We start from the raw sequence: 54,093 nt of genomic DNA on the forward strand, positions 1-54,093 counted from the left end.
AGGAGATCGGCAGTGTCACGGCAGACGGTGCCTACGACACCCGCAAGTGCCACGATGCCATCGCTGAACGCGGCGCTCACGCCGTTATTCCACCCCGCAGGAACGCCAAGCCGTGGAAGGTGATCAAGCTGGCGCGGCCGCCCGAGACGAGGCCCTGCGCGCCGCGAAATACCTCGGCCGGGCCCTCTGGCGACGATGGAGCGGATACCACCGCAGGAGCCGCGTCGAGACCAAGATGCATTGTGTGAAACTGCTGGGCCAGCGGCTCATGGCACGGGACTTCGACCGACAGGTCGCCGAGCTCCAAGTCCGCATCGTCGTCCTGAACGGCTACACCGCGCTCGGCATACCCGTCACGGAAGCAGTGGGATAAGTCCGTCCGGGGAAAGGGGAACCTCGGCGTTCAGCCGATTTGTGCAACAGAGCCCCCGCTGGCCCAGGCGGCCGAATGCGAAAGCACATGGCACCATCATGGCTGGATCGGAACACTTGTGACCGACATGGGGCCTGCCTTCGTCTCGGACGCCTTCCAGGCAACGGTAGCGTCGCTTGGGGTCACGCCGCATTTGCCGCCCGCTGGCATCCCCTGGATGCGGGGGCACATCGAGTCCTTCTTCCGCACTCTCGGGCATCAGCTCATGCCGCTGCTGGCAGGCCGGACCTTCTTCGACACTGTTGATCGCGGCGACTACCCTTCAGAAATGCCTCGCCTGTCTGTGTGATGACGACCTGATAAAGGTCCTGCTGACCTATATCGTTGATATCTATCACAACCAGCCACACGGCTCGCTGAAAGGGGAGACCCCGAATGCAGCTTGGAAGCGGCCGGTGGCAGAACACGGGACGCCTCCGGTTCCGGATGGCCTGACCCTCAGGAAGGCATTTGGTAGACCGATGCCTCGGAAGCTCAATGACGAGGGCGTGCTGTTCTCGGGGCTCAGCTATAGCTGCGAGGCGCTGCGGGAAGCCTATGGATGCTCCGTCCTTCTCGAATGGCTACAGCACGCACCACATTGGGACATTGCGATGCCGTCAGGTGGCGGCATCCACGCCATCGGCAGAGCCGGCCGCAGGCGCAAACCAAAAGACCTCAGAACATGCCGTTTTCGTTGGCGGCGGCTTCCGGGTCGTGCCGGATGTCGTCGTCGGCGACGACGGATGCGCTCTCTTCCACCTTGTGATCGAGGAACACGCTTTGGTGGAACTCGGTCACCAGCTCGAGATTGGCGGCCTCCTGCCCGGCGTCCCGTTTGGTCGACCGGGCCAGGACGGGGCTTGTGAGGAGCGAGGAGGCTGCGAGCGCTCCCGGCAGGGTGAGAAGATGAAACCGCATGAATAACATCCTCTTGGTGTTGGTCCGATCCTGCCCGGACAGGCGCTGCAGATCATGAGAACACGACGCCTGACGAGATGGTGAGGCGGGCGCCCGCGCCCGCTTCGCACCAGCGCTCCCCCACGCGACCCGCCCCGCGCCAGCAGCCCTGCCGCGACACAAGGCAGACCCGGCCAGGAAAGGCTCACGCTCCGCGGCGGCTCTTCCTCCGCCACGAGCGATAGGCTAGTGCTTGCGGAAGCCCATGGGTACATCATGGGCAGCACAGGGGCCGAGCTTTTCATGAAACCCATCCGCCTGATTTCCGGCATTCTCACCGTCGGGTTCTGGACGCTGGCGAGCCGCGTGCTCGGCGTCGCGCGCGAGATCTTCATTCTCGCCTACATCGGGCCCGGCCCGGTGATGGACGCGTTCGTCGCGGCCTTCCGCCTGCCCAACATGTTCCGCCGGTTCTTCGCCGAGGGCGCCTTCAACGCCGCCTTCGTGCCGATCTTCTCAAAGAAATACGAGGGAGAGGAGGACCCGCTGCGCTTTGCCCGCGATGCGCTGAACGGACTCGCCTTCGTGCTTCTGATCCTGAGCGCTCTGGCGCTGATCTTCATGCCGGCGCTGGTCTGGGCTACCGCGGGCGGCTTTGCCGGGGACGAGCGGTTTGCCCTCACCGTGGGCTACGGCCGCATCATCTTTCCGTACATCCTGCTGATCTCGCTGGCGGCGCTGTTCTCGGGGGCCCTCAACGCGACCGGGCATTTCGCCGCCGCCGCCGCCGCGCCGATCCTGCTCAACGTCTTCGTCATCATCGCCATGGCGGTGGGCGCGGCGCTCGGGGGCGATGTGGTGCTCTGGCTGGTCTGGACGATCCCGCTGGCCGGGGCGGCGCAGCTCGCTCTGGTCTGGATCGCCGCCGAGCGCGCAGGCATCAAGGTGCGGCCCGGGATGCCGCGCCTGACCCCCGACATGAAGCGGCTGGTGCGGGTCGCAGTGCCCGCGGCGCTGGCAGGTGGGGTGATGCAGGTAAACCTGCTGGTGGGCCAGCAGGTGGCCTCGCAGTTCGACAAGGCGGTGGGCTGGCTCTACGCCGCCGACCGGCTCTACCAGCTGCCGCTCGGCGTGGTCGGCATCGCCGTCGGCATCGTGCTGCTGCCGGACCTCTCGCGGCGGCTCAAGGCGGATGACACCGAGGGCTCGCGACACGCCTTCTCGCGCGCCGGAGAGATGGCGCTCGCGCTCACCGTGCCCGCCGCGGTGGCGCTGATGGTGATCCCTCTGCCCATGGTTTCGGTGCTCTTCGAGCGCGGCGCGACCAAGGCCGACGACAGCGCCGCCATCGCGCTGGCGGTGGCGATCTACGGGCTCGGACTGCCCGCCTTCGTGCTGCAGAAAGTGCTGCAACCACTGTTTTTCGCCCGCGAGGACACCCGCACGCCCTTCCGCTACGCGGTCTGGTCGATGGTGGTGAACGCTGTTCTGGCGATCGGCCTCGTGCCGCTGATGGGCTGGATCGCCCCGGCCGTCGCGACCACTGCCGCGGGCTGGGTCATGGTGGTCATGCTCGCCGTCGGAGGCCGCCGCATCGGCGAGGTCGCGCGTTTCGACGCCCGTTTCCGCTGCCGGGTGCCACGCATCATCGCGGCGTCCCTTGCGATGGGAGCAATTCTCTGGGGAACCTATCTGCTTCTCGCGCCCTTCCTGAACATGGACTACTGGCGCTATCCCGCGCTGTTGCTGCTGCTTGCCATGGGCCTCGTGTCCTACGGCGTGGCAGGACACGCGTTCGGCGCCTTCAGATTGTCCGAATTCAGTTCGGCCTTCCGCCGAGGACGCAGCTAAGGACCCCGTCACGTGACGCTGACTTCGTTGATTACCGCATCCGAAGGCTTTCCTGCCCTGGAACGCCTCGCAGCCTCTGCGCGCGAGGAGCTGGTGCTGTCATTCCGCATCTTCGACCCGCGCACGAAGCTGCGCAGCCCTGAGCTGAGGGAGCGCGGGCTCGAGACATCGGCCGACCTGCTGGCGATGATCGCCCGGCGAGGCGTGCGCATCCGCATGCTGCTGTCCGACTTCGACCCGGTCTTCACTTCAGACCTGCACCGGCTGGCGTGGAGCTCGGCCAGCGGTTTCGCCTCGGTGTTGCAGGGCGACGCCAGGGTGATCTGCGCGCCGCATGGCCAGATGGCCGGGCCGCTCTGGCGGGTCATGATGCGCGGCCGCATCATGCGCATGCTCAACAAGCTGCGAAGCGACGAGCCGACGCGGCTCACCCCTGTCCAGCGCTCGCTGCTCGAGGGCCCGGTGCCGCTGCGCCCGGTGACCATCCACCAGAAGTTCGCCGTGGCCGACAGCGCCCGCTGCATCATCGGCGGGCTCGACGTGAATGAGCGGCGTTACGACGATTTCGAGCACGACCAGCCCGCCGAGGAGACCTGGCACGACGTTTCGATGCAGGTGGACGACGCGGATTTCGCTGCCGCCCTGCGCCTGCATTTCTCCGAAACGTGGAACGCCGCGCTCGATTGCGGCAGCCCCTGCCTCAACGGCACCGCCGAGCGCATGCCCACCGACGTGCGCCCCCAGACGTCGCCGGACCTGCGGCTGGTGCGCACCGTCTCGTCGCCCTGCCCGGGGCCCCTGCGGCTGGCGCCGCGGGCCAGCGTGCAGGAGCATGAAAAGGCGATGATCGCGCTCATCGGCGAGGCGCAGCACCACATCTACATCGAGACCCAGTTCCTGCGGCACCGGCCCATCGTCGATGCGCTGGTCCGCGCCGGCGAGCGGATCGCGGACCTGCAGCTCGTGATCATCCTGCCGCCCGCCGCCGAGCGGGTGCTGTTCAACAGCGACGTGGGCTGGGACGCCCGCCACGGCCACGCGCTGCAGACCGAAGCGGCGCAGCGCCTCGGCAAGATCTATGGCGACCGGCTGGCGATGATCTCGCCCGGACAGACCCGCCCGGCCGAGGAAGGCGCCGCCGACATGCTCGATGCGGGTCCGATCTACGTGCACTCCAAGGTCATCGTGGTCGACGACCGCGTGGGCATGGTGGGCTCGGCCAACCTCAACGGCCGCTCGATGCGCTGGGACACCGAGGCCTCGGTGCTGTTCCGGCGCCCCGAGGACGCCAAGGCGCTGCGCGAGCGGCTGGCCACGAAATGGCTGGGGCCGCGGCTGGGCGCGCAGAGCACGGTGCTGGCCAAGACCTGGCGACAGGCGGCGCTCGCCAATGCCGCCGTGCCCCCGGAAGAGCGCGAGGGCTTCGCCCTGCCCTACCCCAGTGCGAGCGGCAGGAAGTTCTCGCGCTTCGTGCCGGTGCTGCCGGCGGACATGTTCTAGGGGCGCCCCGGGCCCCTCAGGGCCACGCGCACCCGGAGGCCCCGGAGGCTCAGTCCCGGCGCAGGCGCGACAGCAGCCGTGCCCAGCCACCGGGCACCAGCACGATGCTCAGGAGGAAGCCGGTGACGAAGCCGGCGAGGTCGGCCACCCAGTCGAGGGTGCCTCCGAAGATCAGCCCGAAGACCAGTTGCACCGCCAGCAGCATCCCGATCAGCGAGAACGCCCGGATCTGCTGCGCGCCCACCTGTCCGAGCCGCAGCCAGAGCAGGTAGGTGAAGCCCCCGATCAGCCCGTAGACCGGCGGGAAGGCCCCGATCAGCGGGAATCTCGTGTCCAGGAAGCCGTAGGCCAGCGCGCCCATGATGCTCGAGGCGAAGAAGATCGCCACGAAGCGCACCGGGCCCAGCGCCTCGGCCACCATCTTGCCCATGGCAAGCAGCATGACGGCTGCAAACATCGCGTGGGTGAAGCTGCCGTGGATGAACGGGTAGCTGACGAAGCGCACGAGATGCTCCGGTGGGAACTGCCCGGTCCCCAGCATCCATTGCATCACCGGCGCCGAGAAGGCGAAGCGTTCCAGCGCGTCGAGACGCCAGCCGACGGCGCTGGCACCGCCCACCACGCCATAGGCGCCGAGCGAGAACACCGCCTCGATGCCGACGATCACGATGGCCAGGGCCATCACCACGGGTGGCAGCGGGTTCAGGGGCGGTTCGTTGTGAGGATGCACCATGGGCGGGGGCTCTTTCTTGACGGCATGTCGGGGCATGGGTAAGCCAGCCCCAGCCGAATTTCCAGACGGAGTATGCCCCATGTCCGAGGCGGCCCAGCCCACCCCCGCCTTCACACCGCGTGTCTTTTCCGGCATCCAGCCCTCGGGCGGCCTGACGCTCGGCAATTACCTCGGCGCGATCAAGCGTTTCGTGGACATGCAGGGGAGCGGTGTCGAGACGATCTACTGCGTCGTCGACATGCACGCCATCACGGTCTGGCAGGACCCCGCCGCGCTGGTGCGCCAGACCCGCGAGCTGACCGCCGGCTACCTTGCCGCGGGTCTCGATCCGACCCGATCGATCCTCTTCAACCAGAGCCAGGTGGCGGAACACGCCCAGCTCGGCTGGATCTTCAATTGCGTCGCCCGGCTTGGCTGGATGAACCGCATGACCCAGTTCAAGGACAAGGCCGGCAAGAACGCCGAGAAAGCCTCGCTGGGGCTTTATGCCTATCCCGCGCTGATGGCCGCCGACATCCTGCTCTACCACGCCACCCACGTGCCCGTTGGCGAGGACCAGAAGCAGCACGTCGAGCTGACCCGCGACATCGCCGCCAAGTTCAACCACGACTTCGGCACCGAGTTCTTCCCGATGACCGAGCCGGTGATCGAGGGCGCCGCAACGCGCGTCATGTCGCTGCGCGACGGCTCCAAGAAGATGTCGAAGTCCGATCCCTCGGACGCCAGCCGCATCAACATGACCGATGACGCCGACGCCATCGCCAAGAAGATCCGCAAGGCCAAGACAGACCCCGAGCCCCTGCCCTCCGAGGCCGCAGGTCTTGCCGAGCGTCCCGAGGCGCGCAACCTCGTCAACATCTACGCGGCGCTCTCGGAGCAGACCGTCGAGCAGGTGATGGCCGAGGTGGGCGGCAAGCCGTTCTCGGAGTTCAAGCCGCTGCTGGCGGATCTGGCGGTCGAGAAGCTGGCGCCGATCTCGACCGAGATGGCGCGCTACATGCAGGACCCGGCCGAGATCGACCGCATCCTCAAGGACGGCGCCGGACGCGCCCGCGCCATCGCCGCGCCGATCCTGCAGAAAACCTATGAAATCGTGGGGATGGTGGGCGCCTGAGCGCCCCGGACCCGACCTTGCAGCACATTCCGGGACCGTTCCGACGGTCCCGGTCCCGCCCTGCAGCCTAAGCCTGGCCGGTCAGTCCGGCCCGGGCAGCAATGCGCAGCGCGTGGCTCGGGTCGCGCGCCACCGGCGGCATCACCGGATCGTAGGCCGCGCGCAGCACCCCACCGATCTCGGGGCGCAGCACGACGCGGCCATCCTCGAGCCGGCCCAGCGGCGAGCGGCTTGCGAAGGCGCTCTCGGACCACAAGAGCATCACCTGCAACACCTGGCTCAGTGCCAGTTCCTCGGCGGGCTGCGCCGCCATCGCCTTGTCCATGCGCAGGAAGACAAACCCCGCCTTGATCGCGCCGGTCTCGTCGAAGCGGAAGACCCGGTACTGGTTGGCGCCCGTGGCTTCGAGCCGGGCGATCATCGGGTCCAGCCCCTCGATCAGGCGGTCGAGATCTGGCACGCCGCGCAATTCGGCCCAGTCGCGGAAGAAGAACACCATCACGTTGGCACCGAGCTCGGGATCGGTCTCGGCCATCTTGTGGCCGGAGAGCGCGCAAAGCGCCTCGAAGGCGCCCTTGATCACCGAGAGCGTGGCGTCCTCGACCCCGAAGACGATGGGCACGATCGGCCGCCCCCAGCGGGCGCAGAGATAGCTGCCGTCCTGGCGGGTGAACAGGGCCTCGACGTCGGCGGGCAGCATGGCGTCTCCTTCTCGTTCGCGGTGCTTGCGGGGCGCTTATAGAGGCCGCCGGCGGGCAGAGCCAAGCCGGTTCAGCGCCGCCCCCAGAGCCTGCGCCGCCCCGGGGCCGGGCTTTGCCGGCGCCGCTCGCGCAGGAAGACGAAGAGCCCCGCCCCCACGATCAGCGCGCAGCCGGCCCAGACGCTGGCGCCCGGCCATTCGCCGAAGATCAGCCAACCCCAGAGAATCGCCAGCGGCAGGCCGACGTATTCGAAGGGCGCCACGGTCGCCGCCTCGGCCATGCGGTAGGCGGCACTGAGCGCGTAGCCCACGAAACCCGACAGCGTGCCGAGGACCAGCATCACCAGGGCGTCGCGCCCTTCGGGCCAGATCCACGGCCGCAGCAGGAAGGCCAGCGCCTCGCTCTCGACCCGGTCGACGTAGCGCCCGTCGCCCGCCACCAGCCAGAAGCCGAAGGCCACCACGAGGAAGGTCACCTGCAGGTAGACCGCCAGCACCGAGGCCCGCGTCGTCAGCCCGAGCTTGCGGGTCATCACCTGCAGGATCGCGTAGAAGAAGGCCGAGATCACCGGCAGCAGCAGCACGATGCGCGAGGTGGCAAGCTCTTCCTTCCACGGCTGCTGCATGATCAGCACCCCGATGAAGCCCACCACCACCGCGCCGATGCGCAGCGGGCCGACCTTCTCGCCGAGGAACGGAATCGAGAGCAGCGTGATGAAGAGCGGCGCCACGAAGAACAGCGCCGTAGCCTGCCCCAGCGGGATCACCGCCACCGCCGCGTAATAGGTCATGTTGGCCAGCACCACCATCAGCCCCCGCGCCACATGCAGCAGCGGCGTGCGGGTCCGCAGCAGCGACCAGCCGCCCTCGAGCTTCACGAGGCTCAGGGTGATGACCAGCCCGACGCCCGCGCGTACCGCGACGATCTCGTGCAGCGGATACCCGCCCGAGAGCAGCTTGATCAGCATGTCGTTCACCGAGATGGCAACGACGCCGAAACAGATGAAGAGGATGCCCAGGCCCGGCCGGTCGGAGAGTGCTTTCATGGCTCTCGCGACTACCCCGGCCCCCGCAACGGCGCCAGATCAAATCGCCGCGCACAGGGGGGCCTGCGCCAGCGAACGTTGCGTTCCTGCACGGGCAGCCTAGGTTCTGCGGGCAAGACGGGAGGACGCGACATGGCGATGGTCGAGCTGCGGCAGGTCCGCAAGATCTACGACGGCGGATTCGAGGCGCTGAAGGGCGTCGACCTCGATATCGAGGCGGGCGAGATCCTCGCGCTGCTCGGACCAAACGGCGCCGGCAAGACGACGCTGATCTCGACGGTCTGCGGGCTGGTGACGCCAAGCTCCGGCACGCTCACCGTGGGCGGGCACGACGTGCTTGCCGATTACCGCGCGGCGCGCTCGCTGATCGGGCTGGTGCCGCAGGAGGTCAGCCTCGAGCCATTCGAGAAGGTCTCCAACACCGTGCGCCTGTCGCGCGGGCTGTTTGGCAAGCCGCGCAATGACGCGCTGATCGAGGATATCCTCCGGCGGCTGTCGCTCTGGGACAAGCGCGACCAGCCGATTCGCGCGCTCTCAGGCGGCATGAAACGCCGCGTGCTGATCGCCAAGGCCTTGAGCCACGAGCCCGAGGTGCTGTTCCTCGACGAGCCCACCGCGGGCGTCGACGTCGAGCTGCGCCGCGACATGTGGGAGATCGTGGCCGACCTGAAGGCGCGCGGGGTGACGATCATCCTCACCACCCACTACATCGAGGAAGCCGAGGCCATCGCCGACCGCATCGGCGTCATCAACAACGGCGAGATCCTTCTCGTCGAGGAAAAGGCCAGCCTGATGAAGCGTCTCGGGCGCAAGGAGCTGCGGGTCGAGCTGGACGAGCCGGTCGCGTCCATCCCCGCCACGCTGCAAGACCGCAGCCTGCGGCTGGAAGAAGACGGGCGCGTGCTGGTCTACGACTACGACACCGCCGCCGAGCGCACCGGCCTCGCCCATCTGATGTCCGAACTCAGCGCCGCCGGGCTCCGGGTCCGCGACGTCGACACCCGCAAGAGCACTCTCGAGGACATCTTCGTCGGGCTCGTGCACAAGCAGGAGGAGAACGCGGCATGAACTGGCGTGGCATCTGGGCAATCTACCACTTCGAGATGATGCGGTTCTTCCGCACCCTGCTGCAGAGCTTCATCTCGCCGGTGATCTCGACCTCGCTCTATTTCGTGGTCTTCGGCACCGCCATCGGCGCCCGCATCGACGAGGTCGAGGGCGTGAGCTACGGCGCCTTCATCGTGCCGGGGCTGGTGATGCTTTCGGTGATCACGCAGGCGATCTCGAACGCCTCCTTCGGGATCTACTTCCCGAAGTTCATCGGCACCATCTACGAGCTACTGTCGGCCCCGCTGAACTTCATCGAGATCACCATCGGCTACGTTGGCGCGGCGGCGACCAAGTCGCTGTTCATCGGCACCGTCATCCTCGCCACCTCGTCCTTCTTCGTGGATCTCGAGATCCAGCACCCGGTGGCAATGCTGGCCTTCCTGCTGCTCACCTGCCTCAGCTTCGCGCTGCTGGGCTTCATCCTCGGGCTCTGGGCGGGGAACTTCGAGCAGCTGCAACTGGTGCCGCTGCTGGTGGTCACGCCGCTCGTGTTCCTCGGCGGCTCGTTCTACTCGATCTCGATGCTGCCGCCGGTGTGGCAGACGATCACGCTGTTCAACCCGGTGGTCTACCTGATCTCGGGCTTCCGCTGGTCGTTCTTCGGACTTGCCGACGTGCCCGTGGGGCTGAGCCTCATGGCCATCGGCGCCTTCACCGCGCTCTGCGTGGGCGTGATCTGGTGGATCTTCCGCAGCGGCTGGCGCCTGCGGTCCTGAGCGGGCCTCAGGCGACGGCACCCTGCCGTCGCCCGCCCATCAGCACGTCGGTGGTCATGCCGCCGATCCACATGCAGAACAGCGCCAGCCACGCAGTGCCCACGAAGATCGAGCCGCCGGTGACGCCCGCGCCGATGGCGCAGCCCCCGGCCAGCATGCCGCCGAAGCCCATCAGCGCGGCGCCGATCATGGCGTTGCGCAGCGGCGTCGGGCCGTCGAAGCCCTGCACCTTCAGCTCGCGCGCCCAGGCGGCAGCGAGAAAGGCGCCAAGGAAGACCCCCGGCACCAGCCCCACGTCGAATTCGAGCACCGCGTCGCGGTCGAGGAAGAACATCAGCGTGTGCGCCGAGGGTCCGGTGAAGGTCGCGCTCTCGATCTGCACCGGCTCGAAGGCCACGTTGGCCAGCGCGTAGGTCAGCACCCAGCCCAGCGCCACCGCAAAACCCACGCCCGAGGCGAAGACCAGCCGGCGCACCCCGATGCGGTTGCGCCGCGACAGCTCGAGCGCCACCAGCGCGATGGCGAGCCCGATCACCAGCCCCGCCCCGCGCGGCAAATGCGCCGCCGCCAGCAGGTCCATGTTGCGCCCGCCCGTGGTCACCCAGAGCGCCGCGATCCGGTCGCGCAGCGGCGACAGCACCCCCGCGAGGCTCATCTGCGCCACCACCGCGAAGATCAGCCCCGAGATCACCGACCGCAGGTTCCCGGTCGCCGCCATCACCAGAAGCCGCCCCGAACAGCCGTTGGCCAGCACCATGCCCGCGCCGAACATCAGCCCGCCGACGATGGCCCCCGACCAGCTTCCCGGCACCGCCATCATCCGCGCGTTCGAGGCATCGAAAACCCCCAGCAGCTGCGCGCCCTGCACCCAGACCAGCGCCGTCGAGAAGGTCAGCAGCCAGACCGACACCTTGTCGCGCATCTCTCCCCGTGCGAACTCGACCACCGCGGCCCGCAGGCAGAACCGCGAGCGCTGCGCCGCGACGCCGAAGACGACGCCGGTGAGCACTCCGAAAAGGGCGGCGGTCGGCGCCTCTCCCAATCTGTCGACCAAAGCGACGAGATCCATGCTGCGTCCTCCTCTCGGCCCGGCTGCATGGAAGACGAATGCCCGCATTCGAATATGATTCCCATGATTCAGATCATGTGCCGCCAGTTCGCGACATCGACGTCGCATTCCGTCGCGCGCCGGCACCAAGCCGCGAGAGCGCCCTCATGGAAGATCCCATGGCCGCGCCCGGGATCGACGTCGCCATCCTGCCCCAGATCGCCGCGCTGATGACGCTGGCGGTGGCCGCCAAGGAGCGGGAGGCGCCGCTTGAAGGGGGCGGGGATCCGGCCTTCGGCACGGAGCGCTGGCGGACCCTGTTCTCGGGCGACCGCAGGCCGACCCGCGGCATGGTGCCGGGCATCGCCGAGTTCGCCCTCTCCGGCACCCTCCTGCCCCACCGCCACGGGCACGGGTACGAGAAGATCTGCTTCGGCCTCTCCGGCGGCGGCGTCGTGCCCATCGACGGCGTGCCGCACCCGCTCGGCCCCGAGGTCGCGCTCTACTTCCCCGAGGACGCCGAGCGCGGCACCGTCGCCGGACCCGGCGGCCTGCGCTTCCTCTACGTCTTCCCCCGCGACAGCTTCGCCGACGTCGAGCACCGCTTTTCCTCCGCAACAAAGGCGTGAGACCTGTGCATCGGCGCAGACAGGTTGCGCTCGCCAAATACGTGCAGAACGGCTAGAGCGGATCCCATGAACCGTACCGTGCCCCTCGCCGACGCGGGTGCCCTGCCCTGGTGGCAACGGCCCGTGACGCTGCTCTTCCTCATGGCCGTGGCCATGCCCCTCAGCTTCGCCACATGGTCGGCCCTGCTGAACAACTTCGTCATCGATGCCGCCGATTTCGACGGCTCCGACATCGGCTGGCTGCACAGCGTGCGCGAGATCCCGGGCTTCCTCGCCATCGGGGTCATCCTCGTGCTCCTGGTGATGCGCGAACAGGTGCTGGCGCTCTCGGCGCTGGCGCTGCTCGGCGCCGCCACCGCCGTCACCGCCTGGTTCCCGTCGATGGCGGGCATCCTGATCATCACCATGCTCAGCTCCATCGGCTTCCACTACTACGAGACCGTGAACCAGAGCCTGCAGCTGCAATGGCTGCCGAAGGAGCGCGCCCCCCAGATGCTGGGCTGGCTGCTGGCGGCGGCAAGCGGCGCCACCTTCGTGGCCTACGTGCTGATCGTGATGACATGGGAGGCGTTCGAACTCTCCTACAATACCGTCTACCTCGCCTCGGGCGGCATCACGCTGGTGCTCGTCGCATGGTGCGCCATCGCCTTCCCGCAGTTCGAAAGCCCGACGCCCCAGCGCAAGAGCTTCGTGCTGCGCCGGCGCTACTGGCTCTACTACGCGCTGCAGTTCATGTCCGGCGCGCGGCGGCAGATCTTCGTGGTCTTCGCGGGCTTCATGATGGTCGAACGCTTCGGCTTCGCCGTGCACGAGGTCACCGGGCTCTACCTCATCAACCTGATGGTCAACCTCGTGGCTGCCCCGCTTCTCGGCAAGGCGGTACACCGCTTCGGCGAGCGCCGGGTGCTGATCTTCGAATACACCGGGCTGACGCTGGTCTTCCTCTGCTACGGGGGGCTCTACTGGTTCGGCTGGGGCGTGGTACTGGCGGCGGTGCTCTACGTCATCGACCACATCTTCTTCGGCCTCGCGCTGGCGCTGAAGACCTATTTCCAGAAGATCGCCGACCCCGCCGACATCGCTCCCACCGCCGCCGTGGCCTTCACCATCAACCACATCGCCGCGGTCTTCCTGCCGTTCCTGCTGGGCTATCTCTGGATGGTCTCGCCGGGCGCGGTCTTCGGCCTCGCCGCCTGCATGGCGCTGATCTCGCTCAGCCTCGCGCTGCTGATCCCGCGCCACCCGGTGCCCGGCCACGAGACGGTCTTCACCACCGCCCTCCCCGCCCCGGCGGAGTGACCGCCGGCGCCTCACACCACAGCGATCGATGACGTATGACCGGGCCCGCACCGCGCCCGGGTTTCCACTGGCTCCAAATATCCCGGGGGAGTCCGCGCCAGCGGACGGGGGCAGCGCCCCCTCGGCGCGCTCCGCCCCTTCCAAAGTTCCGGCAAACGCGCTATCCGGCGCCCAAGCCACCAAGGATTGCCGTCATGCCCAGGACCTGGACCGCCTTCACCAAGCTCTCCGACAAGGACGCCGCCGACACGCTCGGCGAGGCGATGGAGGATCTCGAGCCCACGCCCACCGGCGTCGGCGTCTTCGAAATCGAGGACGGCTCCGGCACTTGGGAGGTCGGCGGCTACTTCACCGAGGCCCCCGACGACATCGAGCTTGCGCTGCTCGCCGCCGCCTATGACGCCAAGCCCTTCGTCGTTTCCGAGGTCCCCGACCAGGACTGGGTCGACAAGGTCCGGCGCGAGCTGACCCCGGTCGAGGCCGGGCGGTTCTTCGTCTACGGCAGCCATGACGCCGACAAGATCCCCGAGGGCGCCGAGCCGCTGCTGATCGAGGCCGCCATGGCCTTCGGCACCGGCCACCACGGCACCACGCTCGGCTGCCTGCGGGCGCTCGACCGTCTCGCCACCGGCGGCTTCACCGGGCGCAGCGTCGCCGACATCGGCTGCGGCACCGCGGTGCTCGCCATGGGCGCCGCCCGCATCTGGCCGGACCCGGTGATCGCCTCGGACATCGACGAGGTCGCGGTCGAGGTGGCCGAGGCCAACGTCCGCGCCAACGCGCTCGAGGGCAAGGTCACCTGCGTCGAGGCCGCCGGCTTCGACAACCCCGAGCTCGCCGCCCGCGCGCCCTTCGATCTGGTCTTCGCCAACATCCTCAAGCAGCCGCTCATCGACCTCGCGCCGCACATGGCGTCGCATCTGGGCGACGGCGGCTACGCAATTCTGTCGGGCATCCTGACCCGGCAGGCCGACGAGGTGGTCGAGGTTTATCTCCAGAACGGCATCAATCTCGCGCACCGCGAAGAGATTGGCGATTGGGTGACGCTGACGCTCCGCAAAGGCGCTTGAGAACCGCCCCATTTGGGGAAAACTCAAGGCAATCGCCTCAAATTTGCCGCAATTTCTACGCATATCCAAAAGCAATCGGTGGGGGCCGATTGCGACGAGGCTGCCATGGACAAGGGGATCCGTGAGTTCGAGAGGCGTCACCGCGCCGTGACGGCCAAGCATCGCCGGCTCGCGGAAGGCTACGTCACAAGGCTGAACCCCAACGGCACCATCGAACACAGGCCGGTCCGGCGCGTGCGGGTGCTGCCTCTCAAGGGGCTGGCGCTTGCCGTTACCGGCTTCGTCGCGTTCAAGGGGTATCTTCTGGCCAGCCTCGGCCCGGCGGACTACGCCACCCACGTCGCCCATCTCGGCGGCGGAAGCCTGCTCGAACAGGCGGGATCGTGGCTGATGGGTGCGGACCCGGCAAGCCGCTGGATCGCCGCGCAATTCCTCGGTGTCCTGTCCTGATCCCCGTCACACCCGGGCGTTGACAGACGCTCTCCCCCAAGGTCCCGCCCTGTCCGACCCCCGAAAATGATCAAGGCCGCGTCTTCCACCAGGAAGCCGCGGCCTTGTGTCAGGTCGGTCGGGGGCGCGAGGGATCAGCGGCCGCGAACGACGAGCTCGATGTCGCCACGAGTCAGACCGATATCGTCGAGTTCGCGGTCGGTAAGCGCCTGGAGGCTCTTGCGGGTCACGCGGGCGTCGTTCCAGTCGATGATCGCGTCGGCGACGTTCGAGACGAAGCGGCTGATGCTCGATGCGATAACGACCGAAGCCGAGGCGCTTTGCTCGGGAGCGGCGCCGAAGCCGGTGACGAAAACGGATCCGATGCGACCGGCGAGGCCGGCAGCACCGTCGTGCGTGCGGGAAGTGTCAATTGCCGACATAGGTCAGAATCCTTGTCTTGGAGTTTTCAGAGTGCCTGATTTCTATGCGGAATTAGTGGCAGGAATGCGTATCCACAACGCGCATTCCTGCATGGTCCGTATGCAGTTTTCGAATAGCTCAGAACTTGGGATGACGCTCGCTAACTGCGCTTAATTCATGGGCGGAACTGGGTCGCGAATATACAATTCGATGTCGCAAACAGGCTCCGCTGCCATCGGATGCGGCACTGCAGCATGACCGCCCCTCACGCAGCCCTCGCTTGGCCCTTGGCGGATGTTCGCGTTTCGTGCTACTCCACCTGCAACAACAACCAAAAAAGGTGGGCAGGCATGAGGGTTCTGGGCATCGATCCGGGCCTGAGGCGCCTCGGATGGGGAATCATCGAGGCCGAGGGCAGCCGTTTGCGGCATGTCGCGAACGGTGTCTGCGAATCGGGAACCGGCGAGCTTGCGGTGCGCCTGCTGTCGATCCACCGCCAGCTGACCGAGGTGCTGCGCCAGTATGCGCCCGACGTCGCCGCGGTGGAACAGACCTTCGTGAACAAGGACGCGGCGGGCACGCTGAAGCTTGGCCAGGCGCGCGGCATCGCGCTGCTGGTGCCGGCACAGTTCGGGCTCGAGGTCGGGGAATACGCGCCCAACTCGGTCAAGAAGACCGTGGTGGGCGTCGGACACGCGGACAAGCGGCAGGTGGATCACATGGTGAAGATGCAGCTTCCCGGCGTCCAGATCGTCGGTCCCGACGCCGCCGACGCGCTGGCCATCGCCATCTGTCATTCCCGCCACTTGGGCGGACGAGAGCTGAGGATCCGGGCATGATCGGACGCATTGCAGGACGCATCGAATACAAGGGCGAGGACCACGTGCTCATCGACGTGCGCGGGGTCGGCTACATCGTCTACTGCTCGGACCGGGTGTTGGCCTCGCTGCCGCGCCCGGGCGAGGCGGCGGCGCTCTACACCGACCTGCTGGTGCGCGAGGACCTGCTGCAACTCTACGGCTTCCCGACGCTGGTCGAGAAGGAATGGTTCCGCCTGCTGATGACGGTGCAGGGCGTGGGCGCCAAGGCCTCGCTCGCGATCCTCGGCACGCTGGGGCCCGACGGCGTGAGCCGGGCCATCGCGCTTGGCGATGCCAATGCCATAAAGGCGGCGCGCGGCATCGGCCCCAAGACCGGCCTGCGGGTGGTCAACGAGCTCAAGGACAAGGCCCCGATGGTCATGGCCATGGGCGCGGGCACCATCGCCAGCGCCGGGCCCGAGGTGATCGACGACGCCACTATCCCCTCGGCCCCTGCGCCCGCCCCTGCCCAGGCAGCGCCGAGCTCGGCCCCCGCCCAGTCCGAGGCGCTTTCGGCGCTCTCCAATCTCGGTTATGCCCCCGGAGAGGCCGCCGCCGCCGTGGCGCAGGCCGCGGGAGAGGCCCCCACGGCCACGACCGCCGAACTGATCCGCGCGGCGCTGCGCCTGCTGGCCCCCAAGGGATGACGCTGTAAGCCATGACCGAACCCGACCCGACCCTGCGCCCGCAGCGCCTGCCCGAGGACGAGGGCCGTGCCCTGCGCCCGCAGATGCTCGACGATTTCGTCGGACAGGCCGAGGCGCGCGCCAACCTCCGGGTCTTCATCCAGTCCGCCCGCTCGCGCGGCGAGGCGATGGACCACACGCTCTTCCACGGCCCGCCGGGCCTCGGCAAGACGACGCTGGCGCAGATCATGGCGCGCGAGCTGGGCGTCAACTTCCGCATGACCTCGGGGCCGGTGCTGGCCAAGGCCGGCGATCTCGCCGCGATCCTGACCAACCTCGAAACCCGCGACGTGCTCTTCATCGACGAGATCCACCGCCTGAACCCGGCGGTGGAAGAGGTGCTCTACCCGGCGATGGAGGATTACGAGCTCGACCTGGTGATCGGCGAGGGCCCCGCCGCCCGCACCGTGCGCATCGAGCTGCAGCCCTTCACGCTGGTCGGCGCCACCACCCGGCTCGGCCTGCTGACGACGCCGCTGCGCGACCGCTTCGGCATCCCGACACGGCTGCAGTTCTACACGGTGGACGAGCTCAACAGCATCGTCACCCGCAACGCCGAGAAGCTGGGCGTGCGCGCCGAGCCTGCCGGTGCGCGCGAGATCGCCCGCCGGGCGCGCGGGACGCCACGGATCGCCGGGCGCCTGCTGCGCCGGGTCGTCGACTTTGCCGTGGTCGAAGGCAATGGCGTGGTGACGCAACAGCTTGCCGATGGCGCGCTGACCCGGCTGGGCGTCGACGGCATGGGCCTCGACGGCGCCGACCGGCGCTACCTGAGGCTCATCGCCGAGCATTACGCCGGCGGGCCGGTGGGGATCGAGACCATCTCGGCCGCGCTCTCCGAGAGCCGCGACGCCATTGAGGAGGTGATCGAGCCCTACCTTCTGCAGCAGGGCCTTATTCAGCGCACCCCGCGCGGGCGGATGCTGGCGCAGCGGGCGTGGGATCACCTCGGGATGCCCGCGCCCAAGCCCCCCGGGCAGGCGACGCTTTTCGACTGAGCCTCAGTCGAGCGTCCGCCGGAACCGCATCAGCGCCGCCAGCGACAGCATCAGCACGAAAACGGTCAGCGCCAGCAGCGACTGCGCGACCGTGTGCACGTCCGCGCCCTTGAGCATCACCGAGCGGATCAGCCGCAGGAAATGGGTGAGCGGGAAGATCTCGCCCAGCGCCTGCGCCCAGCCGGGCATCCCGCGGTAGGGGAACATGAAGCCCGAGAGCATCAGCGACGGCAGGAAGAAGAAGAAGGTGAGCTGCATCGCCTGCATCTGGGTGCGCGCCACGGTCGAGATCAGGTAGCCGAGGATCACCAGCGCCAGCACGAAGACGAAGATCCCGAGCAGGATCACCGACAGGCTCCCCATCATCGGCACGGCAAATATCATCCGCGCCGCCGCCAGCACCACCACGACCTGCACCGCGCCCACGCCCAGATAAGGCACCACCTTGCCCAGCATGATCTCGAGCGGCGTGGCGGGCATTGAGAGCAGGTTCTCCATCGTGCCCCGCTCGATCTCGCGGGTCAGCGCCATGGCGGTCATCATCACCATGGTGAGCTGCAGGATCACCCCCAGCAGCCCCGGCACGATGTTGTACTGGGTCACGCCCTCGGGGTTGTAGCGCTTGTGGACCACGACCGAGAGCGCGGCGGGATCGGCGGACGTGTTCCCGGTCTCGCGCTGAAGCGCCTGCTGCGCCACGGTCCCCAGCGTCGAGATCGCGCCCGAGGCCGCCGAGGGGTCGGTGGCGTCGGCCTCGATCAGGATGGTCGGCGCATCGCCCTTCTCGACCCGCTTGCCGAAATCCGACGGCACCGTCACCACGAAAACCACGTCCCCCCGCGAGATCATCTCCTCGGCCTCCGCCGCCGTCGCGTCTGGGGCGACGAAGCGGTAGTAGCCGGTGAGTTCGAGCGCGCCGACCATGGCGCGGGTGAAGCGGTCCTGCGTAGGGGCGACGAGGGCGGCCGGCAGCTCCTTGGGATCGGTGTTGATGGCAAAGCCGAAGAGCATGAGCTGCACCAGCGGGATGCCGATCATCATCGCGAAGGTCACCCGGTCGCGGCGCATCTGGATGGTCTCCTTGACCAGCAGCGCCCAGAGCCGCGCGAAAGAGAGCCAGCGGCTCATGACATGTTGTCCCGGGCATCGCCCATGAGCTGGATGAACACGTCCTCGAGGCTGGTCTCGGCGTCGGCGACCTGCGTGCCGGTCTCGGCGGCCACCCGCGCGACGGTACGGCGCAGCGCCTCGCCGTCGCGCCCGACCACGTGCAGCGTGTTGCCGAAGGGAGCGATCTGGTCGACGCCCTCGGCCCCGCGCAGCTTGTTCGCCGCCTCGGACGTCGCCTCGCCGGTCACCACCACAGTGGTCAGCCCGGCATCGCGCACCACCTCCTCGACCGTGCCCTGCGCCACCAGCGTGCCATAGGATATGTAGTTGATCCGGTGGCAGCGCTCGGCTTCGTCCATGTAGTGGGTCGAGACCAGAACCGTGAGTCCGTCGGCGGCCAGCCGGTGGATCTCGTCCCAGAAATCGCGCCGCGCCTTGGGATCCACGCCCGCCGTGGGCTCGTCGAGCATCAGCAGTCGCGGCTTGTGCATCACGCAGGCGGCCAGCGCCAGCCGCTGCTTCCACCCGCCCGAGAGCGAGCCCGCGAGCTGCCCGCGCCGGGTCCAGAGCCCGAGATCCTTGAGCGTGTCCCGCACCACCTCGCGCCTGCGCCGCATCTGGTAGAGCCCGGCGACGAAGCTCAGGTTCTCCTCGATCGTCAAGTCCTCGTAGAACGAGAACTTCTGCGTCATGTAGCCGACCTCGCGCTTGATCGCGCCGCGCTCGGTGAGGATGTCGTGGCCCAGCACCCGCCCCGAGCCGCCGTCGGGCTGCAGAAGCCCGCACATCAGCCGGATGGTCGTGGTCTTGCCCGAGCCGTTGGGTCCGAGGAAACCCGCGATCTCGCCCTTCGCCACGCTCAGCGACACCCGGTCCACCACGGTCCGCTCGCCGAAGCGCTTGGTCAGCTCCGAAACCTCGATGGCGGGGGTGCTCACTGGCCGTCTCCCGCCAGTCTCACGTCGACGATCTGACCGGGCTTCAGCGTGCTGTCCCCCTCGGGCCGGGCCTCGATCAGGTAGACCAGCTTCTGGCGGTTCTCGAGCGAGTAGATCACCGGCGGCGTGAACTCCGCCGCGTCCGAGATGTAGGTCACCCGCGCGGTCTGGCCCCCGGCGCAGCCGTCGCAATTCACCGCCAGCAGCGTGCCCACCGCGACATGGGAGAACTCGGTCTCGGGCACGTAGAGCCGCAGCTTCACCCCGCCCTCGGCCAGCATCGAGAGCACCGGCGCCGAGGGGCCCGCGATCTCGCCCTCGCGGCGGATGACATCGAAGATCCGGCCCGGCGCGGGTGCGGTCAGCGAACGCTGGTCGAGATCCCAGGCCGCCTTGTCCCGGGCCGCCTGCGCGCCCTCGAGCGCGGCCTCGGCGGCGGCGATCTCGTGGGCACGGGCGGGCAGGCGCGCCACTGCGAGCTCGGCCTCGATCTGGGCCACCTGCGCATCGGCGACCTTGGCGGCGGTCACCGCGTCGTCGCGCTGGCTCTCGGTCACCGCCCCGCGCGAGGCAAGGCTGACCATGCGCTGCTCGGTGCGGGCGGCGTCTTCGGACTGGGCCCGGGCCGAGGCGAGCGTGGCCTCGATGGCCTGGATCTCTGCCGGGCGCTTGCCCTCCTGCAGGTCCATGAGACGACTGCCGGCCTCGGCCAGCGCCGCCTCGGTCTGCGCCAGCGCGATCTCGGCGTCGCGTCGCTCCATCGCCACCAGCGGCGCGCCCTCGGCCACGGTGTCGCCGCTCGCCACCGCGATGCTGCGCACCTGCGCCGTGGCGACGGGGGCGATCAGGGTGAAGTCACCCTCGACGTAGCCCGTGGCCAGCGGCCCCGGCTCGGCGCAGGCGGAGAAGAGTGTCGCCGCAAAGGGCAGCACACAGAGAAACCCGGTCATCTCCGGCTCCTTTCGATGGCGGTGCGCATCTGCGCCACCAGCGCTTCGGCAATGAGGTCGGTCTCGACATCGCCGACGCTCTCCCAGTCCATGATCCGGCGCACCACCGGCTGGCCGACGCGGAAATACAGCGCCTGCCCCACCATGGCGAAGACCGCGAGCTTCACCTCGTCCGCCCCGGCGGGCTGCCCCGTGGCGATCGACCAGAGCTGGCAGAGCTCGCGATGCTTGGGCGCGACGATGTGGTCGTGCAAAAGCTGCGCCGTGGTTTCCGAGGCGTTCATCTCGCGCACGAGAAAGCCCACCATGCTGCGCGCCGCGTCGCCACGCACCAGCATCCCCACCAGCCCCCTCAATGTCCGTTCGAGGCACGCGACGGCTGCCTCGGGGCTCAGCCCCTCGTGGTCGCGCGGCACGCCCACGGCCTGCGCGATGCGCTCGGCCGCGGCGCGGGCGCAGGCCTCGTGCAGCCCGGCCTTGCCGCCGAAGTGATAGGCGATGGAGGCGACATTGGTGCCTGCCCGCTCGGCCAGCCGCCGGGTGCTGGTCGCGGCATAACCCTCGGCCCCGAAAAGCTCGAACCCCGCGTCGATGAGATTGGCGCGGGTGGTCTCGGCGGAATTGCCCGATTCGGGCGGGAGGGCTTTCTGGGTCATGCCTCTCTTTAATCAATCGTTTGATTGAATTCAACCAAGGCGATTTCTTGCGGACTCGAGACCGTCATCCGGGCGTGCTATCGATCGCACAGGACGCCACGTCACCCGCGCGGCTTGCGTTCGGTCAAAGTGATCCCCCGGGAAACGTGTCACACCCGGGGCGCGAATGGAGGAGCCATGAGACACGCCGGAAACCCCACCCCCGAAGACACCCAGGCCCCGGTCGCAACTGTCGCAACTGTCGAGCCCCACAGGCACGACACCATCGACCGTGCCTTCCACGCCACCCTCGGCAGCCTGACCGGGGGCCTGTCGCCCATGGCGCTCGCAACCGCGTGGTACGACTGGGCCGTCCACCTCGCCGGATCCCCAGCAAAACAGGCCGAACTGCACGAGAAGGCCGTCGCCAACGCCGCCCGCGCGCTGCAGGCCGGCGCAACCTGCGCCCTCGCGCCCGAGGGCCGGGGCTGCGCCGAGATGGCCGCCGACCGCCGCTTCCGCAGCCCGGACTGGCGGCAGTACCCGTTCAACCTTTACGCCCAGCTCTTCCTGCTGACCGAGGACTGGTGGAACGCCGCGACCACCGGCGTGCCCGGCGTGGCCCCGCGCCACGAGCAAATGACCAATTTCGCCGCCCGCCAGACGCTCGACATGATGGCGCCGTCGAACTTCGCACTGACCAACCCGGTGGTGCTTGAGCGGACCAAGGCCGAACGCGGCGCCAACCTCGTGCGCGGCCTCCACAACCTGCTCGAGGATTTCGCCCGCTACGCCGAGGACGCCCCGCCGGACACCGGCAGCTACGAGGTCGGGCGCAACCTCGCCGTGACGCCCGGCGAGGTGATCCACCGCAACCGCCTGATGGAGTTGATCCGCTATCGCCCGGTGACCGAAACGGTGAAGGCCGAGCCGCTGCTGATCGTGCCGGCGTGGATCATGAAATACTACATCCTCGACCTTTCGGCCCATAACTCCATGGTGCGCTACCTCGTGGAGCAGGGGTTCGAGGTCTACATGGTTTCGTGGCTGAACCCGGGCGCCGACGAGGCGGACCTGTCGATGGAGGATTACGTCCGGCTGGGCGTGCTCGAGGCGCTCGACGTCATCGGCCGCGCGGTGCCGGACCAGAAGGTGCACGCGGCGGGCTACTGCCTTGGCGGCACGCTGCTCTCCATTGCCGCGGCCAGCATGGCGCGGGACGGCGACGACCGGCTGGCGAGCATGACGCTGCTCGCGGCACAGGTGGATTTCACCGAGGCCGGAGAGATCACGCTTTTCATCGACGACAGCCAGGTCGCCTTCCTCGAGGACATCATGGCCGAGCAGGGCTATCTCGGCTCCAACCAGATGGCCGGGGCCTTCCAGATGCTGCGTTCGAACGACCTGATCTGGTCGCGCACCATCCACGACTACCTGCTGGGCGAGCGCGGCGGCATGAACGACCTGATGGCGTGGAACGCCGACGCGACGCGCATGCCGGCGCGGATGCACTCCGACTACCTGCGCGACCTCTTCCTCGACAACCTGCTGGCGCTTGGCCGCTACAAGGTCGGCGGCAGCACCGTGTCTCTCGAGGATATCGAAATCCCGGTCTTTGCCGTGGGCACCGAGAAGGACCACGTTGCGCCGTGGAAATCGGTCTGGAAGATCAACCGCTTCGCCGACGGCGAGAACACCTTCCTGCTGACCAGCGGCGGCCACAACGCCGGCATCGTCTCAGAGCCCGGCCATCCCCGGCGGCAGTACCGCATCGGTGCCGTGACCGGCCACGCCGAAGAGGCGGAGCACTGGCTCGCGCACCACGACCCGGTCGAGGGATCGTGGTGGCCGGAATGGACGAAATGGCTCGACGGACGCTCCACCGGCACGCGCCCCGCGCTTGCGGAGACGCTGCCCGCCCTCGAACCGGCGCCGGGGCGCTACGTCTTCGGCTGACCGGAGCCGGGGAACCAGATGCGGGCCGTCAGCTCTGCCATGCGGCCCGCATGGGCGCGGTAATCCTTGACCGCCTTCTGCCAGAACGCCGCCTGGATGCCGATCAGCTCGGACGGGTTGTTGCAATGCATCGCGCGGTGATGGGTTTCGACATCCTGCCGCACGCGGTCGGCGTAGAAGCTCTGCATCTCGCTGCCCAGGTCGAGCCACGCGTCCATCGCGGCGGTCACCGCGTAGGGCTCGAGATCCCAGCGAATCCGGAATTCATCCGGTTGCGCATCGGGCTTGAGCCGGCCTGTCGGGGTGAACATGTTCATTTTGGGGCCTCCTCCCTTCGATGATCCCGAATTGTACCACAGGCGAGGCGAGTCGCCCTTGATTACGGTCATGGAAGGGGGGCCGCCCGCATGGCATTCACGACGGGCAGGAGTGCCCCATGAGCCAGGATCAGACAGAGGCCATCGCCTTTCTCTCGGACCCCGCCAACCACGCGGGCGACGAGGTGCGCCACGTGCAGACCCACGGCGCCCACGTCTTCCTCGCCGGGCCGGACGCCTACAAGATCAAGCGGGCGGTGCGGTACGACTACCTCGATTTCTCGACCCTGCCGCTGCGACACGACATGCTCGCCCGCGAGCTCGAGCTGAACCGCCCCACCGCGCCCGAGATCTACCGCGACCTCGTCCCGCTTGTGCGCGCGGCGGATGGCGGGCTCGCGCTCGGCGGCGATGGCAAGGTGGTGGAATGGGTGCTGCGCATGGCGCGCTTTCCAACCGAGGACGAACTCTCGGCGGTGGCCGAGCGCGGCGATCTCGACGACGCACTGGCAGAGGCGCTCGGCACCGAGGTGCAGGCCTATCACGCCCGTGCGCCCCGTCGCGATGCAGATGGAGCGGCGCTGATGGCGGCCATCGTGACCGAGCTCGAGGACGCCTTCGCCGGCATGACCGAGGACCTCGGCCCCGGGCCCGTCTCGCGGTTCCACGCCACCGCCCGGCCCCTGCTCGGGCAGCTCTCCCCGCTGCTGCGCGACCGTGCGGGGGACGGCCACCTGCGCCGCGCCCATGGCGATCTCTACCTCAACAACATCGTGCGCATCGGTGGGCGGCCGGTGCTCTTCGACGCGCTGGAGTTCGACGAGACGCTCGGCACCTGCGACGTGCTCTACGACCTCGCCTTCCTCGTGATGGACCTGCGGCACCGGCATCTCGACCGCGCCGCCTGCCTCACCCTCGACGCGTGGCTCTTCGCCGCCGGAGGGGCCGAGGACGCGGGCCTTGCCGCCCTGCCCTTCTTCATGGGCATCCGCGCCGCGATCCGCGCCATGGTCGAGGTCCAGACCGGGCGCGCCGCGGGCGGGGCGGCAGAACACGCGGCCCGGGCGCGGGAGTTCCTCGACGACGCGCTGGTAGTCTTCGCCCCTCTCCCGCCGCGGTTGCTGGCGATCGGCGGACTCTCGGGCACCGGCAAGACCACGCTGGCGCGCGACCTCGCGCCGCTGCTCGCGCCCACGCCCGGGGCCGTGCACCTGCGCAGCGACCTCGAACGCAAGCGCCTCGCCGGGGCCGCGCCGCTCGAACACCTGCCGCCCGGAGCCTACACCCCCGCCGCAACCCGCGCGGTCTATGACCGACTGCTGGGCCGCGCCGAAACGCTGCTGGGCGCCGGGCGCAGCGTGTTGCTGGATGCCACCTGGCTCGCCCCCTCCGAACGGGCCGATGCCGAGGCGCTGGCGCAGCGCGCCGGGGTCCCGTTCTCGGCGCTCTGGCTCGAGGCGGACACCGGCACCCTGCAAGACCGCGTCGCGGGCCGTCGCCAAGACGCTTCGGATGCCACACAGGAGGTTGTCGCAAGGCAGGCGCTGCACGCCCGCGTGCCGGAACACTGGCTCCGCATCGATGCGTCCAGATCCCCCGGGGATACGCTGCTGGACAGCCGGACCGCGCTGGGGCTGTGACCGGCTACTCGTCCTCGGCGCGGTTTGCCAGGCGCTCGAGCTTGCCCATGCGGTAGAGCTTCACCTCGCGAACGAGGCGGAGCGTCGGCTTGGCCATGAAGAACAGCGAGCCCACGGTGAAAAACCAGACCCCCGGGATTTCCCAGGCCGGGGAAAAGAACATCACCGAGCCCACAGTGAAACAAAGCGCGGCGGAAAAGTCCACGAGGGTGTAGACCAGTTCGAACCGGGCATAGACGCGGCGCGTCTCAGGCGTACGCTCGCGGTTGGCATGGTTGAAGAGTTTCATGTCGCGGGCGGCTCCTTCGTCTGCTTGGTCATGCGGATCGACAACTTGCACCGGATGCCTGCAAAGGACCACCCGCGCGCTGCCGATCCCATGGGGCTGAACGCACAAGCGCCCCCGCCGGATCCTAGCGCGACAGACCGCCCCGGATGGTCGGCACGTCCAGCGCCGCAAAGCCGTAGTTGCGCAGCCAGCGCAGATCGCTGTCGAAGAAGGCGCGCAGGTCGGGGATGCCGTACTTCAGCATCGCGATGCGGTCGATGCCCATGCCGAAGGCAAAGCCCTGCCACTGGCTCGGGTCGATGCCGCCGGCCTCGAGCACCTTGGGGTGCACCATGCCCGAGCCCAGCACCTCGAGCCAGTCGTCGCCCTCGCCCACGGTGACCGAGCCGTCCTTCCACTGGCACTGGATGTCCACCTCGGCCGAGGGCTCGGTGAACGGGAAGTGCGAGGCGCGGAAGCGGGTCTTCACCTGCGTACCGAAATAGGCCGAGAAGAACTCTTCCAGCACCCACTTGAGGTTGGCCATCGAGATGTTCTTGTCGATGGCGAGGCCCTCGACCTGGTGAAACATCGGCGTGTGGGTCTGGTCGTAGTCGGCGCGATAGACGCGGCCCGGGCAGATGATGCGCAGCGGCGCGCCATGCTGTTCCATCGAGCGGATCTGCACCGGCGAGGTGTGGGTGCGCAGCACGTGCGGCGGACGCTCGTCGTCCTCGGCGCGGTGCATGTAGAAGGTGTCCATCTCGGCCCGCGCGGGGTGGTGGCCGGGGATGTTCAGCGCGTCGAAGTTGTACCAGTCCTGCTCGATCTGCGGGCCCTCCGCCACGGCAAAGCCCATGTCGGCGAAGATCGCGGTGCATTCTTCCCAGACCTGGCTCACCGGATGGATCGAGCCCTGACGGCGGCCACGGCCGGGCAGCGTCACGTCGAGCCACTCGGCGGCGAGACGGTCGTTCAGCGCCGCATCGGCCAGTGCCACCTTCTTGGCGGCGAGCGCGCTGTTGATCTCGTCCTTCAGCGCGTTGAGCTTCGGCCCCATGATCTGGCGCTCTTCCGGGCTCATCTTGCCGAGACTCCGCATCTCGAGGCTGATCTCGCCCTTCTTGCCAACGGCCTGCACGCGCAGCTCTTCGAGCGTCGCCTCGTCGGAGGCGGCGGCGATCAGGTCGATATACTTGTCGCGCAAGGAATCCATCTTGGCACCCTCGGATCTGTCTTTGCCGCATCCACCTATCGGCGCAGGCGTCCGGACGCAAGCACCGACACCCCAGCGGGCGATTGCGCGCGACACGGCAAGCGGCTAGAACACCAGCGCGCATGGCCCGTTAGCTCAACTGGATAGAGCAGCCGACTTCTAATCGGCAGGTTGAGGGTTCGAGTCCTTCACGGGTCGCCAGCGCCCTTCCCGCAACGCAGCTCCGCCGCGTACCGCCCGGCGGGCCGGTCGAAACTGGCTTGCGCGCTCGTCGGGCGCATGGTTAGTTACGTTATAACATTACACACTCTCATTCACGGAGTCCCCCATGCCAGCCACGGATTCGCGCCTGCCCGTCACCGTCCTGTCGGGCTTTCTCGGTGCCGGAAAGACCACGCTTCTCAATGACGTGCTGAACAACCGCGACGGACGGCGGGTCGCGGTGATCGTCAACGACATGTCCGAGGTGAACATCGACGCCGACCTCGTCCGCGACGGCGGCGCCGATCTCAGCCATACCGAGGAGAAGCTTGTCGAGATGTCGAACGGCTGCATCTGCTGCACCCTGCGCGACGACCTTCTGCAGGAGGTGCGGCGCCTCGCCGAGGAGCGGCGCTTCGACTACCTGCTGATCGAGAGCACCGGCATCGCCGAGCCCCTGCCCGTCGCCGCCACCTTCGATTTCCGCGACGAGCGCGGCCAGAGCCTCGCGGACGTGGCGCGGCTCGACACCATGGTGACCGTGGTCGACACCGTGAACCTGCTGAAGGATTACGCGAGTCACGATTTCATCCGCGACCGGGGCGAGAGCCTCGGCGAGGGCGACGACCGCACGCTGGTGGACCTGCTGGTGGACCAGATCGAGTTCGCCGACGTGGTGGTGCTGAACAAGGTCACCGACGCGGGCGCGGACAGGCGCGACGCGGCACGGCTCATCGTCACCGCGCTGAACCCGGACGCGGTGATCCTCGAGACCGACTACGGCCATGTCCCGCAGGAGCGCATCTTCGACACGGGGCTCTTCGATTTCGAGCAGGCGCACCTGCACCCTATGTGGGCCAAGGAGCTCTACGGGTTCGAGGACCACGTGCCCGAGACCGAGGAATACGGCGTCACCTCCTTTGTCTACCGGGCGCGGCGGCCGTTCCATCCGCAGCGCGTGCACGACGTTCTGAACGGGCCGCTGCCGGGCGTAATCCGGGCCAAGGGGCACTTCTGGGTGGCGACCCGCCCGGACTGGCTGGCCGAGTTCTCGCTGGCCGGTGCGCTGAGCAGCATCCGTCCCATGGGCATGTGGTGGGCGACCGTCCCGTCCGAGCGCTGGCCCGATCACCCGCAGGCGCTCGACTATCTGCGGCAGCACTGGCTGGAGCCCTTCGGCGACCGCCGGCAGGAGCTGGTCTTCATCGGTGCGGGGATGGACCGGGCGGCGATCACCGCCGCGCTGGACGCGGCGCTGGTGGGCGACGCCGAGCGCTTCGAGCCGCAGCAATGGCAGGACCTGCCCGACCCCTTTCCCGCCTGGCGCCGCGCGCCGCAGGCAGCATGAGCATGGAGAGGGCGGGCCCGGAGCGGAGCAATGCCCGCAGCTCGCTCCGCCGCCGCAGGCGCACGGGCGACCCGATGGCAGCTTATGACCGGCTGCCGCCCGAGCTGCGGCTCTGGCTGGCCGAGGCCGCCCTGCCCTGGTCGGCGGGTTCCGCGCTGCGGGTCTGGAGCAAGGCGCTGCGGGCCTGCGGTGGTGACACCGCCGAGGCCCGGCGGCAGCTTTCGCACCTCGAGCGTCGGCGCCTGTCCGAGGACGCCCCGCGCATCTGGGGCACGCGCCACCCGATCAGCGCCGAGCGTCCGGCCTGAGGCCGCGGCGCAGTCACCCGGACAAGAAAAAACCGCGCCCGGGACAGCCCGGACGCGGTTTCAAGTTCTGCAGGGGTGCGGCGCTTACGCGGCCAGCGCGCCCTTGGCCTGCTCGACGATGGCACCGAATGCTTCGGGCTCGTGCACGGCCAGATCGGCGAGAACCTTGCGGTCCACTTCGATCCCGGCCTTGGTCAGGCCGTTGATGAACTTCGAGTAGGTCAGCGCTTCGTCGTGCGCGCGCACAGCAGCGTTGATCCGTTGGATCCACAGGGCGCGGAAGTTGCGCTTCCGGTTCTTGCGGTCGCGGGTCGCGTACTGGTTCGCCTTGTCGACGGCCTGGGCTGCAACCTTGAAGGTGTTCTTGCGACGGCCGTAGTAGCCTTTCGCCTGATCCAGAACCTTCTTGTGACGGGCGTGGGTGACGGTACCACCTTTGACTCGTGCCATGTGTCTAGCCTCCTATCAGCGGTCGTAGGGCATGTAGCCCTTGACGATTTTCGCGTCGGGGGCCGACAGCGTGGTGGTGCCGCGAGCGTCGCGGATGAACTTCGTGGTGCGCTTGATCATGCCGTGGCGCTTGCCAGCCTGACCTGCGATGACCTTGCCGGTCGCAGTCACCTTGAAGCGCTTCTTGGCGCTCGACTTCGTCTTCATCTTGGGCATTTCCGTCTCCTTGACGTCTTGCGGTGAACGCGCGACTCGGCATGCCACAGTGAGCCGGCCACGCGGTAGGAGGCGCCCCTATAGGCCGCGGCGCCTTCCGATGCAAGGGGGCTTCCGGGGCGCGGGCGCCCTGCCCGACAACCGTAGCGGGATCAGCCGCCCAGCTTCTCCTGCAGCTCGTTCATCATCTCTGCGGCCTCGTTCGTCAAGGCGTCCAGGTCGACCTTGGTGAGCTCACCATCGGCCTTGTGGATCTCTCCGCCGATCATCACGAAGCGCACGTTGTCCGGCCCGGCCTTGCGGGTGAGCTCGATGTCCGGGGGGAGCTTGCCGGTTTCGTCCAGCCCCTCGGTCGAGATCGCGATGAGGTCCGCAGGCCCGCCCTTGACCAGCGTGCCCACACCATCGGGCGCCTGAACGGCCAGCGCGCCCGCGCGGGTCGCCCAGTCGAACACCGTGGCGCCGTTGATCGCCTCTTCGCCCATGGTCTCGTCCGCCGCCTCGGCGACAAGGCGCATGACGGTGAACATGTCGGCCGCGCCCTCGGGCCCGGTGGTGCCGACCCCCACGCCCATGTTGAGCCCGGCCTCGCGCATGGCGCCGATGTCCGGCGCACCGAAGTCCATCGCAGCCTCGGTCGTCGGCGCGACGATGAGCGGGCTACCGGCCTCGGCCAGTCGCGCGAGGTCCTCCGCCGGGGCCGAGGTCACGTGCACCACCTGCACGTCCGCGCCCAGCATCCCCTGCTCGGACATCGCCTGAACGTTGTGCAGCTCCGCCGCGCCCTGCGAGCCTCCCATGTGGAAGGAGACCGGCAGGCCGTACCCGCGCGCCTTGGAGATCTCTTCCTGCAGCACCTCGGGCGTCGAGCTGTCGGGCCCGCGCAAAGCCACGCCAAGGCCGACGGGGCCGTGCTCCCAGGTCGAGACCGTGTCGCGCAGGTCGTCGAGGTCCATCGGCTTGTCATGAGAGCCGGCGTGCGGGTATCCGTAGTTGAACCGCCCGCCAAGGCCCGAGTCTCGCATCGCCCCGACCTCGGCATCGGCGTGCTCGGGCGAGACCACGTTGTCGGCCCAGTTGTTGACCCAGGTGATGCCCGAGTTGACCGCGAGCGCCGCGGCCAGCTCGACCGAAAGGGCCGAGGCTTCGGGCGTCCAGACCTCGGCCAGCGCGTCCATGGTTTCGGCGCTGTCGTCTCCGAGTCCGCGGGCGATGGCGCTCCACATGTGCGAGTGCCCATCCACCAGCCCCGGGGTGATGAGCAAGCCGCTGAGGTCGATAACCTCGGCACCCTCGGCCTTGAGTTCGGGCGCGATGGCGGCGATGCGGTCCCCCTCGATGAGGATCTCGAGCCTCAGGGGGTTGGTCCAGCCGCCCTCCATGGTGATCACTTCGGCCCCGGTGAGAAGCGTGCGCTGGGGGGGGCTGCGCGTTGGCTAGCGCGGGGATGAACATCCCGGCGATGGCTGCAGTCCTGAGAAGCATCTGGAAGAGCCCTTGGATGAAGTGGCGACTCTGATCCAATGGGCGGGGCGCGCGTGACGTTCCGGCCGATCACGCGGGCGTGAGCGGCCGTGACTTTCCCGGCATCGCTGTCGTGTGAGGGTAAAGTGGGAACGCAGGCGGCCCGTCAAACGCGAAGGGACGGCGCCGCCAGCGCGCGCCCTCGGGGCGTTGCGAGCCCCCCGCAGGAACGGGGGGCCGCAGGATCGGAGATCACTCCGGGTCGGTGGAGTAGATCAGGCGCTCGTCGCAGGGCGCGACGCGCAGGATGTTGGTGGTGCCGGGCATGTTGAAGGGCACGCCCGCGGTCACCACGATCTGGTCCTCGGAGCCGGCATAGCCCTGCGCCCGCGCGGCGCGAGCCGCGTTGACCACCGCCTGCTTGAAGCGCTCGAGCTCGCCGGTCATCACGCAGTTCACGCCCCAGGTCAGCGACAGGCGGCGCGCGGTGCCGCGCAGCGATGTCATGGCGATGATCGGAACCCTCGGACGCTCGCGCGCGACCTTGGCCACCGTGGTGCCCGAGGAGGTGAAGCAGCAGATCACCTTGATGTTCGCGGTCTCGGCAATCTCGCGCGCGGCGGCAACGATGCCGTCGGCGACGCTTGCACGGTCGATGTTGCGGCTGGCCTCGATGACCTCGGTGTAGGTCGGGTCCTTCTCGACGCCCACGGCCACGTTGTTCATCGTGGTCACCGCCTCGACAGGGTACTGACCGGCTGCGGATTCCGCCGAGAGCATCACCGCGTCGGCGCCCTCGTAGATGGCGGTCGCCACGTCCGAGACCTCGGCCCGGGTGGGCATCGGGCTCTCGATCATCGACTCGAGCATCTGGGTGGCGACGATCACCGGCTTGCCGGCCTTGCGGCACATGCGGATCAGGCGCTTCTGGATCGGCGGGACGTTCTGCACCGGCAGCTCGACGCCGAGGTCACCGCGGGCGACCATGACGCCGTCGGAGACCTCAAGGATCTTCTCGAAGGACTTCACCGCGGCGGGCTTCTCGATCTTCGACAGGATCGCGGCGCGGCCGTCGGCCAGCTTGCGGGCCTCGATCACGTCCTCGGGGCGCTGCACGAAGCTCAGCGCCAGCCAGTCGACGCCGAGCGCAGCGGCGAACTCGAGATCCTTGCGGTCCTTCTCGGACAGCGCCGCCAGCGGCAGCACGACGTCGGGCACGTTCACACCCTTGCGGTTCGAAATCGTCCCGCCCGCCTCGATGACGCAGTTGGCGAAATCCTTGCCGCATTCCTCGACCCGGAGACGGATCTTGCCGTCGTTCACCAGAAGATGCGCCCCCACGCCGATGGCCTGGAAGATCTCGGGGTGCGGCAGGCAGACCCGCCGCTTCGTGCCCGGCGCCTTGTCGAGATCGAGGCGGAAGGTCTCGCCCCATTCCAGCTCTTCCTCGCCGTTCTCGAACTCGCCGACGCGGAGCTTCGGCCCCTGCAGGTCGGCGAGGATGGCGATGGGGCTGTCGAGGTCCTTCTCGACCTGCCGGATCGCGCGGTGCAGCTTGGTGATGTCCTCGTGGCTGCCGTGGCTCATGTTGAGACGGAAGACATCGGCGCCCGCCTCGTGCAGCGTGCGGATCATCTCGTAGGTGTTGCTGGAGGGTCCCAGCGTGGCCACGATCTTGACTTTGCGCAAACGTCTCATTGTCCGTCTCCCTGCTCCGGCTTCTTCCTGGCGCCGACCGTCGCCTGACATGATCTTCAATCAGTTACCGCTAACGCCCGGTTGACGGTATTGCCCAATTCCATTCGCCACGCAACTGCTCTAAGTGTGCGTGACGGAACAACACAAAATCATGACCTACACGCCATATCACATCGAGGGCGCCGACCGCGGCGGCCGTTTCCTTGTCACCTGCGATCATGCGAGCAATACCGTGCCGCCCGATCTCGGGGGAACCCTTGGCCTGCCTGCCGAGGACATGCGCAGGCACATTGCCTATGATGTAGGCGCTCTCGGTCTGGCGCGCGCTCTGGCGGCGTCGCTCGACTCGCCGCTGATCTGGGCGGACTTCTCGCGGTTGGTGATCGATCCCAACCGCGGCGAGGACGACCCGACGCTGCTGATGCGCCTCTACGACGGCTCGGTGATCCCGGGAAACCGCCACGCCTGCGCCGAGGAACGCGGCCGCAGGCTCGACGCCTATCACCGCCCCTACCACCGCGCGCTCGAGACGCTCGCCGCCTCGCGCAGAGAGGACGTGGCCATCGTCGCCGTGCACTCCTTTACCCGCCAGCTGCGCGGGCGCCCGACCCGGCCGTGGCACGTGGGTATCCTGCACGCGTGGGACGCGCGGCTCTCGGACCCGCTGATCGCCAGGCTCGAGGCCGAGCCCGACCTGACCGTGGGCCGCAACGAGCCCTACCCCGGGCACCTGCCCGGCGACTCGATCGACCGCCACGCCCTGAAGCACGGGCGGGTGAACACGCTGATCGAACTGCGCAACGACCTGATCGAGAGCGAACAGGCCCAGATGCACTGGGGTGCCCGGCTCGCGCCGCTGCTCGAGGCGGCGCTGGACGAGGTGCCGGAATGACGGAGGATATCATGGACGACCAGACCCGTATCGAGATCGAGGCAGCCGCCTTCCGCCGGCTGCGCCAGCACCTGATGGAAGACCGCAGGGACGTGCAGAACATCGACCTGATGAATCTCGCCGGCTTCTGCCGCAACTGCCTGGCCCGATGGTTCCAGGAAGCCGCCGCCGAGCGCGGCGTCGAGATCGGCAAGGACGAGGCGCGCGAGATCTACTACGGCATGCCCTACGACGCGTGGAAGGCCGAGCACCAGGCACCGGCGGACGACGCGAAAAAGGCCGCCTTCGAGACGGCCTTCCGGGAGAATGTCGGCAAAAAGGACTGACCCGGGCCACGGAGGCCCGGCAGCGTCCGGGCCTTACAGCTTGGAATCGCGCGCGCGCAGCTGGCGCGCGCGGGTGAGGATCGCATCCTCGATGGCGCGCACCGTGGTCGCGTCGACCGGGCCGGAGCTGGTCATCAGCGCGAGGTTCAGCGAGCGGGCGTCGAGCGCCGGGTCGGTCACGAGGATCGTCGCGCGGTAGGCACGGCCGCCACCCGGCGGCGTGCCGTAGCCGGTGGTGATGACCCCGGTGAAAGGATCCACTGAATCCACCGGCAGGAAATCCAGCACCTCGAGCGAGGCATTCCAGATGTACTTGTTCACCGCGCCGATCTCGGAGGGATCGGGACGGCTGCCGAAGATATCCCAGATTGTCGAATCCGGTTTGCCCTCGGCTCCGTAGATCTCCTGCTCGATGATCGCCTGCGAGGTCGCGGCGTTGCCGGGAGGCACGTTGCGCGTGTCAGCGCCCTGACGGTCGAACCAGCTTGCACATCCGGACAGCATCAGCGCACCGCCGGTCAGCACGACTCCGGTCGCCATTTGCACCTTGTTCATCAGCTCAAGCTCCTGCCCGTCGGTCTTGTCTGACACTCCATACCGGTCACGCCGGCGCGCGACAAGACGTCAATCCCGAATGCCCCCTAAGCCCTTGGCGGATACAGGCATGGGCCCCCGGGAAGCGTTGTGGCAATTGGGCAACTCTGCCCGCCTTGTTCGGCCAGGGGCTCAGCGACCAGTTGCAATGACGAGCTCTGAAAGCGCATAGAACCTCCATCAAGGCCGGGCTACCCGGATTGGTACGCGCCTTACGAACACATGAGGGAAACAATGAAAAAGATTCTGTTTGCTACCACCGCGCTGGTTGCAACCGCAGGCATCGCCTCGGCAGAAGTCACCCTGTCCGGCCAAGCCGAAATGGGCATCTTCAACTCGGGCTACGACCTCGCGAACCGTGAAGAGAACGACGACACCCAGTTCTTCACCGACCTCGACGTTACCTTCACCATGACCGGTGAAGCCGACAACGGCCTGACCTTCGGTGCAACCATCGACCTCGACGAAGCAGCCGACTACAACAACCCCGGCCGCTTCGAGCGTCCTGGCGACCAGGGCGGCGAGAACATGTTCGTCTCCTACGGCGGCGCCACCCTGACCATGGGTGACACCGACGGCGCTCTCGACGCACGCGTGCCGGAAATGGCGCTCGCAGGCGGCTCGCTGGCAGACGACGAAACCATCCACCTCGGCTTCAACCACTCCGACGGTTTCGACTTCGACACCGGCGGCGTCGGCCTCTCGCTGGACGGCTTCGGCGACGGCCAGATCGCTCGCTTCGACTACGCCTACCAGGGCTTCACCTTCTCGCTGTCCGGCGAGCAAGTTGCCAACGGCGCAGACGTTGATGACTTCGGCAACACCATCTGGGGCCTCGGTGTGTCCTGGAGCGGCGCTGTCTCGACCGTCGACCTGACCGTCGGCCTCGGCTACCAGACCCTGGAAGACGCAGCTGACATCACCACCGTCGCAGCAACCGCCGGCTTCGGTGGCGGCTTCTCGGCTGGCCTGACCTACACCAAAGCGAACGTCGAAGAAGAGTTCTTCGCCGACGACATCGAGCACTGGGGCATCGGCTTCGGCTACGAGATGAACGCAGTCGCAGTGGGCCTGAACTACGGTGAGTACGACGCTGGCGACTCCGGCGAGACCTCGGGCTTTGGCCTCGCAGCCAGCTACGACCTCGGCGGCGGCCTCGAAGCCCGTCTCGGCTACGGCTACTCCGACTTCGACATCGGCGGCATCGACGACGACTACGACACCTGGTCGCTCGGCCTGCGCATGAACTTCTGATCTCTCCGGAGATTGGTTGAGGGAAGAGCGGGCTTTGGCCCGCTCTTTTCTTTTTCGGGGATGGCCCATCGCTGTCCCCACCCGACCGCCAAGGTCAACCGCGACGGTCACGGGCCAGAAGGACGCCTTCCGATGAGCGGCGAAAGACGCCTCGACGTGCTGCTTCAGAGCCTTTCGGCCCAGTTGGCGGACGAGCTCTTCGTCTTCGCCACCGTCCCTCCCGGCCCCCTGCCCGCAGGCCTTGCCCCGCGCATGACGCTCCACGAGGCCGAGGGCGTGACGCTGATCCTGCCCCGCGACGAGGCCGAGGCGCACGGGCTCGAGCACGGCTTTCCCTGCCGGATGATCACCCTCACCGTCCATTCCTCGCTCGAGGCGGTCGGCTTCATCGCCCATATCGCCACGCGGCTGGCCGCGGCGGGCATCAGCGTGAACCCTGTGTCGGGCTTCTGCCACGATCACCTCTTCGTGCCGGACGGCCGCGAGGCCGAGGCGCTCGGGATCCTCGAATCTGTCGCCGGAGAGTTCCAGTCCCGCGCATGATGGCGTAGGTCTCGTTCCAGCGCCGTGCCCCGGCTCGGTCGCCGCCACCCCGCGATTCCGCAAGTCACCGAGGCCCCCTCGCCCATGCTGCCCCTGTCGAAACAGATGACGACCCGGCTCCTGCAGGACGCCAAGAGCCACATGGCCCACGGCCGCCTCGCGCAGGCCCGCGCCGCCTTTACCCAGCTCGCGCTGGCCGCGCCCAAGCAGGCAGAGTTCCCCTACGAGCTCTCCCGCATCGCCTTCGAGGAGGGCGACCGCGAGGCCTGTCTCGGCCAGCTGCGCAAGGCCGTGGCGCTGGCGCCCACGCATCCGCAACTGACCCGCCACGCTGCCGATCGCTTCCGCCATCTGGGCGCCAGCGACGACGCGCTGGCCGCCTATGACCGCCTGATCGCCGGGGGCACCGACCCGCTCGGCAGCGAGGCCGACAAGGCGCATTACCTCCAGCTCCTCGGGCGCTTCGACGAATCCGAGAAGATCTTCCGCCGCCTGCTCAGGAAGCACCCTGCCGAGGCACAGCTTTACCGCATCTTCCTTGCCGCCAAGAAGATCGACGCGACCGACCCGCTGCTGCCCGCGATGGAGAAACTCTGGGCGCGCAAGGACCTGCCCGACGCGCCGCGCATCCACCTTGGCTATGCGCTCGGAAAGGCCCTGGAAGAGACCGGCAGGCCCGAGCGTGCCTTCGCCTGCTTCGCCCGCGCCAACGCCCTGCAGCGCAAGGGCGCGCCCTTCGACGCCGAGGCGCAGGAGCGCGAGTTCGCGGGTGTCCGTGCCGCGCAGGAAGGGCTCATCGGCCTGCCGCCTCTCGAAGGCGCCCCCACCGACGGCCCGCGCCCGATCTTCGTCACCGGCATGCCGCGCTCGGGCACCACGCTGGTCGAACGCATCCTTGCCGCGCACGGCGAGGTCGCCGCGGGGGGCGAGCTCGGCATCGCGCTTCGGCTGGCCTACGGGCAGTTCGACGTGGGCGAGGCCATGCGCCCGCTGGACAGGGAACCGCCGGAGCGGCTCCGCGCCTTCGCCGAGCGTTACACCCGGCTCGTGCGCCGCGACATCCCCGGCCAGACGCCGGTGATCACCGACAAGTCGATCCTGTCGCACCTGCTGGTAGGGCTGCTGCGCCACACGCTGCCCGGCGCGCGGATCATCGTGGTCCAGCGCGACCCGCGCGACATCGCCGTGTCGATCTTCCGCAATTTCTTCGCCACCGGTACCCACCGCTACGCCAACGACCTCGCCGACATCGCGGGCACCATCCAGCGCTTCCGGCGCAACGTCGCGTTCTGGAAGGAACGCCTGCCCGGCGTCGTGCACGAGATCCGCTACGAGGAACTGGTCGCCGACCCCGAGCCGCAGTCACGGGCGCTGGTCGCGGCTGCCGGTCTTGACTGGCAGGACGCCTGCCTCGACTTCTACAAGAGCCGCGACGCCGTGAAGACGCTGAGCGTCAGCCAGGTGCGCCAACCGATCTACCGCAGCTCCGCCCGCGCCTGGACGCGCTACGAGCGCGAGCTGCAACCCTTCATCGAAGCCTGGGGAGACGAGCCATGGGACTGAGCGACATCCGAGACCGCATTGCAAAAGCCGAGGCCGATGCCGGCCGCGCCCCGGGCTCGGTCGAGCTCATCGCGGTGAGCAAGGTCCAGCCGCTGGAACGGGTCGAAGCGGTGCTCGAGGAGGGCCACCGGCTCTTCGGCGAGAACAAGGTGCAGGAGGCGCGCGGCAAGTGGCCCGAGTTCATGAGCCGCTTCGAGGGCGTCTCGGTGCATCTCATCGGCCCGCTGCAGACCAACAAGGCGCGGCAGGCGATGGAGCTGTTCTCGGCCATTCACTCGGTCGACCGCCCCAAGCTCGCGACCACCATAGCGCGGCTGGCGCAGGAGATGGGCCAGTGTCCCGACCTGTTCCTGCAGGTGAACACCGGAGAAGAGCCGCAGAAGGCCGGCGTCCTGCCCGCCGAGGCCGACGCCTTCATCGCCGAGGTCCGGGCGCTCGACCTGCCGGTGAAGGGGCTGATGTGCATCCCCCCCGCCGAGGAGACCCCCTCGCTGCACTTCGCGCTGCTCGCCAAGATCGCAGAGCGCAACGGGCTGACGGGGCTGTCGATGGGCATGAGCTCGGATTTCGAGGAGGCCATCGCGCTTGGCGCGACCCATGTGCGCGTGGGCTCGGCGATCTTCGGGGAACGCGACTACGGCTGAGGCGGCGGCAGAGGCGGGAGCGCCCTTCCCCGCGCCCCGCGACGCGGTGTGACCGAAACACCGGCACCGGTGCCGCGGCAAGGCGCGCAATGTCTCGCCCCACCTTGCGCCCGACCACACGGAGAGCTAGGCCTTCGCCCATGCGGATCATCCGGGATTATCAATACGTCGAGCCCCAGGACCGGGGCGCCAGCGTCGCCATCGGGAACTTCGATGGCGTCCACCTCGGCCATCAGGCGGTGATCCGCATGGCGCGCGAGGCCGGCGGCGGCGCGCCCTGCGGCGTGCTCACCTTCGAGCCCCACCCGCGCGAGTATTTCGCCCCCGACTCCCCGCCGTTCCGGCTGATGTCGCCCGAGGCGCGCACCTCGCGGCTCGAGAAGCTGGGCGTCGAGCGGCTCTACGAGCTGAACTTCAACAGCGCACTTGCCGCCCTCACCCCCGAGGAATTCGCCCGTCGGGTGATTTCCGAAGGACTCGGGCTCAGGCACGTGGTCGTCGGCGCCGATTTCTGCTTCGGCAAGAACCGCGCCGGGGACGTGGACGACCTCAAGCGCTTCGGGGTCGAGATGGGCTTCGGCGTGACCGTGGCCGAGATCCTCGAACATCGCGGCGGGCAGGTGAGCTCCACCGCGATCCGCAAGGCTCTGACCGACGGCAACCCGCGTGAGGCGGCGGCGCAGCTCGGCCACTGGCACCGCATCGAGGGCGTCGTGGTCGGCGGCGAACAGCGCGGCCGCGAGCTGGGCTACCCCACCGCCAACATGTCCATCGAAGGGCTGCACCCCCCCAGGCAGGGCGTCTACGCGGTCGTGGTCGAGGTCATCACCGGCGAGCACAAGGGCAACTACCACGGCGCGGCCTCGCTCGGGGTGCGGCCGATGTTCGGTGAGAACACCCCCAACCTCGAGACCTTCATCTTCGACTTCAAGGGCGATCTCTACGGCGCCACGCTGTCCGTGGGCCTCGTCGAATACCTCCGCCCCGAGCAGAAGTTCGACGGGCTCGACGCGCTGATCACCCAGATGGACGCGGATTGCGCCCGGGCCCGCGAGATTCTCGAGGCACTATGAGCGACCCCATCGACCGCAACGGGCTGGAGCCCCGCTTCTGGGAGAAGAAGCCCCTCGCCAAGCTCTCGGACAAGGAGTGGGAGGCGCTCTGCGACGGCTGCGGCAAGTGCTGCCTCAACAAGCTCGAGGACGAGGACTCGGGCGAGGTCGCACTGACCTGTGTCGCCTGCCGCCTCTTCGACGACGAGAGCTGCCGTTGCGCGCAATACCCGATCCGGCACCAGTTCGTGCCGGAATGCATCGTCCTGAAGCCCTCGAACATCGACGAACACGCCTACTGGATGCCGCAGACCTGCGCCTACCGCCTGCTCTGGGCGGGCGAGCCGCTCTTCGACTGGCACCCGCTGATCTCGGGCGACCCCGAGACGGTGCATGCCGCGGGCGTGTCGATGCGCGGGCGCACCGTGCCCGAGTTCGAGATCGACGAGGACGACTGGGAAGACCACATCATCGAGGAGCCCGTCTGATGTTCTTTGCCTCCGACAACTCCGGCTCCGTGCCGCAGCAGGTGCTCGAATCGCTTGCCCGCGCCAATGAGGGCTATGCCATGGGCTACGGTGGCGATGCGCTGTCGCAGCAGGTCACCGACAAGATCCGCACGCTCTTCGAGGCCCCCGAGGCCGCCGTCCACCTCGTTCCGACGGGCACCGCCGCCAACGTGCTGTCGCTGGCCTGCCTCTGCCCGCCCTACGCCACCGTCTTCTGCTCGCCCGTGGCGCACATCCACGAGGACGAGTGCAACGCGCCCGAGTTCTTCACCGGCGGTGCCAAGCTGACGCTGGTGGGCGACGCCGACCGCATGAGCCCCGAGGCCCTGCGCGCCGCCATCGAGAACGAAGAGACCCGCGGCGTGCACGGCCCCAAGCGCGGCCCGGTGTCGATCACGCAGGTGACCGAGCGCGGCAACGTCTATTCGATGGACGAGCTGCGCGCCCTGACCGCCGTGGCCAGGGACTACGGCCTGCCCGTGCATCTCGACGGGGCGCGGTTCTCGAACGCCGCCGTCAAGCTCGGCGTCACGCCCGCCGAGATGAGCTGGAAGATCGGCGTCGACATCTGCGTCTTCGGCGGCACCAAGAACGGGCTGATGGGCGTCGAGGCGGTGGTGATCTTCGACGCGGACAAAGCCGCCGAGTTCGAATACCGCCGCAAGCGCGGCGCGCTGCTGTTCTCCAAGCACCGCTATCTCGCGGCGCAGATGGACGCCTACCTGACCGACAATCTCTGGCACGACCTCGCCAGCCGCGCCAACGCGCGCTGCGACCAGGCGCTGCAGGGGCTGAAGGGCGCAGGCGTCACCGTGCTGAACGACACCCACGCCAACATGATCTTCTTCGAGATGCCGCGCGCCGCGCACCGCGCCGTGCAGGAGGCGGGCGCCGTCTATCACCTCTGGGGCAGCCCCGAGGGCCCCGACAACGAGGCGGTCATGGGCCGGCTGGTGTTCGACTGGTCGCTGGAGCCCGAGGCCGTCTCGGCCTTCGTCGCCGCGGTCCGCGCCGCGGTCTGACGCCTCAGCGCGGCAGCCGCGCCATGGCGAGCCCCGCCGCCGCCGACAGGTAGAGCGATCCGGTCAGCCGGTGCCGGAGGGCGCCGGCCCGCGCCAGCCAGCCCCGCGCCTTGCCTGCCGCCAGAACCCAGACCACGTCGACCGACGCGATCGTCAGCAGGTAGACCGCCGCCACCGCCAGCAGCGAGGACGGGCGCGCGGGATCGGCGAACTGCGGCAGGAAGGCCGCGTTGAAGAGCAGCGTCTTGGGGTTCACGCAGGCCATCAGCGCGCCCTGCACGAAAAGCGCCACAGGCGCCCGCCGCGGCGGCTCGAGCGTCGCGAGCTCCGCCCTGCCCCGCCGCCACGCGGCGATGCCGAGCCATGTCAGCCACACCACCCCGGCCCAGCGCAGCCACTGGAACGCTTCCGAAAAGAGCTCGACCAGCACCGCGAGCCCCAGCGCCACGAGCATGACCTGAAACGCGATGCCCAGCGTGGTGCCCGCGACCGTAGCCAGCCCGTGGCGGGCGCCATGGGCCAGCGTGTTGCCGACGATGAGCGCGACATTGGGCCCGGGAATCGCCGCGAGGGCGACGCAGGCTGCGACGAGGGCGAAAAGAGTGGCCGGTTCCATGCGACGCTGGCTCTCGCCCCTCCCGTCCGGGTCAATTCATGTGGAAATGCAGCTCGTAGGCACCGTCGTTGAAGGCACCGAAGAGGTCGGGGATGTCCGGATGATCCACCGGCTCGCCCGAGTAATCGGCGACGAGGTTCTGCTCGGACACGTAGGCGACGTAGAAGCTCTGATCGTTTTCGGCCAGCAGGTGATAGAACGGCTGGTCCCGCACCGGACGCGAGTCCTCGGGAATCGCCTCGTACCATTCCTCGGTGTTGCTGAACTCGGGATCCACGTCGAAGACAACCCCGCGAAACGGGTGCTTGCGATGCCGGACGACCTGGCCAAGGTGATATTTTGCGCGCTGTGTATGCATGGCAACCTCTTGGGCCAAGTCTTGTCATTTCTAAGGTGTGATGTCCAACTTTAGGACGCAATTTATCAGAAACACACTGTGAACGCGCATCCGACAGTTCCGGTTCCCGGCAGTGTTGCGTGGCAGGCATAGACCCGCTGAACAAGGGGCCCATCGCGATTGTGATTCCAACCCTTCTGCCGTTGCGTTACAATTCCCGCAGGCAAGAAAACCATAAAACACGATAAAACCAATAACACTCAGAAGAGCGAGAGGCAGATGAGCAGATGGCTTCGCGCGATGGTGGTCGTGCTGCTGGCAGCGTCATGTGGCGGTGGTGGCAGTGGCAGATCGCCTGACAATCTCGATGACGCCTGTGCAATCCTGACACAGCGTCCGAACTACATCCGCGCCTTCAAGGCCACCGAGCGCAAATGGGGCGTTCCGGTGCATGTGCAGATGGCCACGATCTACCAGGAAAGCAAGTTCAAGTCCGATGCGCGGACTCCGTTCCGCTATTCCCTCGGGGTCATTCCCAACGGTCGGCAGAGCTCGGCCTTCGGGTACAGCCAGGCCCTGGACGGCACCTGGGACGAATATCTCGAATCGACCGGCAAGCGCCGCGCCCGCCGCGACGATATCCGCGACGCGACGGATTTCATGGGCTGGTACATGGCCGGCACCCGCGACGGTCTCGGCATCAGCCTGCGCGACGCCCGCAACCAGTACCTCGCCTATCACGAGGGCCGTTCGGGCTTCAAACGCGGCAGCCACAACTCCAAGGCCTGGCTGGTCCGGGTCGCCGACGAGGTGGGCAACCGCGCGATCGTCTACGAGGTCCAGCTGGCGGGCTGCCGCGCGGCGCGCTGAGGCGCCGCACGGTCTCCGGCTTCAGTTGACGCGGTTCACGTCGAAGAGGCTGTTGGGCAGGTTGGCCTTCTGCAGCCCGCCCAGCACCACCGTCGTGGTGTTGCCGTTGCCGTCACGGATGATCCACTGACGCAGCTCCACCGGGTTGCCGGTGAATTTCATCTGGATCGAGCCGTATTCCGGATGCCGCGGATCCTGCGCGGTCACGGTGGTCGCGGTGCCGTCGTAGCTGTGACCAGTCACCATGCCGCGCTGCGCGAGGTTCACATTGCGCTCGAGGATGATCGACAGCGGCGTCTGGCTCAGCGGATAGGTCTCCGGCTGTCCGCGCACCTTCTTGTCGAACACGTAGACCGCCCCCGACCAGGCCAGCACCAGCGCCTGTTCCGGCGGGTTGTACTCGAAGCGCACCTTGCCGGGGCGCTTGATCGAGATCGTCCCGGTCGAGATCGTGCCGTCCCCGTTGATCTGGGTAAACGGGCTCTTCGCCGACTGGATCGAGTTCAGGTACTGCGAGATCTGGTTCAGCGAGAGCTGCTGCGCCGCCGCCGAGACGGTGGTCAGCACGAGCGCCGTCAGCGCGGCGGTGATGAGTCGGAGCATATGGTCTTCCTTCGTCCTGCTCGGGTGGTCGGGTCAGCCATGCCGCAAAAGCCGCGGTCATGCGATAACAGCCCCCCGTGTTCCGGTGACAGATAGGGCGCGCCCGGGCAAATGACAAAGCCGCGCCCCGCGAAACGGCAAATCCGCGCCTGCCCGCCCCGGCCCGGCCCCCCGGGACCGCCGCCGCCGTCCCCTCTGCCCCTGAAACGGAAAGAAGCCACGGAACCGACCGTCCCGTGGCTTCCTGGCTTTAAATATCCCGGGGGTGTCCGCGTCAGCGGACGGGGGCAGCGCCCCCTCCCGGAGCGGGCCTCAGGCCTGCTCCGGCACCAGGATCTCGCGCTTGCCGACGTGGTTCGCGGGGCTCACGACGCCCTCGTCCTCCATCTGCTCCACGAGGCGGGCGGCCTTGTTGTAGCCGATGCCCAGCTTGCGCTGGATGTAGGAGGTCGAGCACTTGCGATCCTTGATCACTATCGCCACCGCCTGGTCGTAGAGCGCGTCCTCGCCGCCGGTGTTGCCGCCGGTGTTCAGCCCCAGCACCGCGTCGATGTTGTCGGCCTTCTCCTCGTCCGGCCCCTGCACCACGCCCGAGACGTATTCCGGCGGACCGAAGGCCTTGAGGTGGTTCACCACCTCCTCGACCTCTTCGTCCGAGCAGAACGGCCCGTGGCAGCGGGTGATCTTGGCGCCGCCCGCCATGTAGAGCATGTCGCCCATGCCCAGCAGCTGTTCGGCGCCCATCTCGCCAAGGATGGTGCGGCTGTCGATCTTCGAGGTCACCTGGAACGAGATCCGGGTGGGGAAGTTCGCCTTGATCGTGCCGGTGATGACATCGACCGAGGGCCGCTGCGTGGCCATGATCAGGTGGATGCCAGAGGCCCGCGCCATCTGCGCGAGGCGCTGGATGCAGGCCTCGATCTCCTTGCCCGCAACCATCATCAGGTCGGCCATCTCGTCGACGATGACGACGATGTAGGGCATCTTCTTGGGCTCGAACTCCTCGGTCTCGAACACCGGCTCGCCGGTCTCGTCGTCGAAGCCGGTCTGGACGGTACGCTTGAACATCTCGCCCTTCTTCAGCGCCTCGGCGACGCGGCCGTTGTAGCCGTCGATGTTCCGCACGCCCATCTTGGACATCTTGCGGTAGCGGTCTTCCATCTCGCCCACGACCCACTTGAGCGCCACGACGGCCTTCTTGGGGTCGGTCACCACCGGCGACAGCAGGTGCGGGATGCCGTCATAGACCGACAGTTCCAGCATCTTGGGGTCGATCATCACCAGCCGCAGGTCGTCGGGCGTGAGCTTGTAGAGCAGCGACAGGATCATGGTGTTGATCGCCACCGACTTGCCCGAGCCCGTGGTCCCCGCGATCAGCAGGTGGGGCATCTTGGCGAGGTTCGCGACGACCGGGTCGCCGCCGATGTCCTTGCCAAGCGCCAGCGGCAGCTTCTGGTTGCCGTCGCCGTAGTCGCGGCTCGACAGGATCTCGCGGAACGAGACCATCTCGCGCTTCTCGTTGGGCAGTTCGATGCCGATGACCGAGCGGCCCGGCACGGTCGAGACCCGCGCGGACAGCGCCGACATCGAGCGCGCGATATCGTCGGCCAGGCCGATCACCCGCGAGGCCTTGAGACCCGGCGCGGGCTCGAGCTCGTACATGGTGACCACCGGGCCCGGGCGGACCGAGACGATCTCGCCCTTGACGCCGTAGTCGTCGAGCACGGTCTCGAGCATCCGGGCGTTCTCTTCCAGCGCCTCGTCGCTCAGGTGGTGGCGCTCGATGGCATCGGGGCTGGCGAGCAGGCCCAGCGGCGGCAGTTCGAATACCGCCTCGGACGGGTCGAAGCCAAGCTGAGGCTGGGCCTCGGCCTGTGCGCGGCGCGACGGCTGCACGGGCTTGCGCTGGGGCTGCTGCACGACCTTCTTGGGCTGTGCCACCGGAATCTCGGGGCGCGCCATGTCGGCGGGCAGCGCCGGGATATAGTCGTCCTCGTCGCGGTAATCGTCGTCATCGCCATAGTCGCCGTGATCGCCATAGGCGTCATAGGCATCGGCCTCGCCGGCGTCCGCGGTCTCGTCACCGGCACTGTAGCCGTCATCGTCGCCGTAGTAGCCGTCGTCGTCCCCGTCGGTCTCGGGCTGCCACGTCGGAACCGGCGGCTCGGCCTGCGGGATCGGGCCCCGGTCGACGCGCGGGAAGGACCGGGCCTCCGGCGCCTCGGTCCCGCGGTACTCGGTGGCGTAGTCGTCGGCGAAATCGTCCGAATAGCCGTCGGAGAAGTCCTCGGCGAAATCGGTGTCGGCATCCTCGGCCGGGGCCGGCGGGATGGCGCGCGCCACGGCGGGCGCGGCGGCAGCGGCCACGGCTGCGGTCGCCGCGACACCGGTGCGCACTGCCGACAGCGGCGGCTCGGGCGGCAGCCCGGCGGCGGGTGCGTGGGCGGCGGTCAGCGGCGGCTCGGCGCGCGGTGCCGGGCGGTAGATCAGCGGATCGGGACCACGGCCACGGCCCTTGGTGAGCGGCTTGCTCGGGTCGGGCACGAAGGCGGGCTGCGCCGGCTCCTCGGCGGGGTCGCGGCGGCGGGCGCGGATCACGTCGGCGATCTTGGCGCGGATGCGGTCCTGGCGCGGCTCGTCCACGTCATAGTCGAGGATCTCGGCCTCGTAGAGCTCGGGCTCGGGCAGGTCCTCGGGCTCGGAGCGCTTGATGAGCGAGGGCATGCGCGACAGCAGGCTCGGCTTCTTGGGCTCGGGCTCGGGCTCGGGCGCGTGCACCGGCTCGTCCCAGTCGACCACCGGCTCGTCGTCTTCCATGTCGTAGGCATAGGTGGCGGGCTGGTGGCCGCGCTGCGGTGCCACCAGCGGCGCGGAGCGCACCACGGGCGCCGCGGGGGCGGCGGACATGACCGGCGCGCGCTGCACCCGGTTGGCCGGGGCGACGGGGGCGGGCACGGCTTCCTGCTCGGCCGCCCAGGCGGCGGCCTCGGCCTCTTCGTCGCGGCGGCGCTGACGGCGGCCGGAATGGGCCGCCTGCATGCGCTGCGCCGCCGAGATCGACGAGTTCGCGCCGCGGCCAAGCAGGTTGAGGATGGTGGCATAGACCATCACCGAGCCCACCAGCAGGAAGCGGCCGAGGCCGCGCAGCTCGGTCTTGGTGAAGCCGAGCACGAAAGCGCCCATGGCGACGATGCCGATGCCCAGCACGACCATGACCAGCTTGAGCCCGAGGCCGGCCCCCAGCGGCAGCATGCCCAGCACCGAGCCCATCATCATGTCGCCGAAGAGCCCGCCGAGCCCGAAGCTGTGGGTCCATTCCGGCCCGACGGCCTGACCGGCGGCGTAGACGGCGGAGAGGGCGATCCAGATCGGGGCGAAGACGATCCGGGACAGCGCGCGCTCTTCGCCCTGGTGGAGGGCGAGGCGCAGCCCCCATACGAGCAGCACGAGCGCGAGGCCCCAGGCCCCCCAGCCGACGATCATGAACAGCGGCGCCGCGATGGAGGCCCCGATGCGGCCCATCCAGTTCTGCACCGGCGCGTCGGTGGCCGACAGCCAGGACGGATCGTCCGGCGTGTAGGACCCGATCATCGCCGCGGCCATCAGTCCAAGGGCCACGAGTGCGAGGCCGGCCAGCTCCTTGCCGCGCTTCTCGATCGCCGCCTGCATGTTGCTGTCGAAGAGAGGGTCTCTTCCCCGTGTCTGATATGCCATCGCTCGCCTCGTGTTTTTCTTATTGCCCATAGAGACAGTCACGAAGTCTCGTGAGCCCCTGTTCGGTCTCGTCGCGGGAGGCCACGAGGGCCACCCTGATATACCCCTTGCCCGGGTTGCCCGCGTCCGTGTCGCGCGAGAGATACGCGCCGGGCAGCACGCGCACGCCCGTCTCGGTCCAGAGCTTCAGCGCCGCCGCCTCGCCGTCCTCGACCGGCAGCCACAGGAAGAAGCCCGCCTGCGGCGGCTCGTAGCCCGGCACGTTGCCGAAGATGCGGTCGGCGAGCTCGAACTTCTCGAGGTAGAGCGCGCGGTTCTCGACCACATGCGCCTCGTCGGCCCAGACCTTCTCGCTCACGCGCTGGATCGGCAGCGGCAGCGGGGCGCCGGCGTAGGCGCGGAGCTGCTTGATGCGCTTCATGCTCTCGGGCCCGGCGGCCACGAAGCCCGAGCGCAGCCCGGGCAGGTTCGACCGCTTGGAAAGCGAGTGGAAGATCACCACGCGCTCGGGGTCGACGCCCATCTCGGTCGCCACCTGCAGCGCGCCGGCAGGGGCCTCGCCGCGGTAGATCTCGGAATAGCATTCGTCCGCGAGGATGCGGAAATCGTGCTTCTCGGCCAGCGCGATAAGCCGTTCCCAGTAATCGCGCGAGGCCACCGCACCCTGCGGGTTCGCGGGCGAGCAGATATAGGCCAGCGCCGCCCGGTCGAGGATCTCGTCGGGCAGGCTCTCGTAATCCGGCAGGTGGCCGGTTTCGCGGGTGGCGTTGACGAAGACCGGCTCGGCCGCGACCGAGACCGTGCCCACCGCGTAGACCTGGTAGAACGGGTTCGGGATCAGCACCGTGGGCTGCTTGCCGTCCCTGGTCTCGGGGCAGAGCGCCATGGCGGCGTTGTAGAGCCCTTCGCGCGTGCCGTTGAGCGGCATCACCTGAGTCGCCGGATCGACGCTGACGCCGTAGCGGCGGGCGATCCAGTCGGCGATGGCCTGCTGCAGCTCGGGCGTGCCGTCGTTGGGGGGATACTTGCCGAACTCGGCGACATTCGCCGCGAGGACGTCACCGACCCACGACGGAAAGGCGTGCCTGGGCTCGCCGATGGTCATGTGAATGGTGGGCCCGCCCGCAGGATGCACGTCAAGAAGTGCCCGCAGACGCGGGAACGCATAGGGCGGCAGGTTCGAGAACCGCTCGGGAAACATGGGCAATTCTGCCTCTGGTGCCTGTGATACTGCTTGTCTTCTCGGGGTCGTCGACGCCCCGTTTTGAAGGGAAGATACGGGAAGAGGCGCCGCTTCGTCCAGCGTGCAGGTGCATCCGCCGGGGCCTGTGGCGGGAATGCCGCAGGGGGCTCACGACGCGCGCAAGCCCGCTTTTTGCCTTGTGTTTTCCTTCGGGCCGTCCAACGCCCCCGGGGCCGCGGGAGGGGGCTCTGCCCCCGTCCGCTGACGCGGACTCCCCCGGAGTTTATCTGGCAAGATGAAGGGTCAGGAGAGCGCCTTCTCGGCCCCCGCGCCGAGCCGCAGCAGGCGGTCCTCGTCGTTGGGCGGGCACATCAGCGAGATGCCGCAGGAGGGCACGCCGGTGGGCAGGGTCAGGGTGCAGGTCCCCATGACGTTGCCGACGCGGGTGTTGCGCAGCGCGAGCAGGTTCTCGGTCACGTAGTAGTCACCGCCCTCGAGCAGCTTCGCGACATTGGGCGGCAGGATCGGCGCGGTCGGGCAGAGCACCGCGTCGAAGCCGGCGGTGGCCTTCGCCCAGGCCTCGCGCGCGGCGATCATGCGGTTCCAGGCGCGGATGTAATCGGCGGCGCTGACGCTGCGACCGCTCTCGAACCGCTCGCGGATCGGCGCGAACATGGCCTCGGGGTCAGCCTCGATGACCTCGCCCCAGAGCGCCCAGGCCTCGCCGGTGTAGAGGATGCCCGCGTCGGCCATGGGAATGGCGACCTCGGGCACCTCGAGATCGACGATCTCGGCCCCGGCCCCGGTCAGTTTCGCCAGCGCCCGTTCGTAGCCGGCGGCGGGCTCGGCGCGCAGGTCGTCCTCGACGATGGTGCGCAGCCGGGCAAAGCGCTTGCCCTCGACGCTGGCGCCGGTGAGGTCGGGCGCGGTGCGGCCCTCGAGCGCCGCGAAGACCAGCGCCGCGTCCTCGACGGTGCGGCAGAGCGGGCCCACTGTGTCGAAGCCCACGGCCAGCGGCACCACGCCCTTGAGCGAGACCCGGCCCGAGGTGGTCTTGAGACCGACGAGGTCGTTCCAGCACGACGGGATGCGCACCGAGCCGCCGGTGTCCGAGCCGATGCCAGCCGCTGCCAGCCCGAAGGCCACCGAGGCCGCCGCACCCGAGGACGAGCCTCCCGCGACTGCGTCCGCGTCGTTCACCGAGGGCGGCGTCGCGGTCATCGGGTTGAGCCCGAGTCCGGAGAAGGCCAGTTCCGACATGTGGGTCTTGCCGAGGCACACCAGCCCCATGGCGGTCGCCACCTTCAGCACCTCGGCGTCCTCGTCCGGGATGCGCCCGGCGAGCAGCTTCGAGCCCGCCTCGGTGGCCACGCCCGCGGTGTCGAAGAGGTCCTTCCAGCTGACGGGCACACCGTCGAGCGGCGAGCGGCGCTGCCCGGCGGCGGCGCGGTCGCGGGCGGCCTCGGCCTCGGCCAGCGCGCGCTCGGGCGTCAGGCGGGCGTAGATGCGGTCCTTCAGCGGGTGCGCCCCGATCTTGTCGAGAAAGCTCTGCGCCAGCGCCACAGGGTCGATCTCGCCCTTGCCGATTGCCCGCCCCAGCTCCGCCGCGCTCATGCCCGTCCAGTCGCTCATCACCCAAATCCTCTGCTGTTCGGCGCGACCGTAGCGGCACCTCCGCGCATGGACAATCCCGCCCGGGGGCGCATATTGGCGACCATGGAACATGATTGCGACATCCTCATCGTGGGCGGCGGGCTGAACGGCCCCGCCCTGGCGCTGGCGGCGGCGAAGGCCGGGCTGAAGAGCATCGTGATCGACGCCCTGCCCGCGGACACCCGCAGCGGCGACGATTTCGACGGGCGCGGCTACGCGCTGGCGCTGGCGTCGGTGCGGATGCTCGCGCGGCTGGGGCTCTGGGACACGCTCGAGGCCCACGCCCAGCCGATGCACGAGATCAAGGTCACCGACGGGCGTGTCGGCGAGGCGCAGGTGTTTCTCGGGCTGCATTTCGATTCCGCCGAGATCGAGGAAGGCCCGATGGGCCAGATGGTCGAGGACCGCTACCTGCGCCGCGCCCTGCTGGCGGCGATGGAGGCCGAGCCGCTGGTCGCGCAGCGCGCCGGCGAGACGGTGATCGCGCAGGAGACCACCGCCGGGGGCGTGACCGTGACCCTGGCCAGCGGTGGCACCCTGACCGCGCGGCTGCTGGTGGGCGCCGACGGGCGGCGCAGCGGCACCGCGACCCGCGCCGGCATCCGGCGCACCGGCTGGGGCTACGGCCAGACCGCGCTGGTCTGCGCCATCGCCCACGAGAAGCCGCACGAGGGCGTCGCGCACCAGTTCTTCATGCCGCCCGGGCCGCTGGCGATCCTGCCGCTGCCCGGCAACCGCAGTTCCATCGTCTGGAGCGAGCGCGACGACCGCGCCCGCGCCATCAACGCGCTGCCGGACGACGAGTACCTCGCGGTGCTGCGCCCGCGCTTCGGCGACTTCCTCGGGGAGATCTCGCTCGCCGGGCAGCGCTTCCTCTACCCGCTGAACCTGACGCTGGCGAACAGCTTCATCGGCGAGCGGCTGGTGCTGGTGGGCGACGCGGCCCACGGCATGCACCCGATTGCCGGGCAGGGTCTCAACGCGGGGCTACGCGACGTGGCGGCGCTGGCGCATGTGATTTCGCACGCCCAGCGGCGGGGCGAGGACATTGCCTCGCCGGTCGTGCTCGAGCGCTACCAGCAGTGGCGGCGCTTCGACACCGCCTCGCTGGCCGCCGCGACCGATCTCTTCAACCGGCTGTTCTCGAACGACAACCCGCTGCTGCGCTTCGGGCGAGACCTGGGGATGGCGGCGGTGAATGCGGTGCCGGGGCTGCGCCGCGGCTTCATCCGCGAGGCCGCTGGGCTCACCGGGGACCTGCCGGACCTGATGCGGGGCTGAGCGCCCCGTCTGGCGCACCGGGCAGAGCCGCGAGCCCGCCGCGCGCGGATGCACAGACCCTGCGCCAAGGCGAACCGCCCGGCACCTTGCCCCGGGAGGGGCGCGGTTCCTATCTGGAAAACAAGGGCGGCATGTTGCCGCCGCTTCCGTTTCAAGGAGCCGTCATCATGAAGAAAATCGGATTTCTGTCCTTCGGGCACTGGTCTCCGACGCACGGCAGCCAGGTCAAGACCGCGGGCGACGTGCTGACCCAGTCCATCGAGCTGGCCGTCGCCGCCGAGGAGCTGGGCCTCGACGGGGCCTATTTCCGCGTGCACCACTTCGCGCGCCAGCTCGGCTCGCCCTTCCCGCTGCTCGCCGCCGTCGGCGCCCGGACCTCGAAGATCGAGATCGGCACCGGCGTCATCGACATGCGCTACGAGAACCCGTTCTACATGGCCGAGGACGCGGGCGCCGCGGATCTCATCGCCGGCGGACGGCTGCAGCTCGGCATCTCGCGCGGCTCGCCCGAGCAGGTGATCGACGGCTGGAAATACTTCGGCTACCGCCCGGCCGAGGGCGAGACGCCCGCCGACATGGCCCGCCGCCACACCGAGGCCTTCCTGGACCTGCTCGAAGGCAAGGGCTTCGCCGAGCCGAACCCGCGCCCGATGTTCCCAAACCCGCCGGGGCTGCTGCGGCTCGAGCCCCATTCCGAGGGGCTGCGCGACCGCATCTGGTGGGGTGCCGGTTCGAACGCCACGGCGGTCTGGGCGGCAAGGCTCGGCATGCACCTGCAGAGCTCGACCCTGAAAGACGACGAGACCGGCGAGCCGTTCCACGTCCAGCAGGCCGACCAGCTGCGCGCCTACAAGGCGGCGTGGAAGGAGGCCGGCCATGCCCACGCGCCGCGGACCTCGGTCAGCCGCTCGATCTTTGCGCTGACCAACGACACCGACCGCAAGTACTTCGGCAGGGGCGGCAAGGAATCCGATCAGGTCGGCTTCATCGAGCAGCAGCGGTCGATCTTCGGCCGCGGCTACGCGGACGAGCCCGACCGGCTGATCGAGCAGCTGAAGGGCGACGAGGCGATTGCCGAGGCGGACACGCTTCTGCTCACCGTGCCGAACATGCTGGGCGTGGATTACAACGTCCACGTCATCGACACGATCCTGAAGGAGATCGCCCCGGCCCTCGGCTGGCGCTGACCCTGCGCGCCCCCGGCTGCCGTCTCAGAACCGTGTGTCGGGGGCGCTTCCCATCCCCCCGGCGCCGTGCCAGTGTTTCCGGTACGTTACGGGAGGACGGATATTTATGAACGGACATTGCGCAATCGTGACCGGTGCCGCGCGCGGCATCGGACTGGCCACGGCCGACCTGTTCCACGAGCTGGGATGGCGGGTGGTGCTGGTGGACCGCGACTCGGAGGAGCTGGATTTCGCGGCCACGCAGCGCCCCGAGGCGCTGGCGCTGACCCTCGACATCTCGGACCCCGAGCAGGTCGACGAGATGGTCTCGCGCACGCTGGACTGGGCCGGGCGCATCGACGCGCTGGTCAACAACGCGGGCGTCGCCGAATTCGGCCCTATCGAGAGCTGCGACTTCGCCATGTGGCGCCGGGTGATGGCGACCAACCTCGACGGCATCTTCCTGTGCAGCCAGGCCTGCACCAGCGCGCTGAAGGAGACGCAGGGCTCCATCGTCAACATCTCGTCGATCAGCGGGCTGCGGGCCTCGACGCTGCGCGTCGCCTACGGCACCTCGAAGGCGGCGGTGATCCAGCTCACCAAGCAATACGCCGCCGAGCTCGGCGATTTCGGCGTGCGGGTGAACTGCGTCGCTCCCGGTCCGGTGCGCACCAAGCTCGCCATGGCAGTGCACACGCAGGAGATCATCGACGCCTATCACGACGCGGTTCCGCTGAACCGCTACGGCACCGAGCGCGAGCTGGCCGAGGCCATCGTGTTCCTCGCCTCGCCGAATGCCTCCTACATCACCGGGCAGGTGCTGGCGGTGGACGGCGGCTTCGATTCCACCGGCGTCGGCCTTCCGGCGCTGCGCGCGGCCCACGCGGCACGGGCCTGAGCGCCCCTGAGTCCCTGCCCCGCGCGCCGGATCAGCGCGCGGGCCAGACCCGGTGCAGGTCGTCGATCACGAAGGCATGGGAATGGCGGTGTCCGCCCGCAAGATGCGGGTGGTCGACGGGAAGCTGGTCGTGGCTGTGCGCCACCTCCACCGGGTCGTCCGCCGGCCACATCCGCAGCGCCGCCACGATCCCCGCCACCGCCAGCAGCGCCAGCACCAGCAGCGCGGGCACGGTGCCGAAGCCGGTCTGCAGCCAGCCCGAGAGCGGGTAGCTCAGCAGCCAGCAGGCGTGCGACAGCGCGAACTGCGCCGCGAAGAGCGCCGGGCGGTCCTCGGGATGGGCCGAGCGCCGCAGCAATCGGCCCGAGGGCGTCTGCACGGTGGAATAGCCGATCCCCACCACCAGCCACGCCGCCAGCAGCGGCAGCCACGAGAGCCCCTCGATCGCCACCAGCGCCGCGAGCGCGGCCAGCGACGCGACCATGGTCCAGGCGCCCGCGATCATCACCGGGCGGTCGGCGACGCGGTCGAGCACCCGGGGCAGCACCAGCGCCGCCGCCATCGAGCCCGCCCCGAAGGCGAACATCGCCATGGCCAGCGCGCTCTCGCCCAGCCCCAGCTCGCCGCGCACCAGCACCACCGAGTTGACCAGCACCATGGCGCCGGCACCCGAAACCGCGAGGTTCAGCCCCAGCAGCCCGCGCAGGCGCGGAGTCGCGAGATAGATGCGGATGCCGCGGGTGGTGCGGTCGTAGATGCCGCGCGGCTCCGGGGCCTTGGGGCTCGGCAGCAGCACCGAGACCACCAGCAGCGCCGAGGCGGCGAAGCCCGCCACGGTGCCGAGGAACAGGGTGTTGTAGCTCATCACCGCAAGCAGCAGCCCCGCGAGGGTCGGCGAGACGATGTTCTCGAGATCGTAGGCCAGGCGCGACAGCGACAGTGCGCGGGTGTAGCGGGCCTCTTCCGGCAGCACGTCCGGGATTGTCGCTTGGAAGGTCGGGGTGAAGGCCGCCGAGGCCGATTGCAGCAGGAAGATCAGCACGTAGACCTGCCAGATCTCGGTCACGAAGGGCAGGCAGAGCGCCGCCGCGCCGCGCACGAGGTCGAGCGTCACCAGCAGCCGCCGCCGGTTCA

55 protein-coding genes, 1 tRNA gene and 1 pseudogene (1 of these 57 only partly in view) are annotated in these 54,093 nt (G+C 68.6%); 32 read left to right on the forward strand and 25 right to left on the reverse strand.

Annotation, left to right across the window (positions count from 1 at the left end; genetic code table 11):
• Nucleotides 1-373 (forward strand): annotated as a pseudogene (locus tag BLQ77_RS18750) (transposase); the annotation flags it as partial.
• Between the two features lie 58 nt (nucleotides 374-431).
• Nucleotides 432-722 carry a TnsB C-terminal domain-containing protein gene (locus tag BLQ77_RS18755; RefSeq protein ID WP_511227986.1) on the forward strand — a complete coding sequence of 97 codons (291 nt, stop codon included), beginning with the start codon at nucleotides 432-434 and terminating at the stop codon, nucleotides 720-722.
• 368 nt (nucleotides 723-1,090) lie between these two features.
• On the opposite strand, the gene BLQ77_RS18760 is transcribed toward BLQ77_RS18755, so the two are convergent.
• A complete protein-coding gene (locus BLQ77_RS18760; protein ID WP_089961991.1) occupies nucleotides 1,091-1,333 on the reverse strand; it encodes a hypothetical protein in 243 nt (80 codons plus the stop codon).
• Nucleotides 1,334-1,615: 282 nt separating this feature from the next.
• Between BLQ77_RS18760 and murJ the strand changes: the two genes are divergently transcribed.
• Together murJ and BLQ77_RS18770 are read left to right on the forward strand one after the other, a co-directional pair.
• Nucleotides 1,616-3,163, forward strand: coding sequence for a murein biosynthesis integral membrane protein MurJ (murJ, locus tag BLQ77_RS18765; RefSeq protein WP_089962303.1), 1,548 nt, complete (start codon nucleotides 1,616-1,618; stop codon nucleotides 3,161-3,163).
• Nucleotides 3,164-3,175: 12 nt separating this feature from the next.
• A complete protein-coding gene (locus tag BLQ77_RS18770) occupies nucleotides 3,176-4,663 on the forward strand; it encodes a phospholipase D family protein (protein WP_089961993.1) in 1,488 nt (495 codons plus the stop codon).
• A gap of 49 nt (nucleotides 4,664-4,712) precedes the next feature.
• Here the strand turns inward: BLQ77_RS18770 and BLQ77_RS18775 are convergent, their stop codons facing one another.
• The gene (locus BLQ77_RS18775) at nucleotides 4,713-5,396 is read right to left on the reverse strand and encodes a rhomboid family intramembrane serine protease (protein WP_089961996.1); all 684 of its coding nucleotides are present in this window, start codon (nucleotides 5,394-5,396) and stop codon (nucleotides 4,713-4,715) included.
• Between the two features lie 79 nt (nucleotides 5,397-5,475).
• Between BLQ77_RS18775 and trpS the strand changes: the two genes are divergently transcribed.
• Nucleotides 5,476-6,510 (forward strand): tryptophan--tRNA ligase, encoded by a 1,035-nt coding sequence (gene trpS / locus BLQ77_RS18780; RefSeq protein WP_089961998.1) that lies wholly within the window; start codon nucleotides 5,476-5,478, stop codon nucleotides 6,508-6,510.
• 67 nt (nucleotides 6,511-6,577) lie between these two features.
• Here trpS and BLQ77_RS18785 read toward each other — a convergent pair whose 3' ends face one another.
• Together BLQ77_RS18785 and BLQ77_RS18790 are read right to left on the reverse strand one after the other, a co-directional pair.
• Nucleotides 6,578-7,210 (reverse strand): hypothetical protein, encoded by a 633-nt coding sequence (locus BLQ77_RS18785; RefSeq protein ID WP_089962000.1) that lies wholly within the window; start codon nucleotides 7,208-7,210, stop codon nucleotides 6,578-6,580.
• A gap of 71 nt (nucleotides 7,211-7,281) precedes the next feature.
• Nucleotides 7,282-8,256 carry a DMT family transporter gene (locus BLQ77_RS18790; protein WP_008884785.1) on the reverse strand — a complete coding sequence of 325 codons (975 nt, stop codon included), beginning with the start codon at nucleotides 8,254-8,256 and terminating at the stop codon, nucleotides 7,282-7,284.
• Between the two features lie 132 nt (nucleotides 8,257-8,388).
• Here BLQ77_RS18790 and BLQ77_RS18795 point away from each other — a divergent pair, with 132 nt between their 5' ends.
• Together BLQ77_RS18795 and BLQ77_RS18800 are read left to right on the forward strand one after the other, a co-directional pair.
• Nucleotides 8,389-9,324, forward strand: a complete 936-nt coding sequence (locus tag BLQ77_RS18795) for an ABC transporter ATP-binding protein (protein ID WP_089962002.1) — start codon at nucleotides 8,389-8,391, stop codon at nucleotides 9,322-9,324.
• Nucleotides 9,321-10,082, forward strand: a complete 762-nt coding sequence (locus tag BLQ77_RS18800) for an ABC transporter permease (protein WP_089962004.1) — start codon at nucleotides 9,321-9,323, stop codon at nucleotides 10,080-10,082. The genes BLQ77_RS18795 and BLQ77_RS18800 overlap by 4 nt, the downstream gene beginning before the upstream one ends.
• A gap of 7 nt (nucleotides 10,083-10,089) precedes the next feature.
• Here BLQ77_RS18800 and BLQ77_RS18805 read toward each other — a convergent pair whose 3' ends face one another.
• Nucleotides 10,090-11,151, reverse strand: a complete 1,062-nt coding sequence (locus BLQ77_RS18805) for a YeeE/YedE family protein (protein WP_089962007.1) — start codon at nucleotides 11,149-11,151, stop codon at nucleotides 10,090-10,092.
• A gap of 146 nt (nucleotides 11,152-11,297) precedes the next feature.
• Between BLQ77_RS18805 and BLQ77_RS18810 the strand changes: the two genes are divergently transcribed.
• The 4 genes from BLQ77_RS18810 (at nucleotide 11,298) to BLQ77_RS18825 (ending at nucleotide 14,578) form a co-directional block, all read left to right on the forward strand.
• A complete protein-coding gene (locus tag BLQ77_RS18810; RefSeq protein WP_242661776.1) occupies nucleotides 11,298-11,759 on the forward strand; it encodes a cupin domain-containing protein in 462 nt (153 codons plus the stop codon).
• 66 nt (nucleotides 11,760-11,825) lie between these two features.
• Nucleotides 11,826-13,058: an MFS transporter gene (locus BLQ77_RS18815; RefSeq protein WP_040383806.1), complete on the forward strand. Its 1,233-nt coding sequence runs from the start codon at nucleotides 11,826-11,828 to the stop codon at nucleotides 13,056-13,058.
• A gap of 194 nt (nucleotides 13,059-13,252) precedes the next feature.
• Nucleotides 13,253-14,128, forward strand: a complete 876-nt coding sequence (locus BLQ77_RS18820; protein WP_089962009.1) for a 50S ribosomal protein L11 methyltransferase — start codon at nucleotides 13,253-13,255, stop codon at nucleotides 14,126-14,128.
• 105 nt (nucleotides 14,129-14,233) lie between these two features.
• Nucleotides 14,234-14,578 (forward strand): hypothetical protein, encoded by a 345-nt coding sequence (locus BLQ77_RS18825; protein ID WP_089962011.1) that lies wholly within the window; start codon nucleotides 14,234-14,236, stop codon nucleotides 14,576-14,578.
• Between the two features lie 134 nt (nucleotides 14,579-14,712).
• On the opposite strand, the gene BLQ77_RS18830 is transcribed toward BLQ77_RS18825, so the two are convergent.
• Nucleotides 14,713-15,000 carry a DUF1127 domain-containing protein gene (locus BLQ77_RS18830; protein ID WP_008885377.1) on the reverse strand — a complete coding sequence of 96 codons (288 nt, stop codon included), beginning with the start codon at nucleotides 14,998-15,000 and terminating at the stop codon, nucleotides 14,713-14,715.
• A 330-nt stretch (nucleotides 15,001-15,330) separates the two neighbouring features.
• Here BLQ77_RS18830 and ruvC point away from each other — a divergent pair, with 330 nt between their 5' ends.
• From ruvC to ruvB, 3 genes are read left to right on the forward strand one after another with little or no spacing between them, the layout of a single operon-like run.
• The gene (gene ruvC, locus BLQ77_RS18835; RefSeq protein ID WP_008885118.1) at nucleotides 15,331-15,819 is read left to right on the forward strand and encodes a crossover junction endodeoxyribonuclease RuvC; all 489 of its coding nucleotides are present in this window, start codon (nucleotides 15,331-15,333) and stop codon (nucleotides 15,817-15,819) included.
• Entirely contained in the window at nucleotides 15,816-16,487 is a 672-nt protein-coding gene (gene ruvA / locus BLQ77_RS18840) for a Holliday junction branch migration protein RuvA (protein ID WP_089962013.1), read from the forward strand. Before ruvC ends, ruvA begins: the two co-directional genes overlap by 4 nt.
• An 11-nt stretch (nucleotides 16,488-16,498) precedes the next feature.
• A complete protein-coding gene (ruvB, locus tag BLQ77_RS18845; RefSeq protein WP_089962015.1) occupies nucleotides 16,499-17,524 on the forward strand; it encodes a Holliday junction branch migration DNA helicase RuvB in 1,026 nt (341 codons plus the stop codon).
• 3 nt (nucleotides 17,525-17,527) lie between these two features.
• On the opposite strand, the gene BLQ77_RS18850 is transcribed toward ruvB, so the two are convergent.
• From BLQ77_RS18850 to BLQ77_RS18865, 4 genes are read right to left on the reverse strand one after another with little or no spacing between them, the layout of a single operon-like run.
• The gene (locus BLQ77_RS18850) at nucleotides 17,528-18,652 is read right to left on the reverse strand and encodes an ABC transporter permease (protein WP_008885494.1); all 1,125 of its coding nucleotides are present in this window, start codon (nucleotides 18,650-18,652) and stop codon (nucleotides 17,528-17,530) included.
• Nucleotides 18,649-19,572: an ABC transporter ATP-binding protein gene (locus BLQ77_RS18855; RefSeq protein WP_089962017.1), complete on the reverse strand. Its 924-nt coding sequence runs from the start codon at nucleotides 19,570-19,572 to the stop codon at nucleotides 18,649-18,651. Before BLQ77_RS18855 ends, BLQ77_RS18850 begins: the two co-directional genes overlap by 4 nt.
• A complete protein-coding gene (locus tag BLQ77_RS18860) occupies nucleotides 19,569-20,522 on the reverse strand; it encodes an HlyD family secretion protein (RefSeq protein ID WP_089962019.1) in 954 nt (317 codons plus the stop codon). The genes BLQ77_RS18855 and BLQ77_RS18860 overlap by 4 nt, the downstream gene beginning before the upstream one ends.
• Entirely contained in the window at nucleotides 20,519-21,178 is a 660-nt protein-coding gene (locus BLQ77_RS18865) for a CerR family C-terminal domain-containing protein (protein WP_008885945.1), read from the reverse strand. The genes BLQ77_RS18860 and BLQ77_RS18865 overlap by 4 nt, the downstream gene beginning before the upstream one ends.
• Nucleotides 21,179-21,355: 177 nt before the next feature.
• Between BLQ77_RS18865 and BLQ77_RS18870 the strand changes: the two genes are divergently transcribed.
• Nucleotides 21,356-23,113: a PHA/PHB synthase family protein gene (locus BLQ77_RS18870; RefSeq protein WP_008884926.1), complete on the forward strand. Its 1,758-nt coding sequence runs from the start codon at nucleotides 21,356-21,358 to the stop codon at nucleotides 23,111-23,113.
• Here BLQ77_RS18870 and BLQ77_RS18875 read toward each other — a convergent pair.
• Nucleotides 23,098-23,430: a phasin family protein gene (locus BLQ77_RS18875; protein ID WP_008883905.1), complete on the reverse strand. Its 333-nt coding sequence runs from the start codon at nucleotides 23,428-23,430 to the stop codon at nucleotides 23,098-23,100. The two genes, BLQ77_RS18870 and BLQ77_RS18875, sit on opposite strands and share 16 nt — an antisense overlap.
• A gap of 119 nt (nucleotides 23,431-23,549) precedes the next feature.
• On the opposite strand from BLQ77_RS18875, the gene BLQ77_RS18880 reads away from it, so the two are divergent.
• A complete protein-coding gene (locus tag BLQ77_RS18880; protein WP_089962022.1) occupies nucleotides 23,550-25,070 on the forward strand; it encodes a bifunctional aminoglycoside phosphotransferase/ATP-binding protein in 1,521 nt (506 codons plus the stop codon).
• Nucleotides 25,071-25,074: 4 nt separating this feature from the next.
• Here the strand turns inward: BLQ77_RS18880 and BLQ77_RS18885 are convergent, their stop codons facing one another.
• Nucleotides 25,075-25,359, reverse strand: coding sequence for a YrhK family protein (locus BLQ77_RS18885; RefSeq protein ID WP_008884707.1), 285 nt, complete (start codon nucleotides 25,357-25,359; stop codon nucleotides 25,075-25,077).
• A gap of 124 nt (nucleotides 25,360-25,483) precedes the next feature.
• Nucleotides 25,484-26,554: a phenylalanine--tRNA ligase subunit alpha gene (gene pheS / locus BLQ77_RS18890; protein ID WP_089962025.1), complete on the reverse strand. Its 1,071-nt coding sequence runs from the start codon at nucleotides 26,552-26,554 to the stop codon at nucleotides 25,484-25,486.
• Between the two features lie 124 nt (nucleotides 26,555-26,678).
• Here pheS and BLQ77_RS18895 point away from each other — a divergent pair.
• The 3 genes from BLQ77_RS18895 (at nucleotide 26,679) to BLQ77_RS18905 (ending at nucleotide 28,411) form a co-directional block, all read left to right on the forward strand.
• A tRNA-Arg gene (locus BLQ77_RS18895) sits at nucleotides 26,679-26,755 on the forward strand.
• Nucleotides 26,756-26,882: 127 nt separating this feature from the next.
• A complete protein-coding gene (gene zigA / locus BLQ77_RS18900) occupies nucleotides 26,883-28,103 on the forward strand; it encodes a zinc metallochaperone GTPase ZigA (RefSeq protein ID WP_089962028.1) in 1,221 nt (406 codons plus the stop codon).
• 2 nt (nucleotides 28,104-28,105) lie between these two features.
• A complete protein-coding gene (locus BLQ77_RS18905) occupies nucleotides 28,106-28,411 on the forward strand; it encodes a DUF6525 family protein (protein WP_089962031.1) in 306 nt (101 codons plus the stop codon).
• Nucleotides 28,412-28,495: 84 nt separating this feature from the next.
• On the opposite strand, the gene rplT is transcribed toward BLQ77_RS18905, so the two are convergent.
• The 4 genes from rplT to pyk all read right to left on the reverse strand — a co-directional run bounded on the left by rplT (nucleotide 28,496) and on the right by pyk (nucleotide 32,239).
• Entirely contained in the window at nucleotides 28,496-28,861 is a 366-nt protein-coding gene (gene rplT, locus BLQ77_RS18910; protein WP_008885543.1) for a 50S ribosomal protein L20, read from the reverse strand.
• 15 nt (nucleotides 28,862-28,876) lie between these two features.
• On the reverse strand, nucleotides 28,877-29,077 hold the full coding sequence (gene rpmI / locus BLQ77_RS18915; protein ID WP_008884871.1) for a 50S ribosomal protein L35: 201 nt from the start codon (nucleotides 29,075-29,077) through the stop codon (nucleotides 28,877-28,879).
• Nucleotides 29,078-29,229: 152 nt separating this feature from the next.
• Entirely contained in the window at nucleotides 29,230-30,459 is a 1,230-nt protein-coding gene (locus tag BLQ77_RS18920; RefSeq protein ID WP_089962033.1) for an amidohydrolase family protein, read from the reverse strand.
• A gap of 334 nt (nucleotides 30,460-30,793) precedes the next feature.
• Nucleotides 30,794-32,239, reverse strand: a complete 1,446-nt coding sequence (pyk, locus tag BLQ77_RS18925) for a pyruvate kinase (RefSeq protein ID WP_008885882.1) — start codon at nucleotides 32,237-32,239, stop codon at nucleotides 30,794-30,796.
• Between the two features lie 151 nt (nucleotides 32,240-32,390).
• On the opposite strand from pyk, the gene BLQ77_RS18930 reads away from it, so the two are divergent.
• Both BLQ77_RS18930 and BLQ77_RS18935 read left to right on the forward strand, forming a co-directional pair.
• A complete protein-coding gene (locus BLQ77_RS18930) occupies nucleotides 32,391-33,131 on the forward strand; it encodes an N-formylglutamate amidohydrolase (protein WP_089962035.1) in 741 nt (246 codons plus the stop codon).
• An 11-nt stretch (nucleotides 33,132-33,142) separates the two neighbouring features.
• Nucleotides 33,143-33,457: a DUF1244 domain-containing protein gene (locus tag BLQ77_RS18935; protein WP_040383804.1), complete on the forward strand. Its 315-nt coding sequence runs from the start codon at nucleotides 33,143-33,145 to the stop codon at nucleotides 33,455-33,457.
• 33 nt (nucleotides 33,458-33,490) lie between these two features.
• On the opposite strand, the gene BLQ77_RS18940 is transcribed toward BLQ77_RS18935, so the two are convergent.
• Nucleotides 33,491-34,012 (reverse strand): DUF3576 domain-containing protein, encoded by a 522-nt coding sequence (locus BLQ77_RS18940; RefSeq protein WP_165617151.1) that lies wholly within the window; start codon nucleotides 34,010-34,012, stop codon nucleotides 33,491-33,493.
• Nucleotides 34,013-34,285: 273 nt separating this feature from the next.
• On the opposite strand from BLQ77_RS18940, the gene BLQ77_RS18945 reads away from it, so the two are divergent.
• The 7 genes from BLQ77_RS18945 to BLQ77_RS18975 all read left to right on the forward strand — a co-directional run bounded on the left by BLQ77_RS18945 (nucleotide 34,286) and on the right by BLQ77_RS18975 (nucleotide 40,638).
• Nucleotides 34,286-35,305, forward strand: a complete 1,020-nt coding sequence (locus BLQ77_RS18945; protein WP_089962040.1) for a porin — start codon at nucleotides 34,286-34,288, stop codon at nucleotides 35,303-35,305.
• A 132-nt stretch (nucleotides 35,306-35,437) separates the two neighbouring features.
• Entirely contained in the window at nucleotides 35,438-35,848 is a 411-nt protein-coding gene (locus BLQ77_RS18950; protein WP_089962043.1) for an ACT domain-containing protein, read from the forward strand.
• Between the two features lie 105 nt (nucleotides 35,849-35,953).
• On the forward strand, nucleotides 35,954-37,411 hold the full coding sequence (locus BLQ77_RS18955; RefSeq protein WP_242661777.1) for a tetratricopeptide repeat-containing sulfotransferase family protein: 1,458 nt from the start codon (nucleotides 35,954-35,956) through the stop codon (nucleotides 37,409-37,411).
• Nucleotides 37,402-38,055, forward strand: a complete 654-nt coding sequence (locus BLQ77_RS18960; protein WP_089962050.1) for a YggS family pyridoxal phosphate-dependent enzyme — start codon at nucleotides 37,402-37,404, stop codon at nucleotides 38,053-38,055. Before BLQ77_RS18955 ends, BLQ77_RS18960 begins: the two co-directional genes overlap by 10 nt.
• 140 nt (nucleotides 38,056-38,195) lie before the next feature.
• Nucleotides 38,196-39,128, forward strand: a complete 933-nt coding sequence (locus BLQ77_RS18965; RefSeq protein WP_089962053.1) for a bifunctional riboflavin kinase/FAD synthetase — start codon at nucleotides 38,196-38,198, stop codon at nucleotides 39,126-39,128.
• On the forward strand, nucleotides 39,125-39,595 hold the full coding sequence (locus BLQ77_RS18970; RefSeq protein WP_089962056.1) for a YcgN family cysteine cluster protein: 471 nt from the start codon (nucleotides 39,125-39,127) through the stop codon (nucleotides 39,593-39,595). Before BLQ77_RS18965 ends, BLQ77_RS18970 begins: the two co-directional genes overlap by 4 nt.
• Complete coding sequence (locus BLQ77_RS18975) at nucleotides 39,595-40,638, forward strand: threonine aldolase family protein (protein WP_089962058.1); 1,044 nt, start codon at nucleotides 39,595-39,597, stop codon at nucleotides 40,636-40,638. The genes BLQ77_RS18970 and BLQ77_RS18975 overlap by 1 nt, the downstream gene beginning before the upstream one ends.
• Nucleotides 40,639-40,642: 4 nt before the next feature.
• Here BLQ77_RS18975 and BLQ77_RS18980 read toward each other — a convergent pair whose 3' ends face one another.
• Both BLQ77_RS18980 and hspQ read right to left on the reverse strand, forming a co-directional pair.
• Nucleotides 40,643-41,254, reverse strand: a complete 612-nt coding sequence (locus tag BLQ77_RS18980) for a LysE family translocator (protein WP_089962061.1) — start codon at nucleotides 41,252-41,254, stop codon at nucleotides 40,643-40,645.
• A 31-nt stretch (nucleotides 41,255-41,285) separates the two neighbouring features.
• Nucleotides 41,286-41,612, reverse strand: a complete 327-nt coding sequence (gene hspQ, locus BLQ77_RS18985; RefSeq protein ID WP_040383802.1) for a heat shock protein HspQ — start codon at nucleotides 41,610-41,612, stop codon at nucleotides 41,286-41,288.
• 258 nt (nucleotides 41,613-41,870) lie between these two features.
• On the opposite strand from hspQ, the gene BLQ77_RS18990 reads away from it, so the two are divergent.
• Nucleotides 41,871-42,461 (forward strand): transglycosylase SLT domain-containing protein, encoded by a 591-nt coding sequence (locus BLQ77_RS18990; protein ID WP_008886353.1) that lies wholly within the window; start codon nucleotides 41,871-41,873, stop codon nucleotides 42,459-42,461.
• Nucleotides 42,462-42,482: 21 nt separating this feature from the next.
• Here the strand turns inward: BLQ77_RS18990 and BLQ77_RS18995 are convergent, their stop codons facing one another.
• The 4 genes from BLQ77_RS18995 to BLQ77_RS19010 form a co-directional block, all read right to left on the reverse strand.
• Nucleotides 42,483-43,064, reverse strand: a complete 582-nt coding sequence (locus tag BLQ77_RS18995) for a LolA family protein (RefSeq protein ID WP_008883591.1) — start codon at nucleotides 43,062-43,064, stop codon at nucleotides 42,483-42,485.
• Nucleotides 43,065-43,376: 312 nt separating this feature from the next.
• On the reverse strand, nucleotides 43,377-46,778 hold the full coding sequence (locus BLQ77_RS19000; RefSeq protein WP_089962062.1) for a DNA translocase FtsK: 3,402 nt from the start codon (nucleotides 46,776-46,778) through the stop codon (nucleotides 43,377-43,379).
• A gap of 19 nt (nucleotides 46,779-46,797) precedes the next feature.
• Entirely contained in the window at nucleotides 46,798-47,979 is a 1,182-nt protein-coding gene (locus tag BLQ77_RS19005) for an aminotransferase class I/II-fold pyridoxal phosphate-dependent enzyme (protein WP_089962065.1), read from the reverse strand.
• A gap of 285 nt (nucleotides 47,980-48,264) precedes the next feature.
• Nucleotides 48,265-49,593 carry an amidase gene (locus tag BLQ77_RS19010; protein WP_089962068.1) on the reverse strand — a complete coding sequence of 443 codons (1,329 nt, stop codon included), beginning with the start codon at nucleotides 49,591-49,593 and terminating at the stop codon, nucleotides 48,265-48,267.
• Nucleotides 49,594-49,677: 84 nt separating this feature from the next.
• Between BLQ77_RS19010 and BLQ77_RS19015 the strand changes: the two genes are divergently transcribed.
• The 3 genes from BLQ77_RS19015 (at nucleotide 49,678) to BLQ77_RS19025 (ending at nucleotide 52,959) form a co-directional block, all read left to right on the forward strand.
• Nucleotides 49,678-50,895, forward strand: coding sequence for a UbiH/UbiF/VisC/COQ6 family ubiquinone biosynthesis hydroxylase (locus BLQ77_RS19015; RefSeq protein WP_242661778.1), 1,218 nt, complete (start codon nucleotides 49,678-49,680; stop codon nucleotides 50,893-50,895).
• 167 nt (nucleotides 50,896-51,062) lie between these two features.
• Nucleotides 51,063-52,082, forward strand: coding sequence for an LLM class flavin-dependent oxidoreductase (locus tag BLQ77_RS19020; RefSeq protein ID WP_089962073.1), 1,020 nt, complete (start codon nucleotides 51,063-51,065; stop codon nucleotides 52,080-52,082).
• A gap of 106 nt (nucleotides 52,083-52,188) precedes the next feature.
• Entirely contained in the window at nucleotides 52,189-52,959 is a 771-nt protein-coding gene (locus BLQ77_RS19025; protein ID WP_008884093.1) for an SDR family NAD(P)-dependent oxidoreductase, read from the forward strand.
• A 31-nt stretch (nucleotides 52,960-52,990) separates the two neighbouring features.
• Here the strand turns inward: BLQ77_RS19025 and BLQ77_RS19030 are convergent, their stop codons facing one another.
• A protein-coding gene (locus BLQ77_RS19030) for an MFS transporter (RefSeq protein ID WP_089962076.1) crosses the window boundary here: on the reverse strand, nucleotides 52,991-54,093 show its 3' portion. It continues 214 nt past the right edge of the window; only the last 1,103 of its 1,317 coding nucleotides appear in the window; the start codon falls outside the window, past its right edge — the gene reads right to left on this strand; its stop codon occupies nucleotides 52,991-52,993.

The sequence above is a fragment of the Salipiger thiooxidans genome (assembly GCF_900102075.1).
Classification (GTDB): domain Bacteria; phylum Pseudomonadota; class Alphaproteobacteria; order Rhodobacterales; family Rhodobacteraceae; genus Salipiger; species Salipiger thiooxidans.

Bases quoted from the DNA above. Each gene is read 5' to 3' on its own strand.
- BLQ77_RS18760 (WP_089961991.1), bottom strand. From the start codon at position 1,333: ATGCGGTTTCATCTTCTCACCCTGCCGGGAGCGCTCGCAGCCTCCTCG.
- murJ (WP_089962303.1), top strand. From the start codon at position 1,616: ATGAAACCCATCCGCCTGATTTCCGGCATTCTCACCGTCGGGTTCTGG.
- BLQ77_RS18775 (WP_089961996.1), bottom strand. From the start codon at position 5,396: ATGGTGCATCCTCACAACGAACCGCCCCTGAACCCGCTGCCACCCGTG.
- trpS (WP_089961998.1), top strand. From the start codon at position 5,476: ATGTCCGAGGCGGCCCAGCCCACCCCCGCCTTCACACCGCGTGTCTTT.
- BLQ77_RS18785 (WP_089962000.1), bottom strand. From the start codon at position 7,210: ATGCTGCCCGCCGACGTCGAGGCCCTGTTCACCCGCCAGGACGGCAGC.
- BLQ77_RS18790 (WP_008884785.1), bottom strand. From the start codon at position 8,256: ATGAAAGCACTCTCCGACCGGCCGGGCCTGGGCATCCTCTTCATCTGT.
- BLQ77_RS18795 (WP_089962002.1), top strand. From the start codon at position 8,389: ATGGCGATGGTCGAGCTGCGGCAGGTCCGCAAGATCTACGACGGCGGA.
- BLQ77_RS18800 (WP_089962004.1), top strand. From the start codon at position 9,321: ATGAACTGGCGTGGCATCTGGGCAATCTACCACTTCGAGATGATGCGG.
- BLQ77_RS18805 (WP_089962007.1), bottom strand. From the start codon at position 11,151: ATGGATCTCGTCGCTTTGGTCGACAGATTGGGAGAGGCGCCGACCGCC.
- BLQ77_RS18810 (WP_242661776.1), top strand. From the start codon at position 11,298: ATGGAAGATCCCATGGCCGCGCCCGGGATCGACGTCGCCATCCTGCCC.
- BLQ77_RS18815 (WP_040383806.1), top strand. From the start codon at position 11,826: ATGAACCGTACCGTGCCCCTCGCCGACGCGGGTGCCCTGCCCTGGTGG.
- BLQ77_RS18820 (WP_089962009.1), top strand. From the start codon at position 13,253: ATGCCCAGGACCTGGACCGCCTTCACCAAGCTCTCCGACAAGGACGCC.
- BLQ77_RS18825 (WP_089962011.1), top strand. From the start codon at position 14,234: ATGGACAAGGGGATCCGTGAGTTCGAGAGGCGTCACCGCGCCGTGACG.
- BLQ77_RS18830 (WP_008885377.1), bottom strand. From the start codon at position 15,000: ATGTCGGCAATTGACACTTCCCGCACGCACGACGGTGCTGCCGGCCTC.
- ruvC (WP_008885118.1), top strand. From the start codon at position 15,331: ATGAGGGTTCTGGGCATCGATCCGGGCCTGAGGCGCCTCGGATGGGGA.
- ruvA (WP_089962013.1), top strand. From the start codon at position 15,816: ATGATCGGACGCATTGCAGGACGCATCGAATACAAGGGCGAGGACCAC.
- ruvB (WP_089962015.1), top strand. From the start codon at position 16,499: ATGACCGAACCCGACCCGACCCTGCGCCCGCAGCGCCTGCCCGAGGAC.
- BLQ77_RS18850 (WP_008885494.1), bottom strand. From the start codon at position 18,652: ATGAGCCGCTGGCTCTCTTTCGCGCGGCTCTGGGCGCTGCTGGTCAAG.
- BLQ77_RS18860 (WP_089962019.1), bottom strand. From the start codon at position 20,522: ATGACCGGGTTTCTCTGTGTGCTGCCCTTTGCGGCGACACTCTTCTCC.
- BLQ77_RS18865 (WP_008885945.1), bottom strand. From the start codon at position 21,178: ATGACCCAGAAAGCCCTCCCGCCCGAATCGGGCAATTCCGCCGAGACC.
- BLQ77_RS18870 (WP_008884926.1), top strand. From the start codon at position 21,356: ATGAGACACGCCGGAAACCCCACCCCCGAAGACACCCAGGCCCCGGTC.
- BLQ77_RS18875 (WP_008883905.1), bottom strand. From the start codon at position 23,430: ATGAACATGTTCACCCCGACAGGCCGGCTCAAGCCCGATGCGCAACCG.
- BLQ77_RS18880 (WP_089962022.1), top strand. From the start codon at position 23,550: ATGAGCCAGGATCAGACAGAGGCCATCGCCTTTCTCTCGGACCCCGCC.
- BLQ77_RS18885 (WP_008884707.1), bottom strand. From the start codon at position 25,359: ATGAAACTCTTCAACCATGCCAACCGCGAGCGTACGCCTGAGACGCGC.
- pheS (WP_089962025.1), bottom strand. From the start codon at position 26,554: ATGGATTCCTTGCGCGACAAGTATATCGACCTGATCGCCGCCGCCTCC.
- zigA (WP_089962028.1), top strand. From the start codon at position 26,883: ATGCCAGCCACGGATTCGCGCCTGCCCGTCACCGTCCTGTCGGGCTTT.
- BLQ77_RS18905 (WP_089962031.1), top strand. From the start codon at position 28,106: ATGGAGAGGGCGGGCCCGGAGCGGAGCAATGCCCGCAGCTCGCTCCGC.
- rplT (WP_008885543.1), bottom strand. From the start codon at position 28,861: ATGGCACGAGTCAAAGGTGGTACCGTCACCCACGCCCGTCACAAGAAG.
- rpmI (WP_008884871.1), bottom strand. From the start codon at position 29,077: ATGCCCAAGATGAAGACGAAGTCGAGCGCCAAGAAGCGCTTCAAGGTG.
- BLQ77_RS18920 (WP_089962033.1), bottom strand. From the start codon at position 30,459: ATGGAGGGCGGCTGGACCAACCCCCTGAGGCTCGAGATCCTCATCGAG.
- pyk (WP_008885882.1), bottom strand. From the start codon at position 32,239: ATGAGACGTTTGCGCAAAGTCAAGATCGTGGCCACGCTGGGACCCTCC.
- BLQ77_RS18930 (WP_089962035.1), top strand. From the start codon at position 32,391: ATGACCTACACGCCATATCACATCGAGGGCGCCGACCGCGGCGGCCGT.
- BLQ77_RS18935 (WP_040383804.1), top strand. From the start codon at position 33,143: ATGGACGACCAGACCCGTATCGAGATCGAGGCAGCCGCCTTCCGCCGG.
- BLQ77_RS18940 (WP_165617151.1), bottom strand. From the start codon at position 34,012: ATGAACAAGGTGCAAATGGCGACCGGAGTCGTGCTGACCGGCGGTGCG.
- BLQ77_RS18945 (WP_089962040.1), top strand. From the start codon at position 34,286: ATGAAAAAGATTCTGTTTGCTACCACCGCGCTGGTTGCAACCGCAGGC.
- BLQ77_RS18950 (WP_089962043.1), top strand. From the start codon at position 35,438: ATGAGCGGCGAAAGACGCCTCGACGTGCTGCTTCAGAGCCTTTCGGCC.
- BLQ77_RS18955 (WP_242661777.1), top strand. From the start codon at position 35,954: ATGACGACCCGGCTCCTGCAGGACGCCAAGAGCCACATGGCCCACGGC.
- BLQ77_RS18960 (WP_089962050.1), top strand. From the start codon at position 37,402: ATGGGACTGAGCGACATCCGAGACCGCATTGCAAAAGCCGAGGCCGAT.
- BLQ77_RS18965 (WP_089962053.1), top strand. From the start codon at position 38,196: ATGCGGATCATCCGGGATTATCAATACGTCGAGCCCCAGGACCGGGGC.
- BLQ77_RS18970 (WP_089962056.1), top strand. From the start codon at position 39,125: ATGAGCGACCCCATCGACCGCAACGGGCTGGAGCCCCGCTTCTGGGAG.
- BLQ77_RS18975 (WP_089962058.1), top strand. From the start codon at position 39,595: ATGTTCTTTGCCTCCGACAACTCCGGCTCCGTGCCGCAGCAGGTGCTC.
- BLQ77_RS18980 (WP_089962061.1), bottom strand. From the start codon at position 41,254: ATGGAACCGGCCACTCTTTTCGCCCTCGTCGCAGCCTGCGTCGCCCTC.
- hspQ (WP_040383802.1), bottom strand. From the start codon at position 41,612: ATGCATACACAGCGCGCAAAATATCACCTTGGCCAGGTCGTCCGGCAT.
- BLQ77_RS18990 (WP_008886353.1), top strand. From the start codon at position 41,871: ATGAGCAGATGGCTTCGCGCGATGGTGGTCGTGCTGCTGGCAGCGTCA.
- BLQ77_RS18995 (WP_008883591.1), bottom strand. From the start codon at position 43,064: ATGCTCCGACTCATCACCGCCGCGCTGACGGCGCTCGTGCTGACCACC.
- BLQ77_RS19000 (WP_089962062.1), bottom strand. From the start codon at position 46,778: ATGGCATATCAGACACGGGGAAGAGACCCTCTCTTCGACAGCAACATG.
- BLQ77_RS19005 (WP_089962065.1), bottom strand. From the start codon at position 47,979: ATGTTTCCCGAGCGGTTCTCGAACCTGCCGCCCTATGCGTTCCCGCGT.
- BLQ77_RS19010 (WP_089962068.1), bottom strand. From the start codon at position 49,593: ATGAGCGACTGGACGGGCATGAGCGCGGCGGAGCTGGGGCGGGCAATC.
- BLQ77_RS19015 (WP_242661778.1), top strand. From the start codon at position 49,678: ATGGAACATGATTGCGACATCCTCATCGTGGGCGGCGGGCTGAACGGC.
- BLQ77_RS19020 (WP_089962073.1), top strand. From the start codon at position 51,063: ATGAAGAAAATCGGATTTCTGTCCTTCGGGCACTGGTCTCCGACGCAC.
- BLQ77_RS19025 (WP_008884093.1), top strand. From the start codon at position 52,189: ATGAACGGACATTGCGCAATCGTGACCGGTGCCGCGCGCGGCATCGGA.